Origin of the sequence: Sphaerospermopsis aphanizomenoides BCCUSP55, assembly GCF_001586785.1 — a bacterium.
Taxonomy (GTDB): domain Bacteria; phylum Cyanobacteriota; class Cyanobacteriia; order Cyanobacteriales; family Nostocaceae; genus Sphaerospermopsis_A; species Sphaerospermopsis_A aphanizomenoides_A.
This window is the reverse complement of record NZ_LUFH02000002.1, coordinates 57,672-115,342: the sequence shown is the minus strand read 5'-3', so window position 1 is coordinate 115,342 and position 57,671 is coordinate 57,672. Positions and strand designations below refer to the sequence as shown.

The following is a 57,671-nucleotide window of genomic DNA, read 5'->3' as shown; positions in this document are numbered from 1 at the left end:
ACTCATAAAAAACTAAAGTCCGTGATTCTGTTAATAATGATTCTAAATATTCTCTTCGTTGTTGACTTTTTGCCGGTAAAAATCCATCAAAAATAAACCTATTGGTTGGTAAACCCGATGCGCTTAAGGCGGTAATAGCAGCGGTAGCACTAGGAATAGGAACAACAGTAATTCCTGCATCAACACAAGCTTTCACTAATTCATATCCAGGGTCAGAAATTCCTGGCATTCCCGCATCACTAACCAGTGCGATCGCTTTTCCAAATTGTAAATATTCCAGTAATTCAGGAATGCGACTGCTGCGATTATGTTCATGATAACTCATCTGCGGCGTTTGCACTTGAAAATGTTGCAACAATTTTCCTGTATGTCTTGTATCTTCTGCCGCAATTATATCCACTGCTTGTAAAATTCGTACCGCCCGAAAAGTCATATCTTCCAGATTGCCAATCGGTGTACCAACTATGTATAATGTTCCTGGTTTTGGTTCAGTTTGCATAATTTTGCATAATATTTTACATCATAAAAAACGTAAGCATTCAGGAGTCAGGAGTCAGAATATTTGATCTATTGCTAAATTCTCAAATATTGATTTTTTGCGTAACCGTTAAACAACTGAATGCTGACTGCTAATAGCTGAATGCTTCTTACAAAATTAGTTGTTAATAAACTTCTCAAAAATCTCCCCAAAATCTTTACGCACATAAGTTTCATGAGCATACTTTAACCAATTAAAAGCATACCAGTTAATTGCCTTAAACTGTTCTTCTGAAGTAGATGTAGTTGTACAACGACTAACTGTGCTGGCAGCCGTACTTAAGCTGGTTTGAGCATATTGGTGATAGAGAGCATTTTCTCGTTGAATGGATGCAATTTTTAGTAAAGCTTTGTACAAGTCTTTCAAGGGTGCAATATAACTTTTAGCAACATCAATAGAATAGGATTGATCACCCATAATTAACTTGATTTCGATGTCCATATCTATTGTTCCAGCGGTTTCTAATTTCACATCTTTAATCATGTTATGGCTATAACTAAACCGCTTAAGTAAGCGTTTCTTGCTTACAGCAGAATTGCCATCAAGATGAATCAAAGCCAAATTAGTAAAACAGTATTCATCGGTTTTTGATTTAATCAAAAAATAGATTTTTTCACCTTCTTCATGCATCACATAGTCATCACTATCAACCTTGTCATAATCTTCGGGTTTAATTACAGCACCAATATCACTCAAACCCAGTGCATCCATCGCCATGTTTTTGAACATATATTTGTTGCTCTCTACTAAAGAAAACTATTATCGCTATTATGACGTTTATTATATACTAGTGGGTAAAAATTCTAGTGTAAAGATTTCTGTTAAACTGTAAGGACAAGTTTCAGGAAATGAAGACAACCCCGTTTCTCGTTCTGCGCTGATCATAGCAAGTTGATAAGTTTTGTCTAGTGAATCTTCTAAATAAGAGTTAAGACTGGGGTTTTCTTTTAAAAGTTTTTCCAAACGTAAACGTTGTTCTTTGATAGTTAATTGCCAACTGCGAGAACGTAAATTAGGCTGAAATTGCCACTTCAGTAGATGCATAATTAACATTTCTAATCTGCTTTCTAATTCTCGTTTTTCTGAACGTCCCATGTCTTCTAGTTCTTCCGCAATATGAGCAAAATCAATTTGATGAAATTGTTCTGTTCTCAACAGATGTGCTTGTTCTTGTGTCCAAGCATAAAAATCATTGTCATGAGTAGTTTTATTCATAGATAAAAATAGAGCAAATATTCTATAATTTACCAATCACCAATTACGAATCACCAATGACAAAATCTGCCTTATTTGTCGGTTTAATCACCTTAGACTTAATTTATCTTTCCCAATCACCGCCGCAGAATAATCAAAAATTAGTTGCTACTGATCATACTGTAGCAGCAGGTGGACCAGCCACTAATGCATCTGTTACATTTAGTTACTTAGGTAATACATCAAAAATTTTAGGTGTGTTGGGTTCACATCCCATGACACAGTTGATTGATACAGATATAAAAAATTACCAAGTTGAAATTATTGACTTAGATGCTAGTAAACAAACATCACCACCAGTATCTTCAATTATTGTCACCCAAAGTACAGGAGAACGGGCAGTAATTTCTATCAATGCAGTGAAAACCCAAGCTAATATTAGTTCTATTCCCATCAATATATTAGAGAATATTGATATTGTCTTAATTGATGGACATCAAATGGCAGTAAGTAAAGCTATTGTCCAAGAAGCTAGAAATCAAAATATCCCGGTTGTCATTGATGGAGGTAGCTGGAAACCAGGATTTGAGGAAATATTACCTTATGTAGATTATGCAATTTGTTCCGCTAACTTTTATCCCCCCAACTGCAAAAATCAAGCAGATGTTCTTAATTATTTGCAAGTTTTGAAAATTCCTCATATTGCCATTACCCAAGGAGAAAAGCCGATAGAATATTTAAACTATGAACAAAGAGGTTTGATCAATGTACCGAAAATTTCAACTGTTGATACATTAGGCGCAGGAGATATTTTTCATGGCGCTTTTTGTCATTATATTTTACAGTCAAATTTCCTAGATGCCCTGGCTTCAGCTAGTAACATTGCTGCCGAAGCTTGTAAATATTTCGGAACACGCCGTTGGATGGAAAGTTAAACTAGATTTAAAATTAGAGGGGAGCATCCCAATTTTGAAAAAATAAACACAGCCATACAAATAAACTCTTTCAAACCATCTGAACTTTGTGTCCTAGCCTGCGGAAAGCCGCTCCAAGTCTATGCGTTATTTGCGGTTAATTTATATCAAGCCTTAGAGCAATTGCCAGATTTCCACAAAATAAACTTACACATTGGGGATGCTCCAAATTAGATTTTAAATAATAAATAAACAAAATAAAAATAAGTTTCTCGCATCAAAAAAGGCAACTGACTATTTAAACTTTGATAGCGGGTAGTAGGTGTAGGAGATGGTTGTGCATCTAAACCTAAATCTCTAGCCATTAAAACCGCACGTTTCAAATGTAATGGATCACTAACAATGAGAAATGTTTTATATGGGTAATTTGCCACTACTTCCGAAGCATTTTGCAGATTTTGGTAAGTGGTTCTAGATGTAGTTTCCATCAAAATATGAGATGATTTTACACCTTTTTTGACAGCATAGTATTGACCAACAACCGCTTCTGCTAATTCATCACCAGAACCTACTCCCCCAGTGAAAATGAGAGCGCGAACATAACCACGTTGATATAAATTAATAGAATGGTTAATCCGTTCTCGAAAAACAGGAGATGGTTGTTTTCCCCAGACTGCTGCACCTAAAACAATTGCTGCATCTGCCTGAAGAGGTGTATAATTGTCACCATAAAAATATATACTAGTAGCCGTAGAGGCTATCATCACTACCAAAGCAGAGATTAAGGACAAAATCCCCAAAACTAACTTATTTTTTGTAAACTGATGATACCTTTGCGCCTTTGCGCCTTTGCGTGAGCTTTTCATAAAGTTTATACTTTACCAAAACCAAAAGAATGACAGACTTGGAAGAAATACTAAAAATTACTCGTGAAGTAGGTTGGGGTGCAGCTAAGTTACTGCGTTCCTACTATCAGGGAACTGCCCCAGACCCGAACTTAGACGTACAATATAAGCAAAATGAGCCTGTTACTGTTGCCGATGTAGCCGTTAGTAAATACATCCTATCCAACCTCCAGTCAGCTTTTGGTCAAGAAGATTTTGGTTATATCTGTGAAGAAACCTATAAAACCCAACAGGGTAAAAATCCTGCTGAGTTGGTGTGGATAATTGATCCTTTGGATGGGACAAGAGACTTTATTGATAAAACTGGGGAGTATGCAATTCACATAGCTTTGGTTCAAGATACCAGGCCAGTTTTAGCAGTGGTAGCAATACCTGAAGCAGAGAAGATATATTATGCTACCAAAGGTGGTGGTACTTTTGTGGAAACCGTTAATGGTTGTCATCCCTTGAAAGTTCCTGCTGATAAACCTATTGAAGATCTAACCTTGGTTGTCAGTCGTTCCCATCGCAATGACAAGTTAGAATATTTACTTAAAAATTTACCCTGTCAAAAACAAAAAGCGATTGGCAGTGTAGGTTGTAAAGTTACTACTATTGTGGAACAACAGGCAGATGTTTATATTTCCCTTTCTGGTAAATCTGCACCCAAAGATTGGGATATGGCTGCGCCCGAACTAATTTTAACAGAAGCTGGTGGTAAATTTACTCATTTTGATGGCAAGCCATTGGAGTATAACACTGGTGATGTCAACCAATGGGGGGGATTGTTGGCAAGTAGTTCTCAAGATCATGAAATATTGTGCCAAAAAGCAGAGCAAATTTTATACCAGTTTGAAGCGTTACAGAATTAGAGAATGAATTGACATTTTCGGCGTTGCTAAATCAGAGTATATAGGAATCATATTTGATTCTTGAAAAACACTCCGTACACTTCCCCTGTTCCCTGTTAAGAGTTCCCTGTTCCCTCTCTACACAGATAATTTCAAAAATCAAATACCAGTCCTACATCAACAGTTCATATTAAAAGGCTGTGCTATACTGGCGGCTATAAGGATTATTTTCGGTTGAGTAAGTCGTTTGAATTTCTGTTAAATGAGTCTCTCCGAATCTAACTCTCTACACGCTCTGGTTTGGGAGACCATCCGTCTATGTCGATTTACGTTGGAAATTTGTCCTATCAGGTTACAGAAGAAGACCTGAAGCAAACTTTTGCTGAGTACGGGACAGTTGCCCGTGTGCAGTTACCTACTGATAGGGAAACAGGCCGTCCACGGGGTTTTGCCTTCGTGGAAATGGGGTCTGAAGCAGAAGAAACAGCAGCCATTGCAGCACTGGATGGTGCAGAATGGATGGGACGAGATTTAAAAGTGAACAAAGCTAAACCCCGTGAAGAAAGACCTTCTCGTGGTAGCTGGGGCGGTGGAGGTGGTCGTTCAGGTGGTGGCCGTGGCGATCGCCGCTATTAATTTTGTTCTGAAAAATTTTTAAATCTAGAGTCTCCAGCAGATACAATTAAAGTTTCGACTCTGCTGAGATATTTTTTTTAACTCTAGCTTGTATGTATTAAACCACAAAAGGAGGAATGAGAATGACACAAGTAGTTTTGGGGGAAAATGAAGGTATTGAATCAGCTTTACGGAGATTTAAGCGAGAAGTTTCTAAAGCTGGTATTTTCCAAGATATGCGGAAGAATCGCCATTTTGAAACACCTTTAGAAAAAGAGAAGCGTAAAGCAATCGCTAGACACAAGCAACGTCGTCAACAACGTTCTCGGTTTAAGTGATATAACAGGTGACAGGTGACAGGTGACAGGGTTTCAAGCCTTTTATGGTCTAAGTTTTACCAATGGCTTACGCCCATCTACGCTATGAGTTGATGTCCTCACTGCCTTGTCCGGTGCAATAACTCCAGAGTAATGTTCACCGCAACTGTAAAAACCAGTTAGCATCCCTTCATTATTCCGCTGAACTTCTGTTTTTTGTGGTGATATATTCTACCAACCACAAGCAATTAGTAGACATTAATAGAAAAACCTGTTTGTAGTAGTGCTGTATTTGTTGTCGGCACTACTACAAGTTGTATTTGGGCGAGAAAATTAGTTAAATTTCTGCCACAGCGCGTTCAATCAAGCGTCGAGCTAAAGTTTGTGTTCCTGTATGTTCATAGTAATTTGTAGACATATCTAGAAACGCCGCCACATAATCTAATTTGTCATCACTAAATTCCAGAAAACCTTTCAGATTACCAAGAACCTTTTGTGCTGTTAAAGCATTAGCAGAAACTATGCCATTCATCCAACCTTTAACAGAATGAAGACTTTCACCAATAAAGTCTAATTTACCACCACTACCGCTACCAGGAATGAAGTTACTCATCGCTTTGAAGGTGGAGTTTTGATCCAACTCTTGGGGATTCATTTGGCTTAACAGAGTTAAAGATTTTTGGATAAAATCAGGGCCAAGAGGGATAATTCCATCAACACAAATTAATGCTGCCATGCGAATCATTGATTCCCCACTATATTCGCCTAAAGCACCAACAAAATCCCCAATACTATCACCAGGAATACCATTAATTTGGCAAAAAGCGACTAATTCAGCCACGACTTTTAATGTTAAATCAATCGTTTGGGCTTTATCTGCTTTAGGAGTGATAGAGTTTAAAAACCCGAATAGAGGTATAGCTTCACCGACTTTATTAGCCAACGCTGCTGCACCTAAAGCCTTATCAGTGCCATCAACAGTTTGATAAAGCCATAAAGCGGTTTGATATCCTTGGGATCTGTCATTGAAAAGATAAATTGCCCGTTCACCAATAGCTTGAATTAAAGATTCATCAGTTTCTCCAGTGACGGTTTTAATAGTATTGACAAAACCCACCGTATTATTCCATTCACCGGGAGCAATAAAATCTAAAGCATTTAACATCGAAACTGTTAAACCACTGGTGGGTAGTTGATCAACTAACTCGAATATTGATTTACTCACAAAAATCTCCTGATTGATAGTTTGTTATAGCAGTCAGCAGTCAGATGCAAACGTTGATTAGATATGGATCTGTGTTTTTTCTATGGTGCTAATTACTGTGGCAACTTTGACATTTGAAGTTTAGAGTACAAGTCATTTCAACTTAGCTAAACCGTCAAGATCAAATTTTTCGATCCAATCTGCGCGATCGCTGGCGTTAAATAATGGATCTTTAGAAATTACCTTCACTTGGTACTTACCCACCAAAACCGAAGTTTGAGTTTTACCCAGTTCTACAGCGGGATAGTCATCAATTTTCTGAGTGCTGTTGGCATATTTTGCCGCTACTCCAGGGGTGCTGGTGGTGTCAGAAATAGCCAATTGAGCTACAACTTTACCGCCTTTTTTCAAATTCGCTTCCGAAAAACCTTTTTTCTCTTGGGTATAGACTCGCTCATAACCATCTTCCCCTTCAGGAAAGAATGCGTTTAATTGACTACCTTGAGTGGCATTTTTGGCAACTGCTTGACCAGTTTTTTGCTTAGTGCTTTCCTGTTGTACCTGGTCAAAGCGATTTGGTGCTTTGGGGGAACAAGCTGTAGTTAATAATAAAATAGATAGCAATAAACTGGCTAAAAGCCTACGTCCACGGAATAAACTCACGTTTGTTCTCCTTCAATACTTGAGAGTTGAGGCAATTATCAGCTCTACTATAGTGTTTGCACCAGAAAATTTACTTTTTCATCATTATTTGGTATTGAGAAGCACTAATTTTGCGACAGCTTTATGATTCACGACGATAAGCTATCACTGCATAGAAGGGATCTCCTCCAGATAAACCCAACCATTGTAAAAAATTCGGTGCAGTTGATTGATTGACAATTACTTCTGGAGTAGTAAATCCTGGTACTGAGGCAAAGTAACCCTTGACTAACTCAACTCTAGACGCTTCTGAAGCATCCCGCCAAACTTGAATCGCTTTTTGATAAAACATCCGGTTGGAAAAGCTGATAATAGCCACACCACCAGGTTTAAGAATGCGATGAATCTCCGAAAATACAGCTTCTGGATATTGGATGTACTGAACAGATACACAATTGACAACAGCATCAAAATCTTGATCTGGTAAGGGTAATTGAGGCTGTGCGTTAATATTCTGCACAAAATAATGGTTCAATCGCGGGTTACGTGCTAATTCCTCAGCATTAAGTCCATGTCCTTCCACATGGTCAAACTCTATTTCTTCTGGTAGATGAGAGACCCAGCTACTCATCATATCAAAAATGCGGGTCTTGGGTTTGAGTCGCTGACGATATAAATCTGTTAGCTGTTGAATAAAGCCTTCATCAACATGGGTGACAAAGCGCGGGTAATCGTAAAACAACTTATCATCTGTATCATCTATCTTCAGGCGTTGGTCTGGTCGCAACAGCATAAATGTCTATTTAGGAAAAGTTTTTTTGTAGCTGGTGTTAATTTTGTATACTAATTTAAGTTATTTTGACCATAAAAGTAAATTTCAGTCCGCATATATAAATGTTGTCAAATTGGTGTTGTTGTCACAAATGCAACAGTGCATAAATTGTTTTTTTAAAACCGCAAAGGACGCAAAGAACACAAAGATAAGAAAAGAAAAATTTTTTCACGTATAATCCAGGTTGGTGATCACTAATAAATAGTAAGTACCCAAGCAAAATTAATTGTACATATTGATTGAAAACAAAAATGTCTGTATTCCTTACCTATTTCCTATTCCCTATTCCCTCTCCTAACTATAAAATTTATTTTGCACGACTACTTAACATTCACATCTTCTGCAATCAATGTTGTACCAATCATCTTTATTTCTAAATCTTAAACAGTTTATTCTTTTAATTAAAAAATTTCCCTATATCAGTTTGTTAATTTGGCTCATTCCTTTATTGTTATTTACTTCTGGTCAAACCAGCCTGATGGCTCACGATGAAGCTCTTTATGCCAGGAGAGCGCGTTTAATCTTTGATTCTGGTGACTGGATAGCGCCGTGGGGTAACGCTCATCATAAAACTCCTGGTTTTTATTGGTTAATTGCGATTTTTTATAAGTTGTTTGGTGTGAGTGATATTAGTGCGCGTATACCTAGTATGATTGCCGGAATTATCAGCGCATTAATTATATATGAAATAGCAAAAATCTTGCTAGGAGAAAAACTGGCTTACCTATCAACTGCTATTTTGAGTGTGGAATTTATCTGGCTACAATATTGTCGTCTAACTGCGCCTGATGTCCCGACAATTTTATTAGTATGTTTAGGAATTTTATGTTTATTAAAGTCTGAAATAAATCCTCGATATCGCCTGATTTATGGTTTTATTGCGGGAGTAAGTTTTGGTTTAGGCTTCTTGATGAGAAGCTTTATGATTTTTTTACCGATGGTGGCATTATTCCCTTATTTAATTGGAGAACATCGCCGTCATCACCATTTGATTAACCCAATGTTATATCTAGGTGGTTTAGTGGGTTTAATTCCTACTTTAGTTTGGTTGTGGTTTAACTGGTTGCGCTATGGTGGTGATAGTGTTGGTCAGTTGTTGGGTTTTGTAGCAGAATTAGGTAGTAGTGAACGACCAGGAAATGGCATATTTTATTATTTTTGGAATGTGCCGTTAAAATCCTTTCCTTGGTTCTTTTGCAGCATTTTAGGGTTAGTTTTAGTAATTCGTAAACCCATTTTACGCTATCAATTGTTATTAGTAGGTTTCCCCATAACTTTATTTACAGAAATTACGATATTTTCTACTCGTTTAGCTCACTATAGCCTCTGTCTTTACCCATTTATGGCTATGTTGGCGGCTGTAGGTTTAGACTGGTTGGCGAATATTTACCAACAGGGAAAAATTACCCAGATTAAAGCATATATTCCTCGCAACATCAGCTATGCCTTTGGTGTTTTAGGCATCATCTTGATTTTAGCTAGTATAGTGGTTTTGATTGCAGGTTTTGTTGATATTCAAAAATATACAATTCTGGCTTTAATTTCCGGTCTAGCTTGTTTAATTGTGCCGTTAATTTGGATTTTACGTTACCGTTTTGGGCAAAATTTTCTCACTGCTCGTTACTGGATAGGTGGTTGGTTAATTGCAATTTGGATATCTCTAGCTACGGCTGGAAGTTTAGGCTTATTAGGAGATTTTAACCCGGCATTTAGAATCTTCTTTCAACAAGAATCTATTGCTGCAATTCTCCAACAGCATCCTGTTAATTTTGTCAATTTAGATGGTAAAAATGCTGTATTAATCAATTTTTATACTCCTATTCACGGTCAGGAGGTAGAATCAATTTCTCAATTACCAGCTTTGAGTTATGCTTGGATTTATCAACCTAACTCTGATAATTTGTCTAAAAAATATCGGATTTTAGGCACTATTAAAGATTATCAACTAATTCAAATTTTATCCTTTTAAAAGTTTTCCTTCCCTACACACCTACATCCCTGTTTATTCCCCATTTCACCACAGCATCCGATTGAGAAAATGCTGTAATAACTTTATTCCCGTTGGTTCTTGATAATCTGTAGGTAACAAAGCCTGTATCGCTTGCTGTAAAATTTCTAAAGCCTCATCTATTTCTTGACGCTTGGGTCTGGTATTTGCGGGAAAATATAAAGGTTCACCCACCCGAATTGTTAACTCTTTTCTCAAAAAGAGGTCATGAGTGCCAATTAATGCTATTGGTATTATAGGCACTCCAGCCCGCAAAGCGTAAATTACTGTTCCGCGTTTCAGAGAATGCAAATGACCCTCACCCCTTCCCAGTCTCCCTTCAGGAAAAATTATTAACCCATCTCCACGGGTTAAAATTGCGGAAACAATGCGGTCTATTCTGCGGATTGTTTGAATATTTCCACCAGGGTTAACTGTAGTTTTAATAACTTGAGCAAGTTCCTTTAAATCTTCTTGTCCAGCTTCAGCAGCAGCAATAACAGCCTGTTCCTCTCCCCAAATTCTTTCGAGCGGAATCACACCACCAGCAAAACCTAAAATCAGCCGTTTCCACCATTTGTTATAGAGAGTACGGGCATCACCGAGAATATAATAATATGGTTGAGTAGGTATTTCTGCCAATAAAACTAATGGGTCGATGTGGTGGAGATGGTTAGCAGCTAAAATGGCTGGTGTGTGGGGTATTTTTTCTAGGTTTTCGACGTGGACATGGAATAAAGAATGAATGAGCGATCGCAAAACACAACGCCTTATATTTGCATGAACTCGCGGTTGCTCATGTTCCTGATCAATAGTAGATAGATGATTGAGAGTAGTTTCTATAGTATGACGAATAGTGCGATCGCTCGCTGCCGTTACACCTTCCCATACCCGCTTAATAGCTGCCTCAGTCAAGGGTGGTAAATTTTCTGACCCGTTAGTATTTTCCATTTGGTACTGCAACAACAACAGAAGGAATTTAGAACTTCAATTTTTAATTTCCCTCTTCCCTATACTCTTCACTGTCACCTGTCACCTGTCACCTGTCACCTAAATTTCTGTAATTCCTCCCACAGTTAGAAGCGATTTTCCCTACAATGTACGTTGATAGGCTAATAGCTTGCTGGGAAATTACGTAAAAAATTAACCATGACGATTTACCACAGCGTAGGCACATTTAAAGGTGTTGGGGGACTTGACCTGTATTACCAAAGCTGGAATCCAGAGGGGAAAGTACGAGCAATATTAGCTCTCGTACATGGACTCGGAGGACACAGCGGACTGTACACAAATGTAATTGAGTATTTATTACCTAAGCAATATGCTATTTATGGCTTAGATTTACGTGGTCATGGACAATCACCAGGTCAAAGAGGTTATATTAACACTTGGGCTGAGTTTCGTGATGATGTGCGAGCCTTCTTAGATATGCTTCAGAAGCAACAGCCAGGATGCCCAATTTTTCTTTTTGGGCATAGCATGGGGGGGATGATTGTTATAGAATATGTTCTGCGTTATCCAGAAGATATATCTGCATTGCAAGGAGTGATAGCTGTTGCACCGAGTATTGGAGAGGTAGGAGTATCACCCATTCGTGTGTTATTAGGAAAAATGCTCTCGCGCTTATGGCCACGTTTTTCCTTAAATACCGGGTTAGACACAACTGCTGGTTCACGAGATCCGAAGATATTAGCTACCTACACTCAAGATAATTTACGTCATACCCGTGCCACAGCCCGGTTTTCTACAGAATTCTTTGCTACACTAGCATGGATAAATGCCCATGCCCATGAATGGAAAATACCATTGTTGATTTTGCATGGTGGCGCTGACAGAGTAGTGTTACCAAGTGGGAGTAAAAGTTTTTACCAGCTTGTGAATTGCCCAGATAAATTACGCATCGAGTATCCGGGAGCCTATCACGATTTACATTGTGATATTAATTATGATCAAGTGCTAACTGATTTAGTTAATTGGATGGATCAGCATTTACCAATTGAAGTGGAACGATTAGAACCAGTTATGAGTAACATGGATTCCGCTTAAATACTTACAATATCTGTCTGGGGTGGAACAAAAGTAATTGGTAATTGGTAATTGGTAATTGGTGATTGAAAAAACTAATTACCAACTAGACCAAATATCATGTCTGCTCAATTACTTTTAAATCCTCCTCCTACCTCTTCCATCTTCGTCGTTACGAAAAAACTTTTATGCCTAACGGCACGCTACGGGAACAGTAAGTAGGTAGGCGTTAAAAATTGTCGTTATGGCAAGGCAGGAGGCAGGAGGCAGAAGGCAGGAGAAAAGAGGTTTTTAGAAATTTTACATTTTTGTACTTGCTTGATTTTTTCGTGCCGACTTACTTAAACCCTAAGTAGGATTTTTAATAAGTACCGATCATTCCTAGTGAATTACACTAACTACAAAAGAGCTAATCTTTACATAATTTCTATAAATCTTTGCAGAAATTTCACGAAAAGCAGTAGTAATTTTTATGCCAGTAATAATACTATTAGTAAGTATGAAATATTAACTCACGGTGGACAAATTAGGATCAAACATAATCCTTAGAAACACTGTTAATAGTGAGAGTAGAGAGAAGTATTTAATAATGTAATTACCTTTAGCATTGCAATCTGCATTCTGAAGAAATTTCTGCTTTAAGTAATTAAATCTCATTATTAATACATAATAAATGCCTTATTTATTTCTGCTCTAAAAAACAGTATTCAAGTTTGTTCATAACCTTCATTTTTCAGAACTATTACTGATGCCAAAGCCAACATTTCTACTCAGGATCTAAATAAATAACATGAACTATACAAACACACTGTACATCAAAATATTAGCCTGACGATTCCTGGCTTACCCAAAACCATTGCTGAAATTACTAAATAGGTATCAAAAACTATGGCAAATAACGATCTCTCAATCTTTAATTCAACATTACCACCTACAGGTACTGAAATAATCACCTCATGGGATACATCAACAACCACCGTATCGCTTTCACCAAGTTATATAAATGTCACCATCACTAATGGCGGCTTGCTGAATGGAACTTATGACGCTTGGTGTATTAATTCTACTCAAGACATTTCCCAAGGTACTTTTAATAACGCCAGTGTATATTCCAGCTACGGCACTATCCCCACTGGTATCCTTTATACAGGTGTACAGACAATCACCCCTGTTGCAGATCCCTACCTGGATAAACTTCAGCAAATCAACTGGCTGATAAACAATGTAACTGAAGCCGCAAATGTAGTCAACGGTAAATACCGCTACAATGGCACTGACTATACTTGGGGTGATGTGCAGTTAGCAATATGGCAGCTGCTGGGAGAAACATCTGTATTAAATAGCATAGACTATGGCTCCTTGGAAGTCTACAGTCAGCAGAGAGCAGATGCGCTCGTGAGTTTATCAGTAACTAATGGCACTAACTTTGTACCAGTGGCAGGACAAGAAGTTGGAGTCATAGTCAAAGGTGCTGGACAACAGCCCATCTTAATGGAAGTAAAGACCGCAGGTATCGGAGATTTTGTTTGGGAAGACCTGAACGCTAATGGGATTCAGGAAGCTAACGAATCTGGAATAGATGGTGCAACGGTAACATTGCTCGATGGCAGCGGAAATGTTCTTGGCACTACCATTAGTGGAGACAACCCCAACACCGCAGGAGTAGAGAAAGGTTGGTATCAATTTGGACCTCTGCTTCCTAGCACTTATCAGGTAAGATTTAGCTTGCCAACAGGCTTTAATACAGTCAGTCCTTACCTCCAAGGTGGCAACATAAACCTTGATTCTAACGCCAACCCCAGTAATAATTTTACCTCTACTCCTATTACCTTAGTTGGTGGACAAGTTAACAAGACCCTTGATGCTGGATTTTATAAATACGCCTCATTAGGAGATTACGTATTTGCCGACAACAACAACAACGGCATCCAAGATGCAGGCGATACAGCATTAGCAGGTGTCACAGTTGAACTGGTGAAAAATGGCGTAACAGTGGCCACAACCACAACCAATGCTAATGGTGGTTATCTGTTTGCAAACCTGATTCCTGGAGACTACCAAGTTAAATTTACTGCACCTACAGGTTATGCCTTCACCACAGCAGATGCAGGTGGAGATGACAGCAAAGACTCGGATGCCAACGCGACCACAGGTATCACCCAAACCGTAACTTTAACCAGTGGTCAATTTAACGGCACATTAGATGCAGGGCTAGTAGCATTAGCATCATTAGGCGACTTCGTATGGCATGACGTAGATGCAGACGGTGTTCAAGATGCAGGGGAAGCAGGAATTGCCAATGCGACAGTCAAATTACTGAAGAATGGTGTAGAGATTGCCACAGCAACAACAGATAGTCAAGGTAAATACAGCTTCAATAACCTAGTACCAGGAACAGGATATCAAGTCCAATTTGTCACACCTGCTGGTTATACCCAAACCAGTCCAGTAGATGCAGGTGGAAATGATGCCATTGATAGCGACGGCACATTAACAGGAGTTGTCACCTTAGCACCAGGAGAAAATAATCCCACCTTAGATGCAGGTTTCTACAACTTGGCATCCCTAGGAGATTACGTATTTGCAGACAACAACACCAACGGCATCCAAGATGCAGGTGATACAGCATTAGCAGGTGTGACAGTCGAACTGGTGAAAAATGGCGTAACAGTGGCCACAACCACAACCAATGCCAGTGGTGGTTATCTGTTTGAAAACCTGATTCCTGGAGACTATCAAGTTAAATTTACTGCACCTACAGGTTATGCCTTCAGCACTCCTGACCAAGGTGGAAACGATGCAGCAGATTCAGATGCAAATCCCAGCACAGGTTTAACCCAAACAGTCACCCTGACAAGTGGAGAATTAAACAGCACATTAGATGCAGGATTAATAGCATTAGCATCATTAGGCGACTTTGTATGGCATGACATAGATGCAGACGGTATTCAAGATGCCAATGAATCAGGAATTGCCAATGCGACAGTCAAATTACTGAAAGATGGCATAGAGATTGCCAGCACAACCACAGATGCAGATGGGAAGTACAGCTTCACCAATCTCATCCCCGGAACAGGATATCAAGTCCAATTTGTCACACCTGCTGGTTATACCCAAACCAGCCCAGTAGATGCAGGTGGAAATGATGCCATTGATAGCGACGGCACATTAACAGGAGTTGTCACCTTAGCACCAGGAGAAAATAATCCCACCTTAGATGCAGGTTTCTACAACTTGGCATCCCTAGGAGATTACGTATTTGCAGACAACAACACCAACGGCATCCAAGATGCAGGTGATACAGCATTAGCAGGTGTCACAGTTGAACTGGTGAAAAATGGCGTAACAGTGGCCACAACCACAACCAATACTAGTGGTGGTTATCTGTTTGAGAACCTGATTCCTGGAGACTACCAAGTTCAATTTACCGCACCTACAGGATATGTCTTCACCACAGCAGATGCAGGTGGAGATGACAGCAAAGACTCTGATGCCAACGCTACAGGCTTAACACAAACAGTCACCCTGACAAGTGGAGAATTAAACAGCACATTAGATGCAGGATTAGTAGCCCTAGCTTCTTTAGGTGATTTTGTCTTTGAAGACAGAAACGCCAACGGTATTCAAGATGCAGGGGAAGCAGGAATCGCCAATGCCACAGTCAGACTGTTGGATACAAACGGTAACATCATTGCTACCACAACCACAGATAGCAATGGACTGTACTCCTTTAACAACCTGCTACCAGGAGACTATAAGGTTCAGTTTGTCCAACCTAACGACTTTAACTCCGTAAGTCCTACTAATGCTGGCAGTAATGATGCTGTTGATAGCGATGCTGATGTGAACTTAACGACTGGAGTTATTAACCTGTCTCCTGGAGAGAATGACACCACAGTTGATGCAGGCTTCTACAATACAGCTGCATTAGGAGACTTCGTATTTGTTGATGCTAACAACAACGGCATTCAAGATGCAGGTGAAGCAGGATTAAGTGGTGTAAAAGTAGAGTTAATTAACCCCGCAGATGGCAGTGTAATTACTAGCATTACCACAGATGCTAATGGTGGTTACAACTTCAGTGGCTTAACTCCTGGTGACTATCAAGTCAGATTTACTGCCCCAACAGGTTACAGTTTCTCTACCGCTAACCAAGGTGGAGATGATGCTAAAGATAGCGATGCCAATATAACCACAGGCTTAACCCAAACAGTCACTCTGACCAGTGGAGAATTCAACAGCACATTAGATGCAGGTTTAGTACCACTGGCAAGCTTAGGTAACTTTGTCTTTGAAGACAAGAACGCCAATGGTATTCAGGATGCAGGCGAAACAGGTATAGCTAATGCCACAGTTAACCTGTTAGATGCAAATGGTAATTTCATTACCAGCACTACCACAAATGGCAGTGGACAATACTCCTTCAACAACCTGCAACCAGGAGACTACAAAGTCCAGTTCGTGCAACCTACAGGCTTTAACGGCGTAAGTCTTGCCAACCAAGGTGGGGATGATAGTCTTGATAGCGATGGACTAGTCTCAGACGTAGTTACCTTATCTCCAGGTGAAAATAACACCACAATTGATTCTGGCTTCTATAAAACAGCTTCCTTGGGAGATTTTGTATTCAAAGATACCAATAACAACGGTATTCAAAATGCCGGTGAAGCAGGATTTAGTGGAGTCACAGTAGAGTTAATTAACCCAGTAGATGAAAGTGTAATTGCCAGCACTACCACAGATGCTAATGGTGGTTACAACTTCAGTGGCTTAACCCCTGGCGACTATCAAGTCAGATTTACTGCCCCAACAGGTTACAGTTTCACTGCATCAAACCAAGGTGCAGATGATGCTAAAGATAGCGATGCTAACCCCAGCACAGGTGTTACCCAAACAGTCACTCTGACCAGTGGAGAATTCAACGGCACATTAGATGCAGGTTTAGTACAACTAGCCAGCTTAGGTAACTTTGTCTTTGAAGACAAAAACGCTAACGGGATTCAGGATGAAGGTGAAACAGGTATAGCTAATGCCACAGTCCAACTATTGAAAGCATCTGGCACTGTAATTAAGACAACTACTACTGATGCTGATGGACTGTATTCATTCACCAACCTGCAACCAGGAGACTACAAAGTTCAGTTCGTGCAACCCACAGGCTTTGACGGTGTAAGTCCAGCCAACCAAGGTGGTGATGATGCAGTTGATAGCGATGGACTCATCTCTGATTTTGTGAACCTGTCTCCTGGAGAAAATGACACTACAGTTGATTCTGGCTTCTATAAAACAGCTTCCTTGGGAGACTTCGTATTTGTTGATGCTAACAACAACGGCATTCAAGATGCAGGTGAAGCAGGATTAGGTGGGGTAACAGTAGAGTTAATTAACCCCGCAGATGGCAGTGTAATTACTAGCACTACTACAGATGCTAATGGTGGTTACAGTTTCAGCGGCTTAACCCCAGGGGACTATCAAGTCAAATTCAGCGCCCCAACAGGTTACGGTTTCTCGACTCCAGACCAAGGTGAGGATGATGCTAAAGATAGTGATGCTGACAGCACAGGTGTTACCCAAACAGTCACCCTGACTTCTGGAGAATTCAATGGCACATTAGATGCAGGTTTAGTACAACTAGCCAGCTTAGGTAACTTTGTCTTTGAAGACAAAAACGCCAATGGTATTCAGGATGTGGGCGAAACAGGTATAGCAGGTGCTAGTGTCAACCTGTTAGATGCAAATGGTAATTTCATTACCAGCACTACCACAAATGGCAATGGACAATACTCCTTCACCAACCTGCAACCAGGAGACTACAAAGTTCAGTTCGTGCAACCCACAGGCTTTGACGGTGTAAGTCCAGCCAATGTGGGTACGAATGATGCCATTGATAGTGATGGACTGGTTTCCGACGTAGTTACCTTATCTCCAGGTGAGAATGACACTACAGTTGATTCTGGCTTCTATAAAACAGCTTCCTTGGGAGACTTCGTATTTGTTGATGCCAACAACAACGGCATTCAAGATGCAGGTGAAACAGGATTAGGTGGGGTAACAGTAGAGTTAATTAACCCCGCAGATGGCAGTGTAATTACTAGCACTACTACAGATGCGAATGGTGGTTACAGTTTCAGCGGCTTAACCCCTGGAGACTATCAAGTTCAATTTACTGCACCTACAGGTTACAGTTTCTCGACTCCAGACCAAGGTGGGGATGATGCCCTAGATAGTGATGCTGACAGCACAGGCAAAACTCAAACAGTCACCCTGACCAGTGGAGAATTCAACGGCACATTAGATGCAGGTTTAGTACAACTAGCCAGATTAGGTAACTTTGTCTTTGAAGACAAAAACGCTAATGGTATTCAGGATGCAGGGGAAACAGGTATAGGTAATGCCACAATTAACCTGTTAGATGCAAATGGTAATTTCATTACCAGCACTACCACAAATGGCAGTGGACAATACTCCTTCACGAATCTGCAACCAGGAGACTACAAAGTCCAATTTGTTGAACCTACAGGCTTTGACGGTGTAAGTCCAGCCAATGTGGGTGGTGATGATAGCGTTGATAGCGATGGACTGGTTTCTGATGTTGTGAACCTGTCTCCTGGAGAAAATGACACTACAGTTGATTCTGGCTTCTATAAAACAGCTTCCTTGGGAGACAAAGTTTGGTTAGACAGCAACCTCAACGGTATTCAAGATGCAGGTGAGGCAGGATTAGGTGGTGTAACTGTCACTCTGACTGGTGGAGGAGCGGATGGCATCATTAACGGTGTTGGCGATACTACTATTACAACCACCACCAATGCTAGTGGTAACTATAACTTCACCAATCTTACTCCTGGGCAACAATATCAAGTCACTTTTGACAGACCTGCTGGTTATAACTTCACACAAAAAGATGTCAACGGTAATAGTCAAGATACGGTAGACTCGGATGCTGATCTGACCACTGGTAAATCCCAAATAGTTACTCTATCCAGTGGAGAAAACAATACCACTATAGATGCGGGAATTTATCAATCGGCAAGCGACCTATCAATTACCAAGACGGATGGGTTAACAACTGTTACCCCTGGACAGCAAATAACTTACACCATCGTTGCCACTAATAATGGTTTGGTAACTGCTACCAACGCCCTGGTCAGCGATATCATGCCCACTAACTTGACCAATGTGACTTGGACAAGTGTGGCCAGTGGTGGTGCAACAGGTAACGACCTCACTGGTACAGGTAACATTAACGATACTGTCACTCTGACAGCAGGAAGTAGCATCACCTATACAGTGACTGGTACAGTTGCTCCCATCACAACTACCCTGGGCAGTGCTGCCACATTTGACCTCAGTGGCAACAATAACACTGTCAGCTATGGCAATACCAATACCTTCACAAACAATGGTATTACCATGACAGCCAGTGCCTTTAGTCGAGTTGATGGTACAAATGGCGCTTGGGAAACTGCCTCTCTGAATAGATATAGTGGTGGAGCAGGTGTAATTGACAGAAGTGAAGGTAATGGAGATAACAACAGACATACTGTTGATAACGTGGGTGGACGCGATAACTACGTTCTGTTCCAATTCTCAGAATCGGTAGTTCTCGATAAAGCCTACTTAGGATATGTGGTTGGTGACAGTGACTTGTCTGTGTGGATTGGTAACTTTAGCAGTCCGCTCACCACTTTGAGTGACTCGATTCTCAATAGCTTTGGCTTTATTGAAGTCAACGATACGACTTCTGGAAGCGTTCGTTGGGCAGATGTGAATGCTGGGAACTACGCAGGTAATACCATCGTGATTGCGGCTTCTACAGCAGATACAACCCCTGATGATTACTTCAAGATTGACACTCTGAATGTGAACAAGATTGTTCAGAGTTCATCTTCCTTAACTAACACTGCGACAATCACTGCTCCCACTGGTTTCACAGACACCAACCTGAGCAATAACACTGCCACTGACACTGACACAATCGGCTCTCCAACCGTCAAGATAGGCGATCGCGTTTGGTACGACACGAATGGTAATGGTGTTCAAGACAGTGGTGAATTAGGTGTATCTGGAGTCACTGTTAATCTATTAAATCAAGCAGGTACTCAAATCAGTACAACCACCACTGATGCCAATGGTTTGTACCAATTCACAGCCAACGCCAACAGCACTTACAGCGTCAAATTCGTTCAACCAACAGGCTTTAATGGTTTCACCACAGCCAACATTGGTAACGATGGAACAGACAGTGATGTCGTAGATGCAGCTACAGGCAAAACCGCGACCTTCACAGTTGGAACAACCGATAACTTAACCATTGATGCAGGACTGATCAAGAATATTGTTGACCTGTCAATTACCAAAACCGATGGTTTGACAACTGTTAACCCTGGACAACAAATCACCTACACCATCGTTGCCACTAACAATGGTCCAATGACCGCTACCAACGCCCTGGTCAGCGATATCATGCCCACTAACTTGACCAATGTGACTTGGACAAGTGTGGCCAGTGGTGGTGCAACAGGTAACGACCTCACTGGTACAGGCAATATTAACGATACTGTCACCTTGGCAAGTGGTAGCAGCATCACTTATACCGTCAAAGGTACAGTAGCTCCCATCACAACTACCCTGGGTAGTGCCGCCACATTTGACCTCAGTGGCAACAATAACACTGTCAGCTATGGCAATACCAATACCTTCACAAACAATGGTATTACCATGACAGCCAGTGCCTTTAGTCGGGTTGATGGTACAAATGGCGCTTGGGAAACTGCCTCTCTCAATAGATATAGTGGTGGAGCAGGTGTAATTGACAGAAGTGAAGGTAATGGAGATAACAACAGACATACTGTTGATAACGTGGGTGGACGTGATAACTACGTTCTGTTCCAATTCTCAGAATCTGTGGTTCTCGATAAAGCCTACTTAGGATATGTCGTCGGTGACAGTGACCTGTCTGTGTGGATTGGTAACTTTAGTAGTCCGCTCACCACCTTGAGTGACTCAATTCTCAATAGCTTTGGCTTTACTGAAGTCAACGATACGACTTCTGGAAGCGTTCGTTGGGCAGATGTGAATGCTGGGAACTACGCAGGTAATACCATCGTGATTGCGGCTTCTACAGCAGATACCACCCCTGATGATTACTTCAAGATTGACACTCTGAATGTGAACAAGATTGTTCAAAGTACATCTTCCTTAACTAACACTGCGACAATCACTGCTCCCACTGGTTTCACAGACACCAACCTGAGTAACAACACTGCCACTGACACTGATACGGTGAGTGCTACTCCAACCCTCCCAAATGCTCCTGGAGTACGTACACCAGGATTCTGGTCAAATTGCGATTGGCAGAAGTTCTGGGATGGTATCCAAGGCAACGAACCATCACAAAAAACAGAGGCCAACTTCGCAGATAGCGATCTTCTGTTCGCACCTTATACCAACTCCGCACAACCTGGAAAAGTTCTTGATCCTGTAAATGGCTCCTATGACATAGGGTTACTCATCGGTGACTACAACCGCAACGGTAAAACTGATACAGGTGAGAACACAATCTTCTACACTCTCAATCAAGCACGCCAGATTGTTGATTCCTCCCAGCATCCGAATGGAGATAAGCGGTTCGATCTTGGTCGTTCTTTAGTCGCTAGTTGGTTGAATTATCTCGCTGGCAACCCCATTGATACTGCCAACACAACTGATAAAGATGCTCGATACTACATCAGCGAAGGCATTAATTGGTTGCAAGCTATTACTCCAGACGAAAATGCCGATAAAAAAGGTGATGGTGCGATATACCAACTGACTGGCAGCAATGTCAGCAGCCCTACGGTTGACACATACTGGAGTCAAGGTATTTCCAGCGCATCCAGCTTACCAAGCCCCTATACATCCAACACCAATGTTCTCTATTCCATAGATTCTGGTAGTGTAATTAATACCAACCTGGATAATTACAATAACGGTCTTGGTCTTGCGGATAATGTTTACTACGGAGGTTAATAGCTAACCTTAAAGCCTGTGGACTAGACAGTGCCGACACTTCTAGGGTGAAGCAGAAAAAAAGCAACAAAGCTTGTTAGCATTAGTTAGCTTTTTTGGATCGGAAACCCATAACTCGCTAGAAATACCAATTTTGGCGATCATGCTTCCTACCTAAACTAGACAATCCCCCGTGAAATCCAAAGTTTTACGGGGGATTTATAACACAACAAAGTGCTGTAACTGGGGGCATGACTGCAAAGCGATAGGGAAGCGTTTAGCCCGTGCTGATTCTTGAGTATAAACCCCTGATTTTAATTATGGGGTTCCCTACCCCCTACACCCCCTTCATTCCTTACTCCTGCTGTAATTCCCAAACATCTTTGTTATGCTCATTTAATCAACAAGATTTAGTCAAAAGATTGAGATTATATATGAAAAATATAGAAGATAGCTTTCTAAATCCCTCCTCAAATCCTGAAGTATTCTGGCGAGATTTTTTGCGCGGTTTTACAGCCCCTGTCACATTACCTGCTTTGACTTCTTCCTCATCCTGCCAATGCCGTCAAGCCCAGGAAATTCGCCTGTCAAGTAGTCAAACTACCAATTTGATAAATTTTGCCCAAAATCATGAATTAAGCCTTTATACCATCCTTCAAGCAGCGGTAGCTTTACTTTTAAGTCACTATACCGGTGAAACAGATATTTTATTTGGTGCAACTACTGAAGTCGGTGATTTCAATGTTTTACCTCTACGAGTTTTGGTTGAACCTAATGCTTCAGTTTTATCATGGCTGCAAACAATACAAATACAATGGTCTACCTTAAACAACTATGAATATATTGCCCTAGAACAAATTCGACAATGGAGTGAAATTTACCCAGAATTACCATTATTGGAAACAGTTATTATCTTTAATCAAGATGTAAACACAGAACCTGATGAACAGACTAAATATCCGCTGCTTTTATCTTTTCAGGCTGAATCAGAAATTTTAATCAAAATTGACTACGAGCAAAATAAGTTTACAGATGATGCCATAACTAGAATGTTAGGGCATATAGAAACACTATTAATAAATATAATTAATCTGCCTGAACAAAATCTTGCTAATATTTCTCTGCTGACAGAAACAGAAAGACATCTGTTATTAGTGGAATGGAATCAGACACAGAGAGGTTATCCCCAGCATAAATGTATTCATCAAATATTTGAAGAACAGGTAGAAAAAACACCAGATGCAATTGCGGTGGTGTTTACACAGCAACAACTAACTTATCGAGAACTCAATCAACGTGCCAATCAATTAGCAAATTATTTGCAAACATTAGGAGTAAAACCAGAAGTTTTAGTGGGAATTTGTACAGAACGCTCACTAGACATGATAGTGGGAATATTAGGCATTCTCAAAGCCGGAGGAGCTTATGTACCTTTAGATATTGCCTATCCTCAAGAGCGATTAGCATTTATGTTATCAGATTCCCAGGTATCAATACTGTTAACACAACAGCATTTAGTAGCAAAACTACCTGAACATCAAACCAGAATAGTTTGTTTAGATACCGATTGGGAACATATTATTAAAACACCCATACAACAAACAGAAATAATAGTTAAACCTGAGAATCTAGCCTATATAATTTATACATCTGGGTCAACAGGTAAACCTAAAGGTGTTTTGATTCCCCACGCTAACGTGATCCGATTATTTGCAGCAACTCAAACCTGGTTTCAATTTAATAACAATGATATTTGGAGTCTGTTTCATTCCTATGCTTTCGACTTTTCTGTGTGGGAAATTTGGGGTGCGCTGTTATATGGTGGTCGTCTGGTAATTATCCCTTATGATGTCAGTCGTTCACCAGAGTTATTTTATAATTTATTAATTGCCGAAAAGATTACAGTTTTAAATCAAACACCTTCGGCTTTTCAACAACTGATTCAACTAGAAGCATCTTTAAATAATCACAGTAATTTAAGTTTACGCTGGGTAATTTTTGGGGGAGAATCCCTGGATATTCAAAGTTTAAAACCTTGGGTGGAAAGACATGGGGATAAATTTCCCCAATTAGTGAATATGTACGGAATTACAGAAACCACTGTTCACGTTACCTATCGTCCTATCAACATAGATGATTTGAATTCTGCATCAAAAGTGATTGGTTGTGCAATTTATGATCTGCAACTATATATATTAAATTCTCATCTACAACCTGTACCTATAGGAGTTGCTGGTGAAATTTATGTAGGAGGTGCAGGTTTAGCGCGTGGATATTTAAATCGACCGGAATTAACTGAGCAAAGATTTATTGCTCATCCCTTTAGTGATGAACTAGAAGCACGTCTATATAAAACTGGAGATTTAGCTCGTTATTTACCCAATGGTGATATTGAGTATCTAGGACGTATTGATAATCAGGTGAAAATTCGCGGTTTCCGCATTGAATTAGGGGAAATCGAAGCTTTATTAAATCAACATCCAAATCTGACAGCAGCGAAAGTGATCACGAGAGAAGATATTCCTGGTGATAAAAGATTAGTTGCTTATATTATCCCCAAATCTGCAAACGAGGGAACTCTTAACAAGGAACAGGAAAAAGAACATCAAGAATTTACTTTATTACAATCAGAAATCTCTCATCAAATACGTGAATATCTCAAACAGCAGTTGCCAGATTATATGATTCCTGCTGCTTTTGTGGTGTTAGATTCTTTCCCTTTGACTAATAATGGTAAAATCGACTATCGCGCTTTTCCTGTTCCCGATTTTTCTATTTATCGAAGTAATTATGTTGCTCCTGAGACTGCTACAGAAGAAATTCTTGCCCAGATTTGGAGTCAGGTTCTGAAAGTAGAAAATATTGGCATTGATGATAATTTTTTTGAATTGGGTGGACATTCACTACTAGCTACACAAGTTATATCCAGAATTAGACAAACATTTCAACAAGAAATACCGATCAGTTTATTATTTCAATTTCCTACCATTGCCCAAATTTCTCAGCATATTGGTATTACCAAACCAACAGATAATAGTTTATTAATCTCACCAATAGAACCAAGACAACAGCGAGAAAATTTACCCTTATCTTTTGCCCAACAACGTCTGTGGTTTTTAGATCAATTAGAACCCAATAGCACTGCTTATAATCTTGTCTACAGTTGGGAAATCCAGGGTGCGCTTAACATCCATGCTTTAGAACAAAGTATAGCTGAAATCATACAACGTCACGAAGTTTTACATACAAATTTTGTAGCTGTAGACGGACAACCAACGCAGATTATTCATCAGCACGAATTTAATTTATCTATTATTGATTTACAATCACTATCTGATGAGCAACGAGCAATAGAAACTGTAAAAATAGCTAAACAAGCAGCAGAAACACCTTTTAATCTGGCTGAAGATTTTCTATTTCGAGTCAAACTATTGCAATTGAGTGCAGAAAAATATTTACTGTTATTTAATATTCACCACATTATATTTGATGGTTGGTCTTTTGGGGTGTTGTTTGAGGAATTGCAAGCACTTTATCCAGCTTATTGTGCAGGTATAATTTCTCCATTATTACCCCTACTTATCCAATATGCAGACTTTACTTTATGGCAAAGAAAGTGGCTTAATGGTGCAGTTTTAGAAGCGCAACTCAATTACTGGAAACAGCAATTAGGTGGAAATTTACCGATATTAGAATTACCTACAGATCGTCCTCGTCCCAGAGTACAAACCTACGCAGGAGCGACAAAATCCTTTGTTTTATCATCAGAATTAACTGCAAATATCACATTTCTTGCCCAACAAGAAGGTGTGACGTTGTTCATGACTTTACTAACAGCATTTAAAGTATTACTATGTCGTTATAGTAGACAAGAAGATGTGATAGTAGGTACTCCCATTGCTGGACGAAACCGCAGAGAAATAGAGGGATTAATGGGGTTTTTTGTTAATACTTTAGCATTGCGGACAGATTTAAGTGATCATCCCAGTTTTAGAGAATTATTAAGTCGAGTTAGGCAAGTTTGTTTAGAAGCATACACCAATCAAGATGTGCCATTTGAGCAGTTAGTTGAGGTGTTGCAACCAGAACGTAATTTAAGTCATACTCCCATATTTCAGGTGATGTTTGCTTTGCAGAATGCACCGATGGGAGAATTACAATTACCAAATTTGAGTGTAAAAGGTTTAGAACCATTAGTACAAACAGCAAAATTTGACCTCACGGTGTCGATGGAAGAAAGGAATGGCAAGTTAATAGGTGAGTGGGAATATAATACGGATTTGTTTGATGCTGCTACGATAGAGCGAATGATGGAGAATTTCCAGATTTTATTATCTGGGATATTAACTAATCCTGAGCAAAGTATTTGGCAATTACCTTTACTCACTGCTGGAGAAAAACATCAATTATTAGTAGAATGGAATCAAAATATAGTAATTTTTCCTAATAATAAATGTATTCATCAGTTGTTTGAGGAACAGGTAGAAAAAACACCGGATGCCGTGGCGGTGATATTTGCAAATGAAGAAATAACTTATCAAGAACTTAATCAACGTGCCAATCAATTAGCAAATTATTTGCAAACATTAGGAGTTGGTGCTGATCAATTAGTAGGATTGTGTTTAGAACCATCTTTAGCAAGGATAATCGGGTTGTTAGCAATCCTCAAAGCTGGAGGTGTTTATTTACCCCTAGATGCAGTTTATCCTCAAGAACGTCTCAGATTTATGATTGAGGATTCGCAAGTTTCTATTCTTCTGACTCAAGAATCTTTAGCTAATAAGTTTTTGATCAATTCTCTGCAAGTTGTGAATTTAGATGCTGATTGGGAGAAAATTTCTACAGCATCTATAAATAATCTGCAAAGTTGTGTAACTGGGGAAAATCTGGCTTATATTATTTACACTTCTGGTTCAACAGGAACACCAAAAGGAGTTTTGATTTCCCATCAAGCGATCGCACATCATTGTCAAAATATCATAGCACACTATCAAATTAATCCCAGCGATCGCATTTTACAATTTGCTTCCCTCAGTTTCGATGTTTCCTTGGAGCAAATTTTACCAACTCTCTCAGTAGGTGCAACCCTCATATTAGTTGATGCCAAATCATTAACTCCTGCGGAATTTCATCAAAAATTGATTGATTATCGTTTAACTGTGATTGATATTCCTCCAGTTTACCTGACTCAATGGTTGCAATTTTTAGATGAAAATACTGTTTTAACTCCCATAAATCAACTCAGATTAGTCATTTGTGGTGGTGAAGCATTGCCACCAGCAACGCTGAAACTTTGGCACAACAGTTTGCTCACAGGAGTACGCTTAATTAATGCTTACGGACCAACGGAAACAACAATAACAGCAATCACTTTTACAGTTCCTCAAGACATCACAACAATAGAATTTGATAGCAATATTCCTATTGGTCGTCCCTTACCAAACCGCAAAGTATATATTCTTGATTCTCATAAAAATCTCGTTCCTATTGGTGTTTTTGGAGAGTTATATATTGGCGGAGAAGGTTTAGCACAAGGTTATTTAAATAGACCAGAATTAACAAATGATAAATTCCTTACCAATCCTTTTGATAACTCCACATTGTATAAAACAGGAGATTTAGTTCGTTATCTTCCTGATGGTAATATTCTATTCTTAGGACGCATCGACAATCAAGTCAAAATTCGCGGTTTCCGAATTGAATTAGGAGAAATAGAAGCTTTCTTAAATCAACATCCAAATCTGACAGCAGCGACAGTGATCACGAGAGAAGATATTCCTGGTGATAAAAAATTAGTTGCCTATATCATCCTCAAAACACATCAAAATTCTCTTTCAGAAACATCAAATCAATTACGACAATTTCTGCAACAAAAGCTACCTGATTACATGATTCCTGCCGCGTTTGTGGTCTTAGAATCTTTCCCTGTAACTGCCAACGGTAAAATAGACTATCGTGCTTTTCCTGCTCCCGATTTTTCGGCTAATCAAAATAATTATGTGGCTGCCAAAACACCTACAGAAGAAATTCTTGCTAATATCTGGAGTCAGGTTTTGAAAGTGGAAAATATTGGCATGAATGATAACTTTTTTGAATTAGGAGGACATTCATTACTAGCGACACAGGTAACATCCAGAATTAGACAAAAATTAAACCAAGAAATACCACTCAGTTTATTATTTGCATTTCCTACAATTTCTCAATTGTCTGCACAGATTAGCATTCAAAAAACCACTAATAATAATTTATTACCACCAATAGAACCAAGACAACAGCAAGAAAATTTGCCACTTTCCTTTGCTCAACAGCGTCTGTGGTTTTTAGCACAATTAGAACCCAATAACACTGCTTATAATATGCCGTTGACTTTGCAGCTTCAGGGTTCACTCAATATCACTGCATTAGAAAGAAGCATTAGGGAAATCATAACACGGCATGAAATTCTGCGAACGAATTTTATGTCAATAGACGGACAACCAACTCAAGTAATTAATAAAAATTTTGACTTCAAATTGCCTGTCATTGATTTACAGTATCTGCCTGATGAGCAACAAAAAATAGAAGCGGCAAAAATAGCTAACCAAGATGCACAAACACCTGTTAATCTAGCGCAAGATTTACTATTTCGGGTGAAACTGTTGCAATTAAATACCCAATCACATCTGTTATTATTTAATATTCATCATATTATTTTTGATGGTTGGTCTGATGATATATTGCAAAGAGAAATAGCAGAACTTTATCAAATTTTTTCTACATGCAATACTTTGTCATTGCCATCACTTGTCATCCAATATGCAGATTTTGCACTGTGGCAGCAACATTGGTTTACAGGTGAAGTTTTAGAATCCCAGTTGAATTACTGGAAACAAAAATTAGGTGGAAATTTACCGATATTAGAATTACCTACAGACCGTCCCCGACCGCGAGTAAAAACCTACTCAGGAGCGACAAAAACCTTTGTTTTATCATCAGAATTAACAGCTAATCTCAAATCCCTTTGTCAACAAGAGGAAGTGACTTTATTCATGACCCTACTGACAGGATTTAAAATATTACTATGTCGTTATAGTAGACAAGAAGATGTGATAGTAGGTACTCCCATTGCCGGAAGAAACCGCAAAGAAATAGAGGGATTAATGGGATTCTTTGTTAATACTTTAGCATTGCGGACAGATTTAGGTGATAATCCCAGTTTTAGAGAATTATTAAGTCGAGTTAGGCAAGTTTGTTTAGAAGCATACAGCAATCAAGATGTACCCTTTGAGCAGCTAGTGGAAGTGTTGCAACCAGAAAGGGATTTAAGTCATACTCCGATATTTCAGGTGATGTTTGCATTGCAAAATGCAGCGATGGGAGAATTACAATTACCAAATTTGAGTGTAAAAGTTGTAGAACCATTAGTACAAACAGCAAAATTTGATATGACGTTGTCAATGTCACAAAGGAATGGAGAATTAATCGGTGAATGGGAATACAATACAGATTTATTTGATGCTGCTACGATAGAGCGCATGATAGAGCATTTCCAGATGTTAATATCTGGGATATTAGCAGAACCTGAGCAAAGCATTTGGGAACTACCTTTACTCACAGAAAAAGAAAGACATGAATTATTAGTTGACTGGAATCAAACTCAAACAAATTATCCCCAGAATAAATGTATTCATCAACTATTTGAGGAACAGGTAGAAAAAACACCAGATGCAATTGCGGTGGTGTTTGCACAGCAACAACTAACTTATCGAGAACTCAATCAACGTGCCAATCAATTAGCAAACTATCTCCAAACATTAGGAGTAAAACCAGAAGTTTTAGTGGGAATTTGTACAGAACGTTCACTAGAAATGATAGTGGGAATATTAGGCATTCTCAAAGCCGGAGGAGCTTACCTACCCTTGGATATAGCCTATCCCCAAGAGCGTTTAGCATTCATGTTATCAGATTCTCAGGTATCAATACTGTTAACACAACAGCATTTAGTAGCAAAACTACCTGAACATCAAACCAGAATAGTTTGTTTAGATACTAATAGCAAAGCCATAGAATTAGAAAGCCAGGAGAATGTTACCAACAGTGCTAACTCTGACAACCTAGCTTATGTGATGTACACATCAGGTTCGACAGGACAACCAAAGGGGGTTTGTGTTGTCCATCGCGGTGTGGTGCGATTGGTCAAGGAAACTAATTATGCTAGTTTTGACAGCAAAGAAGTCTTTTTACAACTTGCTCCTCTGGCTTTTGATGCTTCGACATTTGAGATTTGGGGTAGTTTACTTAATGGAGGAAAGTTAGTTATTTTTCCTGCACCGACTCCGACGCTGGAAGATTTGGCAGGGTATATTCGCAGTTATCAAATTACAACTTTATGGCTGACAGCAGGACTGTTTCATCTGATGGTAGAGCAACGACTAGAAGATTTGAAACCCTTGCGTCAGTTGTTAGCTGGTGGGGATGTATTGTCAGTTGCTACTGTACAAAAAGTAGTTGCATCTCTGGAAAATTGCCAATTGATTAATGGTTATGGTCCAACGGAAAATACAACTTTTAGTTGTTGTTATCAAATAACACAAAGGACTCATTGTGGTGATTCTGTTCCCATTGGCCGACCGATTGCTAATACACAAGTTTATATTTTAGATCATTATTTGCAACCTGTACCTATTGGTGTAGTAGGAGAAATTTATGTGGGAGGTGCTGGTTTAGCACGTGGTTATTTAAATCGACCTGAATTAACTGAGCAAAGGTTTGTTACTCATGCTTTTACAAATTCTCCAGAAGTGCGTCTTTATAAAACAGGAGATTTAGGACGTTATTTAGTTAATGGTGAGATTCAATTTTTGGGACGCATTGATAATCAAGTAAAAATTCGTGGTTTCCGAATTGAATTAGGAGAAATCGAAGCTTTATTAAATCAACATCCAAATCTGACAGCAGCGAAAGTGATCACTAGAGAAGATATTCCTGGTGATAAAAGATTAGTTGTCTATATCATCCTCAAAACACATCAAAATTCTCTATTAGAAACATCAAATCAATTACGACAGTATCTGCAACAAAAGCTACCTGATTATATGATTCCTGCTGCTTTTGTAGTGTTAGAATCTTTCCCTCTAACTCCTAACGGTAAAGTGGATATTCGGGCTTTACCTATGCCGGAATTTATTCATTTAAATCCTGTCCAAGATATAAATTTTCTGGATAACTTAGAACTACAACTGATCAAGATTTGGGAGAACATTTTAGGTGTTCGTCCAGTGGGAGTAAATGATAACTTCTTTAATTTAGGAGGTCATTCACTATTAGCTGTACGTCTTTTTGCACAAATTCAAAAGATTTTTGGTAAAAGTATTTCTTTGGCTACTCTCTTCCAATCTCCCACAATTAGACAATTAGCTAATGTACTTAGAGATGAAGGATACTCATGTTCTTGGTCTTCCTTAGTACCAATTCAACCTCATGGTTCAAAACCACCTTTTTACTATATTCATACTGCATCGGGAGGTTTGGTACATATCCATAATTTGTCATGTAAATTAGATGCAGATCAACCAGTTTATGGTTTACAAGCACAGGGTTTAGATGGGAAAACATATCCTCATACTTGTATTGAAGATATGGCATCTCACTATATTCGAGAAATACAAACAGTTCAACCTCACGGACCTTATTTATTGAGTGGATGGTGTGTAGGAGGAATGATAGCTTATGAAATGGCGCAACAATTTGATGCTCAAGGCGAGACGGTGAAATTACTAACTATTTTTGATGCCTATCCTCCGAAAATACTACCTCCAGTCAATAAAGCTGTAAAAGTTGTAGATTCAAAATCTCCAATGAAACTAAAATATGCTCCCATCTATCAGTCTGTGTTGGATTTAATGAACATGATTAAGCGTAATTTTGAAAATTTTGCTAATCTGACACTGCAACAGCAGATGAACTTGATGCGGGAAAAGGTTAATCGGCGAGTTAATAGTAAAATTAGAGAAATTGTTTATCAATTTTGTGTGAAGATGAATCTGCCCGTACCTCATGCACTCTGGGACTTATTATTAAAAGATGCGATCGCACAAGCTCACAAAAATTATGAGCCTAAAGTTTATGGGGGGAAAGTAGTATTTTTTAAAGCAATGGATCACAGTCCAGAGTATGCTGTTTATCTGGAAAAATGGCAAGAATTGGCAGCAGGTGGTTTAGAAGTTCATGATGTTCCTGGAAATCACGATAGTATCCTGTCTGAACCCAATGTTTCGGTTTTGGCTGAAAAGTTAAGGGACTATTTAAACAGTTAAGCGATGAACTGGTACAGTAAAAACATAAAATATCAACTCGCCAGATTTCATCGTATAACATGGGCAGTATTTGGGAACTCGATTTTTACTCCCGTCCGATTTTGGACGCAAATCAAAAAAAACTGTGGGAAGTCTTAGTGTGTGAAAGTCCTGTGGATGTCCGCACAAAAACTGATTCCTTGTTTCGCTATGCTCAATATTGCCCTAGTACCCAAGTAAATTCTGTTTGGTTGCGGACAGCGTTGCAAGAAGCGATTAATAAAGCCGGGGAAGCACCTATCAAAATCCGCTTTTTCCGTCGCCAAATGAATAATATGATTACTAAAGCCTGTGAGGATTTGGGTATCCCGGCTTTACCTAGTCGGCGGACTTTAGTTCTCAACCAATGGCTACAGCAAAGGCTGGAGGAAGTTTATCCTCAAGAACCAGGATATCAAGGAGGAGTTAATCCTTCTGTGCGCTTAGAAAGACCTTTACCCCAACGTTTACCAGATGCCTTGGAAGGAAAACAATGGGCATTTGTAAGTTTAGAAGCCAGTGATTTTGCGGATATGCCAGAGTGGGAAATTGGCTTTGGTGAAGCTTTCCCCCTAGAATTAGCCCAAGTAACACCAGAAACCCGCATTCCAGGGATTTTGATTTTTTCATCCAGGGCTTTACCCATCGCTGGGTGGATGTCTGGTTTAGAAATGGCTTATTTGCGATTTGATACCAGTCAAGGAGAACGATTAATTTTAGAAACAGGTGGCACAGAAAGTTGGGTTGTGGCCAATATCAGAACTCCCCAACTACTCAAAGAAGCTCAAGGTTTTGAAGAAGCGAAACAAAAAGCCAATGGAGTGCATTTTATTGGTGTGCAGTCTGATCCTCAAGCTCAATCTTTCGCTGGTTTTTGGCTGTTACAAGAGGTGAATTTATAGTAGGTGACAGGTGACAGAAGACAAGAGGCAAGAGGCAAGAGGCAAGAGGCAAAAGGTAATATATTATTCTCTCTTGCTCCCCTGCTCCCCTGCTCCTCGTTTTCCCCTACACCCCACACCCCACACCCTACACCCTTTCTTCCTCCAATTCCCCCAAAATTTACAACTGTTGAGGCACGCTGATGGGATAATGGCCAGCGTCTATCTAAGCTTTACAATCCAAAATCCATCATTAATCAACGGAAATGGGTTCTGCAAATTTGTCACAAGATACACTAGCGGAACAGCTGCTAGAACTTGCCTTAAAATCTGGCGCAGAGGCTGCGGAGGTGTATCAGTCCCGATCGCTTTCTCGTCCAGTGTTTTTTGAGGCTAACCGCCTGAAACAACTAGAAACTAGTCAATCTGAAGGTACAGCACTGCGGCTATGGCGAAACGGTCGTCCTGGACTGACTGTGGCTTACGGTTCTGTGGATCCACAGGTGATGGTAGAGCGATCGCTGGCTTTGAGTCAACTAAATCAACCTGAACCAGTAGAATTAGTCAGTAAATCTCTGGAAGTTTACCCGGACTTGGGGGAAGCTGTACCAGTAGAAAAACTCATAGAATGGGGCAAAAATGCGATCGCTCTCATTCGTGAATTCTATTCTGATGTTCTCTGTAGCAGTGATTGGGAATGTGATGTTGAAAATACTAGGTTAGTAAACACCAAAGGTTTAGATTGTCATTATACTGACACCACCCTCAGCTGCTATATGTCCGCAGAATGGGTCAGGGGTGATGATTTTTTAAGTGTTGCTGATGGACAAACCCAACGTGGTGAACTCAACCCAGATAAAGTCGCTCATCAAATTCTCCAGCGATTAAATTGGGCGCAAGAAAACGTTTTTATCCCTAGTGGTCGGTTGCCAGTTTTGTTTACTTCCAAAGCTGCGGATATGCTGTGGGGAACTGTCCAAGCCGCTGTAAATGGTAAACAAGTGCTAGAAAAAGCTTCACCTTGGGCAGAAAGGCTAGGTCAACCCATTGTTGCACCCACTCTTACCCTTTACCAAGACCCAGCAGCAGGGCCTTACAGTTGTCCTTTTGATGATGAAGGTAATCCTACAAAATCTTTGATATTTGTAGAAAAGGGAATTTTAAAGAATTTTTATAGCGATCGCACCACCGGCAGACAATTAGGTATTGGCAGCACTGGTAATGGTTTTCGCCCTGGGTTAGGTAGCTATCCCACTCCTGGTTTATTTAACTTCCTGATCCAACCTGGTACTGCATCCCTACAAAAATTAATTCAATATATGGATGAGGGTTTAATTGTGGATCAAATATTAGGAGAAAGTGGTGGAATTTCTGGTGATTTTTCCATCAATGTGGATTTGGGGTATCTGGTCAAAAAAGGCCAAATCATTGGCAGAGTTAAAGATACAATGGTTGCCGGTAATGTTTACACAGCCCTGAAACAAATAGTTAAACTGGGTGGGGATGCAGATTGGAATGGTTCTTGTTATACTCCTTCGTTAATAGTGGAAGGACTTTCCATTACTGGGAAAAATAGTTAATTTAAGGTGACAGGTGACACAATTTTGGATTTTGGATTTTGGATTTTGGTGAAGCAGTGCGGTCTTGGGGGTTTCCCCCATGTAGACCCCCGAAGGGGGGCTTCCCCCAGGGTGCAACTGCTGTAAAGCCCTGCGGGCATAGCTGCGCTTACCGCGAAGCGTGCCGGAGGCATTACCCGGAGGGATTGTTTTTGTCATCTCCAATCTAAAATCTACAATCTACAATCTAAAATTATTCTGAATCCTGACTCCTACTTGATAACTAAATTCAATGCAAGCGATCGCTAAAATAAATCTGATATAATTCACATTTCACTTTTACATAATTATCTTCCTGTATTATTTTGAGTAGATCAGGTTTACCCATTTGTTTCGGGGCTTTAATCCGAATTAATGCCCCTGGTTTTTGAATTTCATTATTCCACAAACATTGACAATGGTGAGAAGTTCAGAAGGCAGAAGTACGAGGGCAGAGGGCAGAAAGAACCCACCCTTAAAAGGGTGGGATTTAAGCAAGGACGCTGTTTTTCTCGCACTGAGTGCCTCGGAAAACATTTTCTTTTAAACTGGGCTTTAAACCCAGAATTAAAGTTTTTAAGAGGGCAGAAAACAGAAACATAAAAGCCTTCTGCCTCCTGCCCTCTGCCTTTCTTTGTAATTTGATTTTATGGAATTTGAATCCAGATAATTTACTCACACAAAGTTACAACTGGCTAAAAGATTATTTAAAAAATCATTCTCAATCTTTATATAATTAAAACTTAAAAATTAAAACCTCAAAATTTATGATTTCCCTGGCGATGCTAACCCAGCGGTTTCGCAATTTGTGCCAGCCTAGAAAAGGTTTAGCGATATCCTCAATGGGATATGCTAACGCTGAAGCTTGTCTCATTGGAATTGTCGCTGCTTTATCTGCTGTATTACTTAAACAGGGTTCAGGATGGTTAGGGACATGGCGAGTACATAGTACCCATTTTTTACCTGCTTGGCTAACTTTACCCTTAATTGGTATGAGTTTTGGGTTTTTAGCAGGTTGGTTGGTGCAAAGATTAGCACCAGAAGCCGCAGGTAGTGGTATTCCGCAAGTGAAAGCCAGTCTGGCAAATATCCCCATCAAGTTATCCTGGCGGGTGGCAGGTATAAAATTACTCAGTACTATTATTTCTTTGGGTTCGGGGATCACTTTAGGAAGACAAGGACCAACTGTTCAAATTGGTGCAAGTTTAGCAGCGGGAATGAGTCGCGCTTTTCCCACTTCTCCAGAACATCGCCGCCAAATGATTGCTGCTGGTGCCGGTGCTGGTTTATCTGCTGCTTTTAACGCCCCAATTGCCGGGGTATTATTTATTATTGAAGAATTACTAAAAGATGTCTCAGGACTAACTTTAGGAACTGCCATTATCGCCTGTTTTATTGGTGGTGTAATTTCCCGATTATTAGGCGGTGGAAGTTTGCAACTCAACCTACAATTAATGGATTATTCGAGTAGTTTCTCTTTATTAGAAATTCCTATTTTCTTCCTATTGGGTATTTTAGCAGGTCTGCTAGGTGCAATATTTAATCGGGGCTTAATTTTTAGTGTGAAAACTTATCGCCGATTACATATAAGTTTACCGCTAAGAGTGGCTTTAGCTGGCTTAGTGTGTGGTTTAATAGTTGCGGTACTGCCTGAATATTACCGCGACAATACAGGTTTACGGGAGTATATGATTGCCAGTGATCCTAATCCTCTATTTGCCGCAATTACTTTTATCACGCAGTTTCTTTTAACCTTAATCGCCTTTGGTTCTGGCGCACCAGGAGGGTTATTTGCACCCAGTCTAATTTTAGGTTCTTGTTTAGGACATTTAGTGGGAGTGTGTGAGTTTCAAATTTGGGGTTTTGGTTCTCCTACTACCTACGCTTTAGCGGGAATGGGGGGATTTTTTAGTGCCGTTTCTAAAGTCCCGATTACAGCTATTGTGATTGTGTTTGAAATGACGACAGATTTTAATTTGGTGTTACCGTTGATGATTGTTTCTGTCACATCATATCTAGTTGCAGATCAGGTAGTACCTGGTTCACTGTATGATAAACTTTTACTATTAAATGGCATCAAAATTGAAAAAGATGCCCCTATAGAAGGAGTATTAACTAAGTTAACAGCCCAAGATGTGATGCAGCAACGGGTGGAAACTTTAGAATCAGAAATGACTGTAGAGGAATTAATTCAGGCGTTTTCTCGTTCTCATCATCGGGGTTTTCCTGTGGTAGAAAATTGTAAACTAGTAGGAATTGTCACTCAATCAGATTTACAAAAAATACCTAAGAGTCGAGATACTCCGTTAAAAGAAATTATGACACCGAAACCGGTGACAGTTACTCCCAAACAAACATTGAGTAATGTACTTTATTTATTAGATCGTTATCAAATCAGTCGTTTACCAGTGCTAGAAGGAAACAAACTGATTGGAATTATTACCCGTGCAGATATTATTCGGGCGGAAGCAGATCATCTTAACTGTAACAATGGAGTTTCCGGACCCCAACCAGAACCTTCTTATGTAGTGTACCAAACGCGATCGCCTTGTATTGGGAGAGGTAGATTATTAGTTACATTCGCAAATCCAGATACAGCAGATACTCTTTTACAAATGGCTGCTACTATTGCCCGCGATCGCCATTATGAATTAGAGTGTTTACAAATCATCCTTGTATCTCGCCACAGTTCACCGTCTGAAACTCAAGTTAGAACAACAAAAAGTCGCCGCTTACTCCGACAAGCGGAAGCCTTAGCAAAAAAATGGCACATTCCCGTACATACGCAGATTCGAGTTGCCCATGATGTTGCTCAGGCAATTTTAGAGACAATTAAGGAACGACACATTGATATGATTTTTATGGGTTGGAAGGGTAATACTTCTACTCCAGGGCGCATTTTTGGTACTGTTGTCGATACTATAATTCGTCAAGCCGCCTGTGATGTTGTCTTAGTTAAGTTAGGTACTCTTTCTGAGTCTAACCATTTTAATCGTTGGTTAGTACCAATGGCTGGAGGACCAAATGCACGAATGGCAATTAAATTATTACCAGCTTTAGTAACATTGGGAAATAATGCTGAAATTCGCCTCACTCAAGTATTTAAACCATCAGAATTAAAGCCAGATATGACAGTTTTAGAAGAATCTACTCGCCAGTTAATGCGGCATCGGAACTTATACAGTAACGTTGTAGCTGCACCGATACAAGCAGATTCAGTTTGTGAAGGAGTAATTAACTTAGTGAAAACGGAAGGTTATGATGTTGTAGTTTTGGGTGCTTCTCGTGAGGGATTATTACAGCAAGCAATTTACGGTAATATTCCCGAAACTATTGCTTCTGGTGTGGAAAGCACGGTGATTTTAGTGAGAGGAGAAAATAATTCGTAATTCGTAATTATAGCAACAGATGATAAAACGTAGACACTAAAAGCCTTTTCACTGGAGTCACCTGTCACCTGCTATAATTACTCTTGCGTTCTGTTTCTCCGCTGCTTCTGACTCCTAATAGATTTTCCGCAGCAGGTTGTTACTACCCACCAGTACAAGTACCAACAAACCTAACTGAAGTTGCCAAGGCGCTATTATTAGCGATAAAATCAAAGTAACTGCCGTAAACACACCGGCAATATACGCAATTTCGTCATTTTTTTTGTTTAAAAAATAGCCAGTTATTAACCCAGTAAAGAGTGGAATCAGAAAAAATAAAGGCATTTTACTAAATCCTGAACTAACTGCCGAGAGGTGAAATCAACTAATTTCAACCTGGATTAGAGATAACAAATCCTGATTATACAGTTAAGTAGGTTTTATTTACAATACTTGATCTGAAAATATGAATATTCTTAAATTCAGTAATTTTTTAGAACATAAGTACCCAAGCAAAATTAATTGTACATATTGATGGAAAACAAAAATGTCTGTATTCCTTACCTATTACCTATTACCTATTCCCTATTCCCTCTCCTAACTATAAAATTTATTTTGCACGACTACTTATTTTCAATCATATTCACCCAATGTTGAACATTCCTCAACTACTAGCAACAGAACTAGAACTGAAACCCAATCAGGTGCAAAACGCACTGGAACTTTTAGCCGAGGGTGCAACAATTCCCTTTATTGCGCGTTATCGCAAAGAACGCACTGGTGAGATGAATGAAGTGCAATTGCGAGACTTAGCTGATAGGTATACATACTTAACCGAACTAGAAGAAAGGAAGCAAGTAATTTTAAATGCGATCGCCCAACAAGGTAAACTCAGCGATGAACTCCAAGCAAAAATTACTGCCTGTTTGCAAAAAACAGAACTTGAGGATTTATACTTACCTTACAAACCAAAACGCCGCACCCGTGCCACTATCGCTAGGGAGAAAGGACTAGAACCTTTAGCAGCATTGATTAAATCATTAAATGTTAAAAATGGAGTAGCTGCTGACTTAGAAGCAGAAGCGGCAAAATTCATTGCTGAAGAAAAAGGTGTAAAAACCGCAGAAGAAGCATTAAAAGGTGCATCAGATATTTTGGCAGAAGAAGTTGCTGAAAAAGCAGAATTACGCGCTTATTTACGGGATTATCTTTTAGAATCAGGGGTGTTTGTTTCCCGCATCAAAGAAGAACATCCCGAAGGTACAACCAAATTTGAAATGTACCGTAATTATCAAATCAAAGTCAAAAATATTGCCCCCCATAATATGCTGGCTTTGTGTAGAGGGGAAGCAGAGAAAATCTTAAGTTTTGAAATTGATTTTAATGAAGATTTTGTGATTTCCTATTTAGAATCCCAAGAAATTAAAACCAAAGTGCGCGTAATTAGAGATTTTTATCAGCCGATGTTAAAAGATGCCTTTAACAGACTGATGAAAACTTCTCTGACTGGGGAAGTAATTTCCGAAAAGAAAACCTATTCAGATATTGAATCTATCAAAACCTTTGAAACAAACTTGCGAGAATTATTGCTATCTGCACCTGCGGGAATGAAACCGACTTTAGCGATAGATCCTGGTTTTAGAACAGGTTGCAAAGTTGCAGTTTTAGATCAAACAGGTAAATTCTTAGAATATCAAGCCGTATTTCCGCATCAAGCAGCAGAACAAAGGAAAAAAGCCGCCCAAACCATCAAAAACTTAATTGAAAAATACCAGATAGAACTAATAGCAATTGGTAACGGAACAGCATCCCGTGAAACAGATGAATTCGTTGCAGAAGTATTAGCAACCTGCGACCGTAAACCCATTAAAGTTATGGTAAATGAATCTGGTGCATCCATATATTCAGCCAGCAAAGTTGCACTAGAAGAATTTCCTGAATTAGATATTACTGTCAGAGGTGCAATTAGTATCGGACGCAGATTACAAGATCCATTAGCCGAACTAGTAAAAATAGACCCTAAGTCTATAGGTGTGGGACAATATCAACACGACGTAGATCAAAAACTCCTGAAAAAGAAACTTGATGAAACAGTAGAAAGTTGTGTTAACTATGTCGGAGTAGATTTAAACACCGCTTCCAAAGAACTGCTGACCTTTGTTTCCGGAATTACACCCACAGTCGCCAACAATATTATCGCCTACCGTAACCAAAATGGCGCGTTCAAAAATCGTAAACAACTATTAAAAGTAACAAAACTAGGGCCAAAAGCCTTTGAACAAGCAGCAGGGTTTTTAAGAATTAGAGATAGTGAAAACCCCTTAGATAACACCGCAGTTCATCCAGAAAGTTATGCTGTAGTGGAGGCGATCGCTAATGATTTAGGTGTACCATTAAATCAAGTCACACAAATAGCCGAAAACCTCAAAAAAACCAACTTAAAAAAATACATTACCGACACCATTGGAGAACCCACACTGCGCGATATTCTCAACGAACTAGAAAAACCAGGAAGAGATCCCCGTGCAGAATTTAAATATGCGACATTCAAAGAAGGAATCAAAGAAATTACCGACTTAACAGTGGGAATGGAACTAGAAGGAATTATCACCAACGTTGCTAACTTCGGTGCATTTGTTGATATCGGAGTACATCAAGATGGGTTAGTGCATATATCCCAATTAGCTGATAGATTTGTGGATGATCCCAATAAAATAGTCAAAGTTGGACAAGTTGTAAAAGTCAGAGTTTTAGAAATCAACGAAAAATTAAAACGCATTGGCTTATCAATGAAAGCAGTGAAACAATAGAAGAAAACCGCACGCAAGAACCAGAAATTTTCTCTGTGACTCTGCGTGAAAAAAAATATATCGTCACCTAGCGTATTATAAACCCACCAAGAACAACTTTTATATAAATCATCCCTCTACCATCAACCTGAATAACTAAAAAATACTCCGCGTTCCTCTGCGTTCACCTCAGCGTTCCTCTGCGTTTCAAAAATCCTCCTTTCGATATAAAGCGAACCTATCGATCAATAGAGATTAAAACTTCAATCTGCTGTAAAGCTAGAGATAGCAGTTACAGAGGTAAAAATAATGTGGGCGACATTCTTAACCGCACTCGTTACAGCATTAAGCTTGTTAATTGTTGATATCATTTTTCCAGGGGTTGATATCGCCAATTTTCCCGCAGCTATAATTGCAGCTTTAGTAATTGGTTTGATTAATAGTTCAGTTAAACCAACTCTTTCCACCCTATCTTTACCATTAACCTTCGTATCTTTAGGCGGCTTTTCCTTAATAGTAAATGGAATCTGCTTTTGGTTAGCATCAGTTTTAGTTCCTGGGTTTAGAGTCCAAGGAATTATCGCTTTTATTCTCGCGCCAGTAGTTCTATCTTTGGCTAATACATTCATCAGTAAATACTTTGCAGAAAGGAATATAGGCTTACCAAGCACTACTAATATCACGACTGAATCATAAATCAATGTAATTTTGAAAAAATAGATAGAAACAACACCATGAAATTAACTCGTTTGCTGCTTTGTTTATTCTTACCTCCCGTGGGAGTATTTCTGACAGTTGGTGTTAGTCCAACTTTGATAATTAATATTTTGCTTACCTTTCTCGGTTGGCTTCCCGGTAGTATTCATGCACTTTGGGTAATGACTAAACATGAAGAAAGACTTAATAGAGGAGAAGGTGTGTAGGGAATTTACAGCGCATTTGATATTAATGAAACAAGGGCGGGCAGAATGCCCAGCCCACAAAAATTCTTACATTTATTGGTAAAATGTGAAGAAATAATCAAGTAAATATTAAGATTGTGTATTACAGTCCAGCAAAGATTGGTGATTGTAATAGAGTGAGGATTAGCCGTAACGCACCCTACTGACTTCAAAACATAGCAATTTACATCCAAAATTCGTCAATTGTCCCCAAAATTATAACTGGTTGCATGAGTCTTGACTACAAATTTATCACCCACTAAACTCCAGTTTTAAGATTCTAAATTGGTAAACTTATTGTGGGCAAGTTTGAGAGATTTCCAAGTTCATCAACTAATTGGTTCTATCTTTTCCTGGTCATCGTGATAGTCTTTGGGAGTTTATTGCGATGCATTCATCTTGACAGTCGCGTATATTGGGGTGACGAAATTTTCACTTTAATGCGTATTGCTGGATATCGTCTTGCAGATATTACTCAAGAACTTACAAACAGATCAATTGTGAGCATTGCAGATCTGATGGTGTACCAACATCCTAGTCCTGCAAAGAGCTTAACTGAAACTATCCAATCATTAGTAACTGAAGAACCACAGCACACACCTATTTATTTCATAGCAGTACGTCTTTGGACAGAGTGGTTTGGCCATTTTGGCAATACAGTGCTAGTGGTAAGGAGTTTTTCTGTTTTTACGAGTCTGTTAATTTTCCCCTGTCTTTATTGGCTATGTCTTGAATTATTTCACTCTTCTTATGTAGGGTTATTAGCTATTGCTATGATGGCTATTTCTCCCTTTTACTTAGTTTATGCTCAAGAAGCTCGTCCTCCTGCTCTCTGGGCTTTGTTCATTCTGTTGTCGAGCAATTTGCTGCTCAGAGCAATACGAATACAAACAAAGCTTAGTTGGATTATTTATACTATTTCTGTTGTTCTAAATCTTTATAATTTTCTGTTCTCAGTATTCGTAGTAGCTAGTCATGGAGCTTATATTTTCTTTATCAAAGGTTTTCGCTTAAATAAAACTCAAATTGCTTATTTAATTGCAACTATTTTGGGATTTCTAGCATTTATACCCTGGCTAATAGCAATTATTTTCAACTTGAATACAGTCAAGAATGCAACTAAATGGTCATCAGCAAAGGTAGATTTTTCAGTTTTACTGAAAGTGGTAATTAATAATCTTAGAGACGTGTTTTTTAATATAGGAGGAGGTTATTCCTATTTAACTTTTCTCTTACTTGTTCTCATAGCATTTTCTTTTTATGTTTTGTTGCGTACAGCACCTAAGTCTGTTTGGGCTTTTGTGTTTAGCCTCATTGGTATAACGGTAGCTGCTTTACTTGTCTCTGACTTCTTCAGTCAAGGTCAACGTTCAGCAGCTTCGCGCTATTTTATTACCTCCTACTTAGGAATAAATCTATCTATTGCCTATCTATTTTATATACAGCTAATAACCTTAAATTCTTGGTACAAGAAGTTTTGGCAAGTGATCATCACTTTCTTACTTGTCCTTGGTTCGGTGTCTTGTATTATAATTGCCCAATCAGAGGTGTCATTCAATCAGGCTACCTATCGCAATAGCCTAATGGTAGCCCGGATAATCAACAAATATGACCATCCTCTGATCATGACTAGCATTACTAGTATTACTCCCAATTATCCTAATAACGTAATAGGAATACTCAGTTTGAGTCACTATCTTAGACCCGACAGTCAATTTCAGTTTATTGCTGATACAAATAAACTCCATCTTTCCAATTACGCCAAAGCTATTTTTATATACGGCAGTAATTCCAATTTTATAACAAATGCCGTTAATACACAGTATCGCCCTAAGTTGCTTTTTGGAGACTTAGATGAAAATAACCCATCTTCTGAAGATCTTTGGTATTTGGAGCGAAGATAAGGCAATGATCAAAAACAGGACTGACTTAAAAGAGGCGTATATCATGCAGTATTTAGATTGGTGATTGGTTGTTGATTCCATCAACTGTTACGATTCTGAACTTCTTTCACTGTTAACGTTTCTCATAATTCGCTTTCTTAATTCGTCAGCTATTAAAATCAACGGTGGACACAACAATAACATCAATAAATAAGATGGTTTCAAAGATGCAGTTGAGAAGATTTTTTGCAGAGGAGGAGAATAAATAATAGAGAGAATCAATATCCATTCTACGGCAATTCCTGCCCAAATTAAACGATTAGTAAAAAAGCCCAAACGCAAAATTGAAAACCGTTCGGAACGACAGGCAAAAACATTACCATCTTGACAAGCTACAATTACTGCTAAAGTCATGGTCGTTGCTTGGTGATAAATAGCCATTGTGGCAGCATTTGCTGAGTGCGATAAAATACTGGGGCTAAGTGCCTGTAATTGGGGAATATTATAGCCATTTGTCCACCACACGAAGAAAAATCCTGCCATACCTGCCAAACCTTCCAGCAGTCCTAAAAAGCAGTAAGCACGCAGCAATAAAGGTAAATCTAACAGTGGTTGGGATTTTTTCCGGGGTGGTAACTCCATTGAACCAGCTTCTGGTTTTTCTGCCCCTAATGCCAGTGCGGGCAACATATCTGTACCTAAGTCAATAGCTAATATTTGTAAAATTACTAGTGCTGGCGGTATTTTCAGAAACACCATTGCGAGGAAAGGTAAAAACTCCGCCATATTGGAAGCGAGAATATAAGTCATGAATTTGCGGATGTTTTGATACACTGCCCTACCCTGTTCAATTGCAGAGACGATAGTGGCAAAGTTATCATCTATCAGCACAATATCCGCAGCTTCACGGGCAACATCAGTACCGCTAATTCCCATTGCAATGCCGATATTTGCAGCGCGTAAAGCAGGGGCATCGTTAACACCATCACCAGTGACAGCGACGACATGACCAAGGGTTTTGTATGCTTCAACTAACCTGAGTTTCTGTTCTGGGATGACTCTGGCAAATACTAACCCAGTTTTGTGCTTGTGGATAATTTGCCGTAATTGAGTATCAGAAAGGTGTCCTAATTGTTCACCGGTGATAATTCTAGGTTTACCGTTGCCTAAACCAATGCGTTGTGCGATCGCAGCTGCTGTTAAACCATAATCACCTGTAATCATAGTAACTTGAATGCCGGCACGATGACAAAGAGCGATCGCATCCGCAACTTCTGGACGTGGTGGGTCAATCATCGCCACCAATCCCAAAAAAGTCAAATCCTGTTCCAATAAATTATTATCTGCCTGGTTTAATTCCGCCCCACCTTGCCTTATTGCCACCCCTAACACACGATAACCTTGACTAGCTAATTGATCATTAGCCGCCACAATTTCCTCACGCTGAGTTTCCGTCAATTCCAGCCTTTCCCCTGAATGCCATAAATACCGTGAATGTTGCAATACATCCAAAGTTGCACCCTTGGTAAAAATCAAATACTGAGAATTTCCAACATTGTCTAACTGCAAATGTCCTTCTAATAAAACCGTCATCATCCGCCGGTGAGAATCAAAAGGTATTTCCCGAACTCTTGGCGCTTGCTGTTGCAACTCTTCCAACTTCAAACCCGCCTTAATTGCTGCCACCAATAACGCCGCTTCCGTAGGATCACCCACTGCTTGCCATTGATTAGAATTAGGGGGATGATTTAACCGCGCATTAGAACAAAGTGCTGCACCAGCCAAAATTAACCGCACCTCATTTCTCTGCGCCCTCTGCGCCTCTGCGGTTCGTAACTCTTCCGTAATAACCTCAACTTCTCCCTTGGGTTCATAACCCACCCCAGTCACATTAATATAAGTATTAGGAATCCACAATTGGCGGACAGTCATTTCATTTTTAGTCAAAGTCCCGGTTTTGTCAGTGCAAATTACCGTTGTTGCACTCAGAGTTTCCACCGCAGACAAGCGCCGCACCAAAGCATTCTTTCTGGCCATGCGCCTGACACCAATTGCCAATGCTAAACTTACAGTCGGTAGTAAACCTTCGGGGACAAATGCCACAATAATGCCAATGGCAAAAATGAAACTTTCTTTGAGTTGCATTCCCACCAGCAACTTAGTCAGTAAAAATATCACCACCCCCATACTCAAAGCAATGATAGTAATGATGTGAACCACCCTAGAAATCTGCACTTCTAAAGTGCTGGCTTCCCGCTGCACATGGGCTGTGAGATGGGCTACTTGACCAAATTCTGTATGCGTACCTGTTGCATATACCACCGCCAGTCCCCGACCAGAAGCCACAGTAGAACCTGCAAAGACCAAATTACTCGCTTCGGAAGCATGGATATTTGCAGCGGTGACAGGTTCGCTAATGCGGGGAACTGGCAAAGATTCCCCTGTGAGTACGGAGACATCTACATATAAAGATTGACTTTCAATCAGTCTGGCATCAGCAGATATTTTATCACCTTCTTCCAACTGCATGACATCGCCGCTAACTAATTCACGGGCAGCAATTACAGATAATTTGCCATCACGAAAAACTTTAGCTTGGGAAGGTAAGATTTTTTTTAAAGCTGATAAAGCTTTTTCCGCTTGATATTCCTGCCAAAAACTAAAAATAGCATTAATCCAAATCACTGCCCAAATTGCCCAACCTAATTCTGGAGTTTGAGAAATAAAAGCTAAAATTCCCGCTATCCACAACAGCAACGCCATAAAATGGGTTAATTGGTCAGTGAAACGCAGTATTAAAGGGCGTGTTTGTGGTTCGGGAAGTTCGTTATAACCGAATTGTTTTAATCTTAAATTAGCTTCTGCCTCGCTGATACCTTGAGGAGTAGTTGCTAGAGTCTTGTAGACATCTGTAGTTGTCAGCGTCCAAATATGAAAATTTAGATAAGAATTTAAAGGCATACTCTCAGTATGAATCCGGGTTTCGTATTATAGATACTGAGTCTATACATCTTCATCTGTCTGAGGTGAGGGGTATCTTTTTTTAGGGCAGTTAGATGGTACAATGAATCACCTCTTAATTTTATCCATAAAAATCTTTAAAGTTGACTGGAATTTATTGAATCAATTGACCCTTCAATATTTTCTTAATTAGTTTATAGCTAAAAAACTGATGAATAAAAAAATTATTCTTGTAATAGTAGCTTTTGCATTAGGACTAACAATATATTTTTTAACTCATCTTCAGATTCAATTCTCTCAAAAACCGATTAAAGTTGGTATTCTGCATTCTCTAACTGGCACAATGGCCATTAGTGAGAAATCTGTGGTAGATGCTACCTTACTCGCCATTGGAGAAATTAATGAAAAAGGAGGTATTTTGGGTAGAAAAATTCAACCAATTATTGCTGATGGTAAATCTGATGGGAAGACATTTGCAAAACAAGCTGAAAATCTCATTACTCAAGAAAAAGTAGTTACAGTTTTTGGTTGCTGGACTTCCGCTAGTCGTAAAACAGTAAAGCCTATATTTGAAAAGTACGATCATTTACTAATTTATCCTGTTCAGTATGAAGGACTAGAACAGTCACCAAATATTGTGTATACAGGTGCAGCACCAAATCAACAAATTATTCCCGCTGTCAAGTGGTCTTTTGATAATTTAGGTAAACGCTTTTTCTTAGTCGGTTCTGATTATATTTTTCCGCGTACAGCTAATGCCATTATCACAGACCAAGTAACCGCTTTACAGGGAGAAATTTTAGGGGAAGAATATATACTTTTGGGTAGTCAGAAAGTAGAACCTGTCATTCAAAAAATTATAGCAACCAAACCAGATGTCATCTTGAATACAATTAATGGCGATAGTAATATTGCTTTTTTTAAAGCTTTGAGACAAGCAGGAATTAGCTCTGATATCATACCTACTATTTCCTTTAGTATTGCTGAAGAAGAATTGAAGTCTTTACCCAGTAAAGATGTGGTAGGTGATTATGCAGTTTGGAATTATTTTCAAACTATTAATAAGTATAAAAATTTTGAATTTATTGAAAAATTTAAAACAAAGTATGGAAAAAATAGAGTTACATCTGACGCTATTGAAGCTGGATATTTCGGAGTTTATTTGTGGGCGCAAGCAGTTAAAGATGCTGGTACAGATGATGTCAATATAATTCGTCAATATATCAAAGATCAAAGTTTTAATGCACCGCAGGGAGTTGTATATATAGATGCTGATAACCAACATACCTGGAAAACAGTCAGGGTTGGAAAAATTCGGTCAGATGGACAATTTAAAATTGTTTGGAATTCCGGTAAACCAATTCGTCCCGTACCTTATCCTATCTCCCGTTCTAAAGCTGAATGGGAACTATTTATAAACAATCTTTATCAAGGATGGAATCGAAACTGGGCTAATTCTAATACTGATTAAATAAATACTTAAATTGGGAGATGCAGGATTTGAAAAATAAAAAACTTGTTAATAAACTGCTGTTGTGGTTTTTGTTAATTGCTTTAGTACCCCTGAGTATAGTTACATCTATACAATATTACATTGCCCGGAATTCTTTAACAAAAGAAGTTAATAACAATTTAATTTCTATCGCCGATAGTAAAGCCAACTTTTTGGATTTTTATATTAATGAAAAACAAAAAAATGCGGCAATTATCGCCCAAATACCAAATATAATTGATGCCGCAGAAAAATATCAAACGGCTTTTAATGAAAATGGCATTAATGCCCAAAAATATCAGCAAATAGATCAACAATATCGCCAATTCATTACTAATTATTTAGATATATTTGGTTATTCTGATATTTTGTTAATCTCTCAATCTGGAAATACGATCTTTTCTATAAATAACGGTAAAGAAGAAGGAAAAAACTACTACAAAGGAACTTATAAAAATTCTGAAATTGCCAAAGTCTTTGATCGTGCTAAAACATTAATGCAAGTAGAAATATCTAATTTTACCTATTATACATCTAAGCATGAACCCACTGCTTTTATTGCTGCCCCTATCTTTAAGAATAATCTGATTATTGGTGTAGTAGTGGTGCAACTGAATAATCAGGAATTTAATAAAGTAGTCAATGACTATACTGGCTTAGGCAAAAGCGGTGAGACAATTGTCAGTTCATTAGTTGATGAACGCATAATTTTTACTGCTCCTACTAGACATGATCCACAAGCAGCTTTTAAGAGAAAAATTAATATTAGCGACAATAAATTCAACCCACTTTATCAAGCAAATCAAGGTATCAAAGGAAATGATATCACAATTGATTACCGGGGGCAAAAAACGATTGCAGCCTGGAGATATTTACCTTCTTTAAATGCGGGACTTTTGGTAAAAATGGATGTAGCCGAAGTCTTTACACCATTAAAAACACTCCACAATATTGTGATTATTTTAGGAAGTATTACGCTTTTATTAGTTACATTGGCAGCTATTATAGTAGCCAGATCTATTTCTCAGCCAGTTGTTGCACTTACCCAAGTAGTTCAAGAATTTGCTCAAGGAAATCTGAAAAAACAAGCATCTGTTCTCAGTGATGACGAAATTGGTCAATTAGAATTGTCATTTAATCGCATGGCTGCACAGTTAGAAACATCCTTTCAAACTATTCAAGAACGGGAACAGGAATTAACTACAGCCAAAGAAAAACTAGAAAAAGTTTTAGCTGAAGTACAGCAGGAAGCACAACAATTAGCTGCTCAATTGATTCAAAGTGAAAAGATGTCAAGTTTAGGACAGTTAGTAGCGGGTGTAGCACATGAAATCAACAACCCAATTAACTTTATTTCTGGTAATATTGCTCCAGCCAATGAATATATTCAAGATTTATTGAGACTGTTAAAACTTTATCAGCAACACTATCCTCACCCAGTCCAAGAAATTGAAGATGAAGCAGAAGTAATAGATATTAATTTCTTAATGGCAGACCTGCCTAAGCTATTAACTTCAATGGGAATTGGTGCGAAAAGAATTACAGAAATTGTGCGATCGCTGCGAAACTTTTCTCGCTTAGATGAAGCGGAAATGAAAGCAGTAGATATTCATGAGGGTATTGATAGTACACTAATGATTTTAGAAAATCGTCTCAAAGCTGCATCTGATCGTCCAGCTATTGAGGTGATTAAAAAATACGGTGAATTACCATTAGTAGAGTGTTACACAGGACAACTTAATCAAGTATTTATGAATGTTCTTGCCAATGCGATTGATGCCTTGGAAGAAAGAAAAATCAAAAACTTTCTAGGTTTAGATCAACTCCAGATTCAAATTTACACAGAATTGACTAATGACAAACAAGTAATTATTCGCATTATAGATAACGGTGTTGGCATCCCAGAGAAATTAAAAAAACTATTGTTTGATCCTTTTTTTACTACTAAACCTATAGGTAAAGGCACAGGTTTAGGTTTATCTATTAGTTATAAGATTATTACTGAACAACATCAGGGAAAATTGCAGTGTATTTCTGCCCCTGGAAAGGGGACAGAATTTATAATTACCATTCCCTTGCATCAAAATATTAAATAGAGTTAAAGTATTTGGTTTTATATCAATTCCGACTGCATCGGAATGATTAACCAAAAGCAAATACAGATAGTGTAGGAGTAGGATTCAAAAATAATAATTGAACTCTTGCCTTTTGCCTTTTGCCTTTTGCCTTTTGCTATTATGTTCCAGGACGAGAGCGAATATGATCAGGTATATGATAGCGATCGCCTAATATTTCCAACAAAGGACCATTAACATCAAATTTCACCTTACTTACTGATGCCACCAAAATATTTACTCGATAACGATAGCATCCCAAATCAATTCCTAGTAAACTACAAAGGATAATCCGAATTGTGGCTTTATGGGAAACTACTAAAACATTACCTTCAGTATGTTTGTCTATAATTTCAGTAATCACAGGCATAGAACGGTTAGCAATTTCTACCGCAGTTTCTCCACCTAGTGGTGCATTCCAAGCGGGTTCTGACAACCATTTGATATAGTTTTCTGTGTAATTTTCTTGCACAAAAGATTTACTCTTGGTTTCCCATTCACCGTAACTACCTTCTCTCAGTCCTTCTCGCACCTGCATATCTATACCAACAGCATCACAAAATGGCTTGGCAGTAGCAATAGTGCGCTTCATGGGACTAACATAAACCGCTTCCCACTTCAAGTTTTTATAAACATCGGCAAAACTCTCTGCCATCTGTATTCCTTCTTTTGTCAATTCTGCATCAGTTGCACCGCAGAAATTACCACTTTGACTAAAAGTAGTTTCACCATGTCGCAGTAAATATAAATTGAGTGTCATACTGTGTATTGAGATGGGGATAGAAGAGTTTGTACAAACATAACATATCTTAATCTCGCACTTGAGTATGTAACACCAGGACAAAGTTAACAAACAAAAAAGTCAATTAATGACAAACTGTTGTCTGCTATGGCAGGTGACAGGTGACAGGTGACAGTGGTAAAAGCCTTTGAGTGTCTAACTAAAGATCAAAATCCCCAGGTATGAGAACTCTTGGGGATCTTGTCGTAAGTGAGCCGAGTTAATTAATAGGGTTGTTCTAAATGTACAAAGTAATTGTGGAAAAGTAGTGGAGAAAATGGGGACTCATGAATTTTGTAAGAATCAGGATGTACAGGATGTAAGGATGTACAGGATATGGGTTTTTGTTAGGGGTTCATTTTTTTGCTTTAAGTCTTGACAAGACGCGAAAAATAAATTATACTTATGTTATGAGTGGGAATCTGTGCGCGCATATATAGTAAAATTTTGTATTATTAGCATCATTATTTTTACCCATATCTAAAATATCTCCGACTTCTAGGATAATTGATTTTGATACAGGATGATTAGATCAAAAAAGTCGGGGATCTAAATTCTGTTAATCCTAATTTAGACAAAATACTATTTCATCATGTTACAACCAGGAAAAACATTAAAACAACGTCCCCAATACGTCATAGAAAAAGTAATTGGAGAAGGAGGTTTTGGAATTACTTATAAAGCTAAACATAAAGATTTGAATTTTCCCGTTGTTATTAAAACTCCTAATAGTCGGTTGTGTAGAGATGCTAATTATCCTAAATACGTGGAAGGTTTTCGCAAAGAAGGAAGAACATTAGCTAAAATTTCTCAAAATCATCATCCCAATATTGTCAGAATTATAGACTTTTTTGAAGAGGATAATTTACCATGTTTAGTCATGGATTTTGTGAAGGGTGAAAATTTATATCATTTAATCCAAGACAAAGGTATTTTATCAGAAAAAATTGCTATTGATTATATTAAACAAATTGCTGATGCTTTATCTCTCTGTCATCAAAATGGCATTATTCACCGGGACGCACATCCTGGTAATATGATTTTGAGAGAAAATAGCAATACTGTAATTTTAATAGATTTTGGTTTAGCAGGAAATGTGAATAGTCAAAGTATTAACCAAGCTGCTAATATGGCTTTTGCACCTTGGGAACAAATGTTAGAAACGGAAAAATCAGCAAGTATAGATGTTTATACTTTAGCTGCTTCTTTATTTTATTTGGTGACTGGAAATACTCCCACACCTTGTTTAGCCAGGAAGATGTTAAATAATGATTTAATAGAACCAAAAAGGATAAACACAAGGATTAGTGATAGGTTAAATCAAGTGATTATTAAAGGTTTGGAATTAGAACCTATAAATCGTCCGCAAAGTATGAAGGAATGGGTGGGTTTATTTCCTGGTGCAAGTCATGGGGATAATGGTAATGCGGTAGAATTAAAATCAGATGTAGGGATGGATTATAGGAGACTGCGTGACTTACTCGAAGCAGGGAATTGGAAAGAAGCGGATGAGGAAACAGCAAGGGTAATGTTAGCAGTTGCAAAACGGGAAGAAGAAGGTTGGTTAGAAGTAGAACACATTGATAATTTTCCCTGTGTAGACCTCCGCAACATTGATCAGTTGTGGGTAAAATATAGTGATGGTAAATTTGGTTTTTCTGTTCAGAAACGGATTTATCAAGGTTTGGGGGGAACGAGAAGCTACGATGCAAAAATTGGGGAAGCCTTTGAAGAGACGGTAGGATGGGGGGTTGGTGTGGTACTGAAATATTTTCAAGTAATTTTAGCACCAGAAGGACACCTCCCGTGTTGGTGTGGGTGGGGGTGGGATTGTAAGAGTTGGGCGTGTTATTTCTTCTCTCGCGTCGAGACTTGTAGATTTTAATATTTAAGGGTTATAGAAAATTACTAAGTCTGAATCAGGATAACCAGGATTAAAGGATGAACAGTATGGTAATTTTTAGATGGTTTAACATCATGTACTTAATGATTGATATTATCTTGTGATTTCTGCTGGTTTGTAATTTTTTCTAGCTTACTTAACCGAGACACTCTACGTTTTGATAATAGATTATGTTTTGGTATTACATCAGGTATTTTATAATCAATTGGTGCATTATCGTACCATTGATTCACTAAATCAACAATATTATTTATTGATTCATTGTTTAATTTTCTAAATTCTGGACTTACATTACGTTTTAATTTGTTACCGTTTTCGTTATCAATAACTGGTTCGAGAATCCATTTGTAATATCCATTATCATTATCCAGGGTAAAGAAAAATAGACATATTGGGAAATTACATTTTGTAAATCGTGATAGCAGAACATTTATATCTGCTCCTTCTATATTGAAAACATCATCATTTTGAATTATATTAGGTGTAGATTTTACAGCTTTTATTTCCACCCCAAAAAGCCTATTAATATCTTCACCATTTTTGCTAATGGAAACTAGAACGTCTAAATCATAATCTTTTGTGTCTCTATAAACAATCAAATCGTCACGTTCAGTTAAAGATACTATTGCTAAAGCTTTTGAACGGAAACCAATATACCAAGGTTGTTCTGTTTGCATTGCTTTATCTCCATTTAAACTTGGAACTTAAATTTTTCTGTTTATTCTGTGTATAAGGTTTCCAGAAATCATTGACTTCATTCCAAAGGATTTCTCTATTTTGTTTATCAAGAGGAAATTCAGTAGATAGGCTTGAGAGAGATTTTAAATTTTCTCCATTAGCAGAAACTATATAACCTGTTTTTTGAATGTCATCAATTCCAACTATATAAGTTGGTGCTGGATAAGATGCTATACCGATTACAGATTCTTTTTTTACTTGCACATTGAGACGATTATCTTTTTTAGTATAACCTTGTCTAGTCGTTTTGACTTGTACAAAGAAATAGGGAATATAAGAACCAGCACCTACTAACTCAACAATAAAATCAACATACTGCCATTTATCTCCTAAAAACTGCGGTTTAAAAATTGGACCATCATCTGAGTCAAATTCTGTCATTAAAAGGCTAAATAGCCATTCACCTCTCTGTCCAAGTGCATCCCTCATTGTGTTCTGTATATCCCTATTTTAATTCAAATTATCATCTTCTTCTCAAAATATAGGGTAGGCAATTTTGCCCACCCCATACAGATTTTACACAGTTATGAAAAACTATTCCAAACTATGCACCTTCCCTTAACTTATCCAACACACTGCGATCCTCAAGAGTCGAAGTATCCCCTGACACCTCCTGACCCGCAGCCAAATTCCGCAACAACCGACGCATAATTTTACCCGATCGCGTTTTTGGCAGTGCATCAGTAAACCTGATTTCACCCGGACGAGCGATCGCACCAATTTCACTGACAACGTGCTTCTTCAGTTCCTTACTCAACTCCTCACTCGGTTGATAAGTCCCCTCTAAAGTCACAAAAGCTACAACTTCCTCACCCTTCAACTCATCAGGTTTACCTACCACCGCAGCCTCAGCAACCGCAGGATGAGACACCAACGCAGATTCAACTTCCATAGTTCCTAAGCGGTGTCCAGACACATTCAGCACATCATCCACACGCCCCATTACCCAGAAATAGCCGTCTCCATCCTTCCTTGCACCATCACCGGCAAAGTACGTATAATTACCATCTTTGGGCGGAATATGTTCCCAATAAGTACGACGGAAACGATCAGGATCACCGTACACAGTCCGCATCATTCCCGGCCAAGGATGACGTACAGCTAAATAACCACCTTCATTTTCTGGAACAGAGTTACCTTCTAAATCCACGATATCTGCAATAATGCCAGGGAAAGGTAGAGTAGCTGAACCGGGTTTGGTGGGAATTGCACCAGGTAAAGGTGTAATCATAATACCACCGGTTTCCGTTTGCCACCAAGTATCCACGATGGGACAACGTTCACCACCAATGATTTTGTGATACCACATCCAAGCTTCGGGGTTGATAGGTTCACCTACAGTTCCCAATAGACGCAGGGAAGAAAGATTGCGGGTTTTAGGATGATGTTCACCCATTTTAATAAAGGCGCGAATGGCTGTAGGTGCAGTATAAAAAATCGTCACGCCGTATTTTTCAATCACATCCCAAAAACAACCAGGATTAGAACCACGGGGCGCACCTTCATACATCACAGTAGTTGCACCGTTGGAAAGGGGACCATAAACTATATAGCTATGTCCAGTAATCCAACCCACATCGGCAGTACACCAATATACATCAGTATCCTGGAGGTCAAAAATCCATTTTGTGGTAATATGACTGTATAGGTTATAACCGCCTGTGGTGTGGACAACACCCTTCGGTTTGCCGGTACTACCGGAGGTATAAAGGACAAACAGCATATCTTCGCTGTCCATCGGTTCAGCAGGACAATCTGCGGACACACCTTTTTGTAAATCATGCCACCAGTGGTCACGTCCAGCTTCCATCTGGGTTTTCTGATTTGTGCGTTGTACCACTAGTACATCTTTGACGCTGGGTACAGCACCTTCAGCTAAGGCTTTGTCTACCTGTTCTTTCAAAGGTACAATTGCATCCTTACGCCAACCACCATCTGCTGTGACTACTACTTTAGCCTCTGCATCGTTAAGGCGATCGCGCAATGCTTCAGCACTAAAACCACCAAACACGACGCTATGGGGTGCGCCAATTCTCGCACAGGCTAACATAGCAATAGCAGCTTCGGGAATCATCGGCATATAAATCCCGACGCGATCGCCCTTTTTCACTCCCAACTGCTTCAACACATTGGCAAATTGACATACTTCTCGATGCAATTGGGAGTATGTTAGTGTGCGTGAATCTCCTGGTTCACCTTCCCAAATTAAAGCTGCCTTATTTTTACGCCAAGTAGTCAAATGTCTGTCAAGACAATTGTAAGAAATATTAATCTTCCCATTCACAAACCACTTAGCAAAAGGAGGTTGCCAATCTAGTACAGTGTCCCATTTTTGAAACCAGTTTAACTCAGTGGCTGCCAATTCTGCCCAAAATGCTTGTGGATCAGCCTTAGCCTGATCACAGAGACTCTGATATTCTGCCAGACTTTTGATATGAGCCTGTTGGGAAAAATTACTCTCAGGATGAAAGAGACGGTTTTCCTGTAGGATGGATTCTATAGTCGGTTGAGACATGATGATTTATGTAAACGATATGGTGACTGAAAACTATTGTTAACAAACTTTTGACAAACAGTATTTAGATTTTCGTTAAGCTAGGTATAGATATCCAAGTTACTCACTTGGCATAATTGCCACCAGAATGAGGAACTTAAGATAGATGAAAGCTGAAGAAAATATTAAGTATGATTTAGGAAATCAAAAACTGTACATCTTGTACCTTGTTAAACGGTAATATAGCAGTGTATTGCTAAATTCATAAAGCGTATCCCAGGTTGCAGAAAGTAAACAATGAGAGTGATAAAGCCTTACACCGAAAATATTGTACTGCTGACTGTTAACCACTGACCGCTGCTGTAGGTATTTTGCTCCAACTCACTGGGTCAAAACCAGAGTTGTCAAATTCTCCAAATTTGGCCTTTACAAGACTGGGGAAAGAATGTCAATGAAATTTCTTTTTTAAACCAAATTTAAACTTTCAACCATGATTAGGATACTCGTCTTCAAAGGTATAAATTGAAAACAAAATGTTTAGTTAGTGAAAAGTAGGGCGTAGTTTGCAAGCAAAAGAGATAAAGGATAAACTAAAGTCACTGATCGAGAAAGCCTCAACCATAGATCCTCAGTTAGCCAAAAGGTTAAATGAGATTTATCGTTGGGTCAAATACATTCGTCCTGGTTCCCTAACTGCTAAACCATTTGTCCTTGCCTTTCTCCTAGAAGTGATTACGGACTCTACAATTTGGCTAATCATTCAATCTTTACCTTCCCAAGCAGCACGAGAAGCAAAATTTAACCAAATGACGGGAAATGAAAGGTATTGGTATGGTTATTTATTTCCTAAGTGGATAAACTCAACAGATGCCAAATTTTATATTTGGAAGAAAAAAATGATGGCAGGTGAGTTTAATCAGTTTGATGATGATATTATTAGATCAATAGCTCAAGATATTGTACGTCGTGAAGGTAATTATTGGCAGCGTTATATTGCCGACCTTTCTATGGCTACAGACTTAATTGTCAGCAATCATCAACAGAAACCACTTTGTATTCAAGTCACCACTGTTAGCAAAGAATATCATGTCCAAAAATATGAGAAGTGGCAAAATGCTCTACAAATGTGGGAAATAGAGAGAGGATTGTTCTTAAGTTACAATCCCGCCGAGAATGATTTTATCAACCAGTTGGTAAATGTGGCGCTGTACAACAGTGATCATCTTGCTGAAGGAAAGTATGTCAACTTTTCCTGATATCAAATTTTTGATATTGAACACCTACACCTGAGTCCTTGCATCCTTACCTGCTTACGACAGCATTTATGCTTAACCAAAAAGAAATGAACAGCATTACTCAAGTAGATGAATTTGCTGAAATTTTAGCAGCAGCCCGCAGAATGCAGCAAGACTGGCTAGAATA

35 protein-coding genes (2 of these 35 cut by a window edge) are annotated in these 57,671 nt (G+C 38.9%); 20 read left to right on the top strand and 15 right to left on the bottom strand.

The genetic code is table 11. The annotated features are described in order from the left end of the window. The 3 genes from rsmI to A0J48_RS00985 all read right to left on the bottom strand — a co-directional run. A protein-coding gene (rsmI, locus tag A0J48_RS00995; RefSeq protein WP_200319470.1) for a 16S rRNA (cytidine(1402)-2'-O)-methyltransferase crosses the window boundary here: on the bottom strand, positions 1–499 show its 5' portion. The gene continues 377 nt to the left of window position 1, outside the view; only the first 499 of its 876 coding nucleotides appear in the window; its start codon is at positions 497–499; the stop codon falls past the left edge of the window. Between the two features lie 156 nt (positions 500–655). Next, positions 656–1,267, bottom strand: a complete 612-nt coding sequence (locus A0J48_RS00990) for a PH domain-containing protein (RefSeq protein ID WP_200319468.1) — start codon at positions 1,265–1,267, stop codon at positions 656–658. A gap of 51 nt (positions 1,268–1,318) precedes the next feature. Beyond that, positions 1,319–1,753: a DUF29 domain-containing protein gene (locus A0J48_RS00985; protein WP_200319466.1), complete on the bottom strand. Its 435-nt coding sequence runs from the start codon at positions 1,751–1,753 to the stop codon at positions 1,319–1,321. A 56-nt stretch (positions 1,754–1,809) separates the two neighbouring features. Here A0J48_RS00985 and A0J48_RS00980 point away from each other — a divergent pair, with 56 nt between their 5' ends. Further along, on the top strand, positions 1,810–2,667 hold the full coding sequence (locus A0J48_RS00980) for a sugar kinase (protein WP_200319464.1): 858 nt from the start codon (positions 1,810–1,812) through the stop codon (positions 2,665–2,667). Between the two features lie 209 nt (positions 2,668–2,876). On the opposite strand, the gene A0J48_RS00975 is transcribed toward A0J48_RS00980, so the two are convergent. Beyond that, positions 2,877–3,512: a YdcF family protein gene (locus tag A0J48_RS00975; protein WP_200319462.1), complete on the bottom strand. Its 636-nt coding sequence runs from the start codon at positions 3,510–3,512 to the stop codon at positions 2,877–2,879. 29 nt (positions 3,513–3,541) lie between these two features. On the opposite strand from A0J48_RS00975, the gene A0J48_RS00970 reads away from it, so the two are divergent. The 3 genes from A0J48_RS00970 to rpsU all read left to right on the top strand — a co-directional run bounded on the left by A0J48_RS00970 (position 3,542) and on the right by rpsU (position 5,334). After that, complete coding sequence (locus A0J48_RS00970) at positions 3,542–4,402, top strand: 3'(2'),5'-bisphosphate nucleotidase CysQ family protein (RefSeq protein ID WP_200319460.1); 861 nt, start codon at positions 3,542–3,544, stop codon at positions 4,400–4,402. 297 nt (positions 4,403–4,699) lie between these two features. Then, positions 4,700–5,017, top strand: a complete 318-nt coding sequence (locus A0J48_RS00965) for an RNA recognition motif domain-containing protein (protein WP_200319458.1) — start codon at positions 4,700–4,702, stop codon at positions 5,015–5,017. A gap of 122 nt (positions 5,018–5,139) precedes the next feature. Further along, entirely contained in the window at positions 5,140–5,334 is a 195-nt protein-coding gene (rpsU, locus tag A0J48_RS00960) for a 30S ribosomal protein S21 (protein WP_013192888.1), read from the top strand. A 316-nt stretch (positions 5,335–5,650) separates the two neighbouring features. Here rpsU and A0J48_RS00955 read toward each other — a convergent pair whose 3' ends face one another. From A0J48_RS00955 to A0J48_RS00945, 3 genes are all read right to left on the bottom strand, one after another. Next, entirely contained in the window at positions 5,651–6,538 is an 888-nt protein-coding gene (locus A0J48_RS00955) for a hypothetical protein (RefSeq protein WP_200319456.1), read from the bottom strand. Between the two features lie 132 nt (positions 6,539–6,670). Then, entirely contained in the window at positions 6,671–7,180 is a 510-nt protein-coding gene (locus A0J48_RS00950; protein WP_200319454.1) for a hypothetical protein, read from the bottom strand. A gap of 121 nt (positions 7,181–7,301) precedes the next feature. Then, positions 7,302–7,952: a class I SAM-dependent methyltransferase gene (locus A0J48_RS00945; protein ID WP_200319452.1), complete on the bottom strand. Its 651-nt coding sequence runs from the start codon at positions 7,950–7,952 to the stop codon at positions 7,302–7,304. A 388-nt stretch (positions 7,953–8,340) separates the two neighbouring features. On the opposite strand from A0J48_RS00945, the gene A0J48_RS00940 reads away from it, so the two are divergent. Continuing rightward, the gene (locus A0J48_RS00940; protein ID WP_200319450.1) at positions 8,341–9,960 is read left to right on the top strand and encodes an ArnT family glycosyltransferase; all 1,620 of its coding nucleotides are present in this window, start codon (positions 8,341–8,343) and stop codon (positions 9,958–9,960) included. 45 nt (positions 9,961–10,005) lie between these two features. On the opposite strand, the gene A0J48_RS00935 is transcribed toward A0J48_RS00940, so the two are convergent. Then, on the bottom strand, positions 10,006–10,929 hold the full coding sequence (locus A0J48_RS00935) for a lysophospholipid acyltransferase family protein (RefSeq protein WP_200319448.1): 924 nt from the start codon (positions 10,927–10,929) through the stop codon (positions 10,006–10,008). A gap of 198 nt (positions 10,930–11,127) precedes the next feature. On the opposite strand from A0J48_RS00935, the gene A0J48_RS00930 reads away from it, so the two are divergent. The 5 genes from A0J48_RS00930 (at position 11,128) to A0J48_RS00910 (ending at position 34,767) form a co-directional block, all read left to right on the top strand. Continuing rightward, positions 11,128–12,024 (top strand): alpha/beta hydrolase, encoded by an 897-nt coding sequence (locus tag A0J48_RS00930; protein ID WP_200319446.1) that lies wholly within the window; start codon positions 11,128–11,130, stop codon positions 12,022–12,024. 867 nt (positions 12,025–12,891) lie between these two features. Further along, a complete protein-coding gene (locus tag A0J48_RS00925) occupies positions 12,892–22,014 on the top strand; it encodes an SdrD B-like domain-containing protein (protein ID WP_234300643.1) in 9,123 nt (3,040 codons plus the stop codon). A gap of 413 nt (positions 22,015–22,427) precedes the next feature. Continuing rightward, the gene (locus tag A0J48_RS00920; RefSeq protein ID WP_200319444.1) at positions 22,428–32,288 is read left to right on the top strand and encodes a non-ribosomal peptide synthetase; all 9,861 of its coding nucleotides are present in this window, start codon (positions 22,428–22,430) and stop codon (positions 32,286–32,288) included. Between the two features lie 59 nt (positions 32,289–32,347). Beyond that, complete coding sequence (locus A0J48_RS00915; protein ID WP_200319442.1) at positions 32,348–33,208, top strand: Tab2/Atab2 family RNA-binding protein; 861 nt, start codon at positions 32,348–32,350, stop codon at positions 33,206–33,208. A gap of 245 nt (positions 33,209–33,453) precedes the next feature. After that, positions 33,454–34,767 carry a TldD/PmbA family protein gene (locus A0J48_RS00910; RefSeq protein WP_200319440.1) on the top strand — a complete coding sequence of 438 codons (1,314 nt, stop codon included), beginning with the start codon at positions 33,454–33,456 and terminating at the stop codon, positions 34,765–34,767. A gap of 268 nt (positions 34,768–35,035) precedes the next feature. Here the strand turns inward: A0J48_RS00910 and A0J48_RS00905 are convergent, their stop codons facing one another. Then, complete coding sequence (locus A0J48_RS00905) at positions 35,036–35,194, bottom strand: AAA-like domain-containing protein (RefSeq protein WP_200319438.1); 159 nt, start codon at positions 35,192–35,194, stop codon at positions 35,036–35,038. Between the two features lie 358 nt (positions 35,195–35,552). Between A0J48_RS00905 and A0J48_RS00900 the strand changes: the two genes are divergently transcribed. After that, positions 35,553–38,174, top strand: coding sequence for a chloride channel protein (locus tag A0J48_RS00900; protein ID WP_200319437.1), 2,622 nt, complete (start codon positions 35,553–35,555; stop codon positions 38,172–38,174). Between the two features lie 114 nt (positions 38,175–38,288). On the opposite strand, the gene A0J48_RS00895 is transcribed toward A0J48_RS00900, so the two are convergent. Further along, a complete protein-coding gene (locus A0J48_RS00895; RefSeq protein ID WP_200319435.1) occupies positions 38,289–38,498 on the bottom strand; it encodes a hypothetical protein in 210 nt (69 codons plus the stop codon). A gap of 305 nt (positions 38,499–38,803) precedes the next feature. On the opposite strand from A0J48_RS00895, the gene A0J48_RS00890 reads away from it, so the two are divergent. The 4 genes from A0J48_RS00890 (at position 38,804) to A0J48_RS00875 (ending at position 43,787) form a co-directional block, all read left to right on the top strand. Beyond that, positions 38,804–40,963 carry a Tex family protein gene (locus A0J48_RS00890; protein WP_200319433.1) on the top strand — a complete coding sequence of 720 codons (2,160 nt, stop codon included), beginning with the start codon at positions 38,804–38,806 and terminating at the stop codon, positions 40,961–40,963. 288 nt (positions 40,964–41,251) lie between these two features. Continuing rightward, the gene (locus A0J48_RS00885) at positions 41,252–41,638 is read left to right on the top strand and encodes a phage holin family protein (RefSeq protein WP_200319431.1); all 387 of its coding nucleotides are present in this window, start codon (positions 41,252–41,254) and stop codon (positions 41,636–41,638) included. A gap of 38 nt (positions 41,639–41,676) precedes the next feature. Continuing rightward, positions 41,677–41,865: a YqaE/Pmp3 family membrane protein gene (locus A0J48_RS00880; RefSeq protein WP_200319429.1), complete on the top strand. Its 189-nt coding sequence runs from the start codon at positions 41,677–41,679 to the stop codon at positions 41,863–41,865. Positions 41,866–42,182: 317 nt separating this feature from the next. Further along, positions 42,183–43,787: a glycosyltransferase family 39 protein gene (locus A0J48_RS00875; RefSeq protein WP_200319427.1), complete on the top strand. Its 1,605-nt coding sequence runs from the start codon at positions 42,183–42,185 to the stop codon at positions 43,785–43,787. 87 nt (positions 43,788–43,874) lie between these two features. Here A0J48_RS00875 and A0J48_RS00870 read toward each other — a convergent pair whose 3' ends face one another. Next, the gene (locus A0J48_RS00870; protein WP_200319425.1) at positions 43,875–46,727 is read right to left on the bottom strand and encodes a cation-translocating P-type ATPase; all 2,853 of its coding nucleotides are present in this window, start codon (positions 46,725–46,727) and stop codon (positions 43,875–43,877) included. Between the two features lie 211 nt (positions 46,728–46,938). Here A0J48_RS00870 and urtA point away from each other — a divergent pair, with 211 nt between their 5' ends. Both urtA and A0J48_RS00860 read left to right on the top strand, forming a co-directional pair. Beyond that, complete coding sequence (gene urtA, locus A0J48_RS00865; protein ID WP_200319423.1) at positions 46,939–48,198, top strand: urea ABC transporter substrate-binding protein; 1,260 nt, start codon at positions 46,939–46,941, stop codon at positions 48,196–48,198. A 20-nt stretch (positions 48,199–48,218) separates the two neighbouring features. Continuing rightward, positions 48,219–50,315 (top strand): sensor histidine kinase, encoded by a 2,097-nt coding sequence (locus A0J48_RS00860; protein WP_200319421.1) that lies wholly within the window; start codon positions 48,219–48,221, stop codon positions 50,313–50,315. A gap of 139 nt (positions 50,316–50,454) precedes the next feature. On the opposite strand, the gene A0J48_RS00855 is transcribed toward A0J48_RS00860, so the two are convergent. Beyond that, entirely contained in the window at positions 50,455–51,093 is a 639-nt protein-coding gene (locus tag A0J48_RS00855) for a histidine phosphatase family protein (RefSeq protein ID WP_200319419.1), read from the bottom strand. A gap of 613 nt (positions 51,094–51,706) precedes the next feature. Here A0J48_RS00855 and A0J48_RS00850 point away from each other — a divergent pair. Next, the gene (locus A0J48_RS00850; protein WP_200319417.1) at positions 51,707–52,999 is read left to right on the top strand and encodes a serine/threonine-protein kinase; all 1,293 of its coding nucleotides are present in this window, start codon (positions 51,707–51,709) and stop codon (positions 52,997–52,999) included. Positions 53,000–53,097: 98 nt separating this feature from the next. On the opposite strand, the gene A0J48_RS00845 is transcribed toward A0J48_RS00850, so the two are convergent. The 3 genes from A0J48_RS00845 to acs form a co-directional block, all read right to left on the bottom strand. Continuing rightward, entirely contained in the window at positions 53,098–53,694 is a 597-nt protein-coding gene (locus tag A0J48_RS00845) for a DUF4365 domain-containing protein (protein WP_200319415.1), read from the bottom strand. Between the two features lie 4 nt (positions 53,695–53,698). Further along, complete coding sequence (locus A0J48_RS00840) at positions 53,699–54,136, bottom strand: DUF4365 domain-containing protein (protein ID WP_234300642.1); 438 nt, start codon at positions 54,134–54,136, stop codon at positions 53,699–53,701. Positions 54,137–54,299: 163 nt separating this feature from the next. Beyond that, positions 54,300–56,270 carry an acetate--CoA ligase gene (gene acs, locus A0J48_RS00835; protein ID WP_200319411.1) on the bottom strand — a complete coding sequence of 657 codons (1,971 nt, stop codon included), beginning with the start codon at positions 56,268–56,270 and terminating at the stop codon, positions 54,300–54,302. Positions 56,271–56,812: 542 nt separating this feature from the next. Here acs and A0J48_RS00830 point away from each other — a divergent pair. Beyond that, on the top strand, positions 56,813–57,505 hold the full coding sequence (locus tag A0J48_RS00830; RefSeq protein WP_200319409.1) for a hypothetical protein: 693 nt from the start codon (positions 56,813–56,815) through the stop codon (positions 57,503–57,505). Positions 57,506–57,573: 68 nt separating this feature from the next. Continuing rightward, a protein-coding gene (locus tag A0J48_RS00825; RefSeq protein ID WP_200319407.1) for a hypothetical protein crosses the window boundary here: on the top strand, positions 57,574–57,671 show its 5' portion. The gene runs 325 nt beyond the window's last position; only the first 98 of its 423 coding nucleotides appear in the window; its start codon is at positions 57,574–57,576; its stop codon lies off the right edge, out of view.

What these genes read in the sequence shown, in the direction of transcription:
- A0J48_RS00965 (WP_200319458.1), top strand. Translation starts at nt 4,700, where the DNA reads ATGTCGATTTACGTTGGAAATTTGTCCTATCAGGTTACAGAAGAAGAC.
- A0J48_RS00840 (WP_234300642.1), bottom strand. Translation starts at nt 54,136, where the DNA reads ATGACAGAATTTGACTCAGATGATGGTCCAATTTTTAAACCGCAGTTT.
- A0J48_RS00915 (WP_200319442.1), top strand. Translation starts at nt 32,348, where the DNA reads ATGGGCAGTATTTGGGAACTCGATTTTTACTCCCGTCCGATTTTGGAC.
- A0J48_RS00850 (WP_200319417.1), top strand. Translation starts at nt 51,707, where the DNA reads ATGTTACAACCAGGAAAAACATTAAAACAACGTCCCCAATACGTCATA.
- acs (WP_200319411.1), bottom strand. Translation starts at nt 56,270, where the DNA reads ATGTCTCAACCGACTATAGAATCCATCCTACAGGAAAACCGTCTCTTT.
- A0J48_RS00980 (WP_200319464.1), top strand. Translation starts at nt 1,810, where the DNA reads ATGACAAAATCTGCCTTATTTGTCGGTTTAATCACCTTAGACTTAATT.
- A0J48_RS00870 (WP_200319425.1), bottom strand. Translation starts at nt 46,727, where the DNA reads ATGCCTTTAAATTCTTATCTAAATTTTCATATTTGGACGCTGACAACT.
- A0J48_RS00855 (WP_200319419.1), bottom strand. Translation starts at nt 51,093, where the DNA reads ATGACACTCAATTTATATTTACTGCGACATGGTGAAACTACTTTTAGT.
- A0J48_RS00890 (WP_200319433.1), top strand. Translation starts at nt 38,804, where the DNA reads ATGTTGAACATTCCTCAACTACTAGCAACAGAACTAGAACTGAAACCC.
- A0J48_RS00860 (WP_200319421.1), top strand. Translation starts at nt 48,219, where the DNA reads ATGCAGGATTTGAAAAATAAAAAACTTGTTAATAAACTGCTGTTGTGG.
- A0J48_RS00925 (WP_234300643.1), top strand. Translation starts at nt 12,892, where the DNA reads ATGGCAAATAACGATCTCTCAATCTTTAATTCAACATTACCACCTACA.
- A0J48_RS00900 (WP_200319437.1), top strand. Translation starts at nt 35,553, where the DNA reads ATGATTTCCCTGGCGATGCTAACCCAGCGGTTTCGCAATTTGTGCCAG.
- A0J48_RS00880 (WP_200319429.1), top strand. Translation starts at nt 41,677, where the DNA reads ATGAAATTAACTCGTTTGCTGCTTTGTTTATTCTTACCTCCCGTGGGA.
- A0J48_RS00990 (WP_200319468.1), bottom strand. Translation starts at nt 1,267, where the DNA reads ATGTTCAAAAACATGGCGATGGATGCACTGGGTTTGAGTGATATTGGT.
- A0J48_RS00920 (WP_200319444.1), top strand. Translation starts at nt 22,428, where the DNA reads ATGAAAAATATAGAAGATAGCTTTCTAAATCCCTCCTCAAATCCTGAA.
- A0J48_RS00885 (WP_200319431.1), top strand. Translation starts at nt 41,252, where the DNA reads ATGTGGGCGACATTCTTAACCGCACTCGTTACAGCATTAAGCTTGTTA.
- A0J48_RS00845 (WP_200319415.1), bottom strand. Translation starts at nt 53,694, where the DNA reads ATGCAAACAGAACAACCTTGGTATATTGGTTTCCGTTCAAAAGCTTTA.
- rpsU (WP_013192888.1), top strand. Translation starts at nt 5,140, where the DNA reads ATGACACAAGTAGTTTTGGGGGAAAATGAAGGTATTGAATCAGCTTTA.
- A0J48_RS00985 (WP_200319466.1), bottom strand. Translation starts at nt 1,753, where the DNA reads ATGAATAAAACTACTCATGACAATGATTTTTATGCTTGGACACAAGAA.
- A0J48_RS00930 (WP_200319446.1), top strand. Translation starts at nt 11,128, where the DNA reads ATGACGATTTACCACAGCGTAGGCACATTTAAAGGTGTTGGGGGACTT.
- A0J48_RS00970 (WP_200319460.1), top strand. Translation starts at nt 3,542, where the DNA reads ATGACAGACTTGGAAGAAATACTAAAAATTACTCGTGAAGTAGGTTGG.
- A0J48_RS00910 (WP_200319440.1), top strand. Translation starts at nt 33,454, where the DNA reads ATGGGTTCTGCAAATTTGTCACAAGATACACTAGCGGAACAGCTGCTA.
- A0J48_RS00895 (WP_200319435.1), bottom strand. Translation starts at nt 38,498, where the DNA reads ATGCCTTTATTTTTTCTGATTCCACTCTTTACTGGGTTAATAACTGGC.
- A0J48_RS00935 (WP_200319448.1), bottom strand. Translation starts at nt 10,929, where the DNA reads ATGGAAAATACTAACGGGTCAGAAAATTTACCACCCTTGACTGAGGCA.
- urtA (WP_200319423.1), top strand. Translation starts at nt 46,939, where the DNA reads ATGAATAAAAAAATTATTCTTGTAATAGTAGCTTTTGCATTAGGACTA.
- A0J48_RS00975 (WP_200319462.1), bottom strand. Translation starts at nt 3,512, where the DNA reads ATGAAAAGCTCACGCAAAGGCGCAAAGGCGCAAAGGTATCATCAGTTT.
- A0J48_RS00940 (WP_200319450.1), top strand. Translation starts at nt 8,341, where the DNA reads ATGTTGTACCAATCATCTTTATTTCTAAATCTTAAACAGTTTATTCTT.
- A0J48_RS00945 (WP_200319452.1), bottom strand. Translation starts at nt 7,952, where the DNA reads ATGCTGTTGCGACCAGACCAACGCCTGAAGATAGATGATACAGATGAT.